This window comes from uncultured Ellagibacter sp. (assembly GCF_934643285.1).
Taxonomy (GTDB): domain Bacteria; phylum Actinomycetota; class Coriobacteriia; order Coriobacteriales; family Eggerthellaceae; genus Ellagibacter.
In genome coordinates this window covers 1-57,671 of sequence record NZ_CAKUBT010000003.1, presented here as the reverse complement: position 1 = coordinate 57,671, position 57,671 = coordinate 1, and the positions used below count along the sequence as shown (strand labels likewise).

The following is a 57,671-nucleotide window of genomic DNA, read 5'->3' as shown; positions in this document are numbered from 1 at the left end:
AGTAGTCGTCGCCTATCGCCGAGACAATCGGCACGTCAAACCTCTCGGCAACGTAGAGGGCAATCTCCAGGATAAAGTAGTCGTTCGAGAACGCCAAGAAAACGCAGTCGGGCTTGAAGTCATCAAGCCAAGCATCAAGGTCCTCCGTATGCCAGTACCTCTCGCGCCAGACGCACTTCCTCATCAAGTGCGTGATGTGACTACTGCGGCTGCCGAAGGCATAGAGCTTGCTAAACATGGAGCTACCTAGCTCCAAGTCGTCGTCCAGCCATTCGTCCGGCAGCTCGTCATACTCATATCTCTTGCCAACCTTAATGCATCTGTCAAATCTGCGCTTCACGAGGCGCTGGTCGGTAATCTGATACAGGGAGCCACAATGTCCCTTGACAGGGGTTCGCGTGTTGGAGAACACCTGCGCCAGGCGCTCCTTATTCCAGCCATGAAAGTACGATTCGAAAGCTCGGGAGGTGGATTTCTTATTGTAGGGAACAGTGCCGACTATGAGCACTTTAGGAAACTCGTTAACCATACTCAGGATTTTTCCCTCGCAACTTTACTGTAGATAGTGCGTCTCAAAGAGGTCGGCACGATGGACAACACGAATCGCACGGCGCTCATGAGAACGAAGCCCCATATACCAATATAACCCGTCGATCTCATATAATTAAGCAGCTTCATCTGAGAGACACCATAGGCGATGCCGCCGCGCCGGCCGTACATCCCCTCGTCGGAACGCATATATAGAATTGGCTGCGCCACGTTAGCCACCCTGCAACCGTCAGCAATCATTCTGACCCAAAGATAATAATCTTCCAAGCGATACAGGTCTTGATAGCCACCCGCCTTCAGAACGGCGGCTTTCTCGAACATCACGCAAGGATGATTGAAAGGGTTGCGTCTCTTCGAGAACTCGACGATTTCCTCTTGGGTCGCAGGAACTTTACGCATTGATACAACATTGCTCGTGTCACCCGCGAACTCAAGCACATAGCCGCTAATAAGCTGAAGTTTATGAGCAACAACCGCATCCAGCTGAAGCTCACATCTGTTCAGAAAGGCAATATCGTCGCTGTCCATCCTCGCAACATACTTGTTACGGCAAGCATCAAGACCAGCGCTTAACGCTCTGCCCAAGCCGACATTCTTCGGTAATCGAACAACATCGAACAGGCCTTCTGCGTCCGTATTCACGAAATCGGACAAAACGGTGTCCAGGTCATCGCCAAGAGGCCCGTCGCAGACCACGACAAACTGGTCCGGACGAACTGTCTGATTTAACATGCTCGAGACAGCACACCGAAGATTATCCGCGCTTTCCCCCGAATAAACCGACATGAGCACGCTGTATGGGGGAAGGCCATTTCCGTTCATCGCGCTCCCTCGCCAGTTGAAACAACGCCGAGCGTTTTCAGGATAATCTTCAAATCCATAGCAATTGATCGGTGCTCGATGTACTCCAGGTCGAGCACCACTTTCTCCTTCGGAAGCAAGTCATAACCACCCGCCACCTGGGCCAGACCGGAAAGGCCCGGGGTCACCATGGTGCGATAATGCCAGCCGTGGATACGCTTCTCGAACTCGACGCAAAACGCCGGGCGCTCCGGACGGGGACCGATTAAGCTCATATCGCCTTTAACAACGTTCCAGAACTGAGGAATCTCATCCATGCGAGTCTTGCGCATAACTTTGCCGAAGGGCGTAACGCGCGGATCGTCGCCCTGAGCCCATCGTGCACCCCGCGCCTCCGCGTCGATGTACATGGAGCGAAACTTGTACACGTTGAAGATACGCCCGCCCTTACCTACTCGCCTCTGAGCAAAGATAACAGGGCCCGGAGACTCGGACTTGATCTTCAGGGCGATGACGCCCATAGGAATAGCGAGAATAACCAGCGCGCAGCTGCATGAAACCACATCGAAAGCGCGCTTCACGAAACGATAAGCTAAGTTGCTACCCACAACTGGCATCTCGAGCTCAATCACGTCGTCGCCCGGGAGGAGCTTCGCCAGCACATCCGCAGGGATGCCGTTCTCGGTTAACTTGGGTTCATATTTCCCAACTGCGTCGATATCCGCCGCTTCACGGCGCTCGACGGAGGTGTAGGCAGAAGGCTCCTCAACGCCGCCATTAGCTGCAGACATAGTCAATGGCGTCATGACATCTTCTACGGACACTACGCGCACACCACCCTGAAAGCGGGCTTTGCGAGATGCATTTCCGGGATGCGTGAGGAAATATGGTCCCTCACCATACCCACAGCCGCAGCTGTGATATCGAAGGATCTCTTGGTATCGCGGAACGCTATGCCCATAGCGTTCCGCGATACCAAATGTCCCTCTCCCTCCATACCAACTCGCGTGCCTTCAAGCCTGTCTACCTCTTGAAAAATCTCGCCATCTCCATCCACATGTGCTCGACGAGCAAAATTCCACTCGTCATTTTCTCGATTCGTCTGCGCACAAAAGCCTCGACCCGAATCGAGTCGCTTTTGCCCTACCTCTTAAATTTATTACAGTATACCTATCATACCGCCGAATAGAATGCATTTTGAGAAAAATGTCGGGGTTCGAGAATAAAATAACAGTAAGTCCTCAAACGAAACAATCCATTGCGAAATTTTGTTAAGAATAGGCAATTCCCATTGAAGACGATGCTCAGGGGGGATATTATCACGTCGAGGATAAGACAAGCGGTCGTCAAGTCACCACAAAACAGGGCCCCAAAACCCTGTCGGCCCGACGGAGGCGCGCGTCCCCGTCCCCCATGTGCTATGATGAGACCCGTCATTCGCATTGACGCATTCGCTCAAGTGAAAGAGGAAACGATGAAAAAGAAGCTTACTGCCATGATTTGCGCGCTCGCCCTCGCCATGGCGATGCCGACTCTGGCATGGGCATCGAACAGCCCGCAGAAGGTAACGTCCAACACCTGCACCGCATCCCAGGGCGCGACCCTCACGGTCAGCGGCAAGACCGACGACTCCACGAGCAAGCTCGTCGTCGAGGCAACCTCCGACCAGGCTTCCAACGTGTCGCTCAGCGCCACCCAGAAGATCGTCGGCACCTTCAAAGTTTACGACGTGCCCGAGGGCAGCACCTACGGCCCCTACACCCTCACCTTCAACGTGGGAACTGAGTACAACGGCGCCACCGCCACCGTGTTCATCGAGCACCAGGGCCGCGACGCGAACCTCGGCACCGAGACGAAGACGGCGACCGTCTCCAACGGCAATGTGACCATCTCCACCGATGGCCTATCGCTCGTGACCATCGCAGTTGACTCCTCCACCGTCACCGGCGCCACCACCGACGCAAGCGCCACCTCCCCGCAGACCGGCGTTGACATGACCGGCATCGCCGTCGCCACCGCCGCGTGCGCCATCGCCGCCGTGGGCGTGGGCGTGGCCCTTCGCAAGAAGCTCGCTGAATAGCGCCACCGGTACATGCGGCAGATCGTCATCGAGAGCCGCGCCGCACGCATGTTGAAAAAGGAGAGGGCGCAGCTGCCCTCTCCTTTGTTGTGAGAAGAATAGAGGAGAACCGCTTCAATGACCCTGCTTGAGCTGCTCGAGCTCCTTCGAAAGAAATGGTACCTGGTGCTCGTGTTCCCCCTCGTGTTCGCGGGCGCGACCGCGGCGTACTGCTGGGGATTCATGACCAACAACTACACCGCCAACGTGTCGCTCTACGTGCTGACGCAAACGACGAACGCGACCGATGGATCCGGCCGCGTGACCAGCTCCGACACCTCGGCTTCCCAGCAGCTCGCGAACGACCTGGCGAAAATCGCTAAAACGTCGACCGTGATGAGCTCCACCGCGAGCGCCCTCGGCATGAGCGACCTCGAGGGCTTCGATGTGGGGGTAACCTCCGACACCACGAGCCGCGTCATCACGCTCACCGTCACGGGCAAAAGCCCCGAAGGTGCCGCGAGCGTAGCTAACGAACTCGCCGACCGCACTTCGAAGGCCGCCATCGACGCGATGAAGCTCGACGCCGTGAACATCATCGACCGGGCGAGCGTGCCAGACAAGCCCTCCGGCCCCAACCGAGTCATGTACACCGCAGTTGCCCTGCTCGCAGGGCTGTTCGTCGCCATCGCGATTATCGTCTTGCAGGACATGCTGGACACCACCGTGAAATCGGGCGACGACGCCGAAGAGCTGCTCGGGATTCCCGTACTCGGTCGCATGCCCAAGCCGAAGAAGGCGAGGTAACATGGCCAAGAAGAACCGCAAGCGCCCCAGCCAGTTCCAAAATCCCCTCCTGAGCAACGCATCGAAGACGCTGTTCGCCAACATCCGCTTCGTCTCCATCGACGAGAAGGTGAAGACGATTGTGGTCACGTCGACGGGCATGGACGAGGGCAAAACCCAGGTCAGCACCAACCTTGCCTGCGCCATCGCCAGCTCCGGCAAGAAGGTGCTCATCGTCGACACCGACATGCGCCGCCGCTGCATCGCGGGGCTTCTGGGCATCCACACGGAATGCGGCCTGTATTCCGTACTCGTCGGGCAGGCGCCGCTTAAAAGCGCCATCTACCCGACCGACCGCCCCAACCTGTATTTCATGGACACCGAGCCGAACATTCCCTCCCCTCCCGACGTCCTTTCGACCAAGCGCTTCTCGGCCCTCGTTGACACGCTGCGCGAGATGTTCGACTACGTGATATTCGATTCGCCTCCCATCGGACTTTTCGTGGACGCGGCCATCATATCGAACCTGGTCGACGGCACGCTGTACGTCATCCGCGAGCGCGCGGCGAAGCGTGACGACGTCGTCGCCGGCGTGCAGCAGCTCAAGGCCGCCAACGCGCGCATCTTGGGCTCGGTCATCACGTTCTCGCGCGAAGAAGCGAACAACGATTACTACTACGCCTACTACAACTCCGACGGGAAGCGCGTCTCCCGCAAGGACCGCGAAAAGCAGCTGATGGACAATCCCAACGCGCGCGACCTCGCTGCCGACGACATCGGCCAGTGGGCGCGCAAGGCTGGCATCGACCCCAAGCAGGCGGAACGCAGGGAAGCTGGCTCGCGACCGCGGCGCCAAGGTGCAAATGCGGGCATGGGCGCGAGCGCGGGTGTGAACCCGAACGCTAATGCGGGTGCTGGCATGCCCCCGACCGCAAACCAGCAAAGGGCCGCTCAGGCGAACGGCGACGAGCAATTCCCGCGCGGCGCCTTCAAGCCGGCGGTACCACGCCGTGCCGACGGCCGCGCACCGCGCCACAAGAACACGAGAATCTAACGTAGCGCCCATGACGGGAGGCCCACGGTGGGGCTTCCCGTCATGCTTTCCAGCTGCCTGCGACAAAGAGGCGCTCGGCCAGCGGAAAGGACAGGTCGCACGAGCGGTTTGTGAAGGCGGCGACGCGTGCAAACCGCGCGAGCGGCGCTGCCGACAATCCACACGAGCAGGGCCGCCGGCAGCTCGCTGACCAGCACATTCTAAGGAACCCATGGCAAACGACAATCCGAAACCGACCGAAGAGGATATCGCCCCCAAGCACGCGAAGGCGCCGAGCGCGCAAGCTTCCAGCTCGGGAGACGGCCCCCGCAAGAAGCGCCCGCAGATCGCGGCGCTCGTCGTGCTGCTCATCATCCTGGTGTGCGCGGCAGTTGCCGGCGGCGCGTACCTCGTGTGGCAGAACGCTCAGATCGCGAAATCGGCCGAGGAGGCTGCCACGACCCCCGAGCCGGAAGCCCCCACCACTTCGCAAGACACCGCGGACCCGCGGGTGGAAAACCCCATCGATTTCGCATCGCTTCGCCTGGAGAACCCCGACATCTACGCCTGGATCTACATTCCCGGCACCGATGTGAACTACCCGGTGGTGCAGCACCCGACCGATGACACGTTCTACCTGAAACACAACAAGGACGGCGAATGGTCCGAGGAGGGCGCCATTTACACGCAGCTGGCAAACAGGACCGACTTCTCCGACCCCGTCACGGTGATCTACGGGCACAACCTGGTGCAGGGAACCATGTTCTCCACGCTGCACCGCTTCGAGAACAAGGACTTCTTCGACTCCCACGAGGACATGTACGTCTACACCGACGGGCACATCCTCACCTACCGCGTGATTGCCGCCTACCAGTACGACAACCGTCACATCCTGAACTCGTTCAACTTCTCCGACCCGACCATCGTCCAGCAGTACTTCGACTCGGTACTCAGCCCCGACTCGCTCGTCGAGAACGTGCGCGAGGGAACGACCCTCACTTCAAGCGATAAAATCGTGCAGCTGAGCACCTGCACCGGCGATTCCAACCACATCGTGAGAAGATACCTCGTGACGGGAGTTCTCGTCAGCGATCAACCGACTTACTAGCACGAAAGACGAAGCACTTTGGAAGTGAGCGAAACGAAAGACAACGCACTGGATGAGGCGGGAAGCGGCACTGCCCCGACGCCCGAGGCTCCCGAGGAGGCCCCGACGCCCAAGGCGACCGAGGCGCCCCAGACGATGGAGGAAGAGGTCCTCATCAGGAAGAAGAAGCGCCACCATTCGCGCCGCAAGAAGATCCTGAAGCGCGTTGCCATCGTCGTGGGGATTCTCGTGGCGATCGCGGTCGCCGTCGCCGTCGCCGCCTTCGCCTTCATGAAGTCGGGCGAGAGCGCCGTGAAGCAAGCCAACACTGCCGACGACATCCAGGCGGATGACAGCGCCGTGACTTACGACGAGGGCCGCACCGTCGAGTACAACGGGAAAACGTACGCACTGAACGAGAACATGGTTTCCATCGCCGTCATAGGCTACGACCGTCAGACCGAGGAGGTCGTGCCGGGCAAGAGCGTCGGGCAGGCGGACGCCGTCATGGTGCTCGCCGTGAACCTCGACACCGGCGAGACGACGGGAATCGGCATCCCGCGCGACTCGATGGTCGAGGTGGGCGAGTTCATGGGAGACACCTTCACCGGCATGTCGACCATGCAGCTGTGCCTGGCCTACGCGTACGGCGACGGCGGCGAGCTGAGCAGCCAATACACTGCCTCCGCGGTTTCGCGTGTGCTGTACAACATGCCCGTGAACTACTACTTCGCACTCGATATGGACGGCGTCGGCGCACTCGCGGATGCCATCGGGGGCGTGTCGTTGACCCCGACGCAGTCGATTCCCAACACCAACATCGTCGAGGGCGAGCCGACCGTTTTGTTCGGGAGCAACGCGCTCAAGTACGTGCAGTGGCGCGACACGTCGGTGCTGACGTCGTCGCTTGACCGCCAGGCGCGCCAGTCACAGTTCGTCGAGACGTTTTGCAAGCAGGCGCTCTCGAGTGCCCAGGGCAACGTCGGGACGCTGGTCAACTTGTACACGACGGCTTCGAACTATGCCGTGACGAACCTGGGGCTCAACGAGTTCAGCTACCTGGCAAGCTCCGTCTTAGCGACGGGGATCATGTCGGTCGACATGACCACTCTTCAGGGCACTATGCAACAGGGGGACAAGTTCGCTGAGTTCTACCTGGACAAGACAAACGTGTACGAAACGGTTCTCAACGTGTACTACCACGAGGTGGGAAGCGAGGAATAGGGCCGCCGTGTTCGGCAAGAGAATGGGCACAGGCGCGTGCGGTAAGCGGACGTGCGGCCGCGAGGCAGCGTGGCGAAAGGAGAGAGCGTGTTCGACATCCATTGCCATATCCTGAACGGGGTCGACGACGGCTCGCGCACGCCGGCGGAGTCCCACCAGATGCTCCTTGCCGCGCGGGACGCCGGCATCGACCACATCGTGTGCACGCCGCATTGCAAGCACTCCGACTTCGACGCAGAACTCATCGAGAAGCGCTATCGGGCCTTCAAGGCGCATGCGGAGAAGAACGGCGTGCGCCTGAGCTTGGGATACGAGGTGCACTGGAAGAAGCTCGCCGACATGGGGCTCGACGCGGCGCCGAGCCTTTGCATCGAGGGCACCAACCTGCTTTTGCTCGAGTTCTCAAGCAGCCATCTGCCGGCGAACTGGCAGCGCGCGATCTACACCATCCAGGGCAAGGGCGTCGACATCGTGATCGCCCACCCTGAGCGCTACAAACCCGTGCAGGAGGATCTCGACGTCGCGCGCGAGATGAGGGAAATGGGCTGCCGGCTTCAACTTTCCGCGAACTTCGTGGAAGGGAGCATCTTCAACCCGCGCCGACGCACTGCAACGGCCCTGCTCAAGAACGGGCTGGTCGACTACCTCGCAAGCGATGCCCACCGGGTGGAGCACTACGCCACCTACCTCAAAGCGCTCAAGGAAGCCCAGAAATACTAGGGATTACCTTCTGCCCGATCTTTGATTGGGCCCGGCAGGGACAGGTGAATCAGCGTTTGCCGTTGACTAGAACGGGTTAGCTTTAGACTTGCTCTTTCCTTTCATGGTCCCACCTGGCCTTTCGCGGTTATCACCATTATCGCTTTTAACGTCAGAGTATCGAGAATCGTTAAATCGCCTATCGCGCCTGCCCGCGAAAAGATAGCGCCCCAAAGGCCGACACAGCGCGCACGCCGTTGTGGCGATGACGAACATTCAAAAAGGCCAGACTCAAATCAACTTTCACTCCAACAGCTAACGCTCTCCCGACAGCCACCGTTAGCGCAAAGGTCCGAAGCGACTTTCATGTCTGACGGACGGGAATGACCGTTGCGCCGCGAACGTTCCTGATTGTCAAACGCTCCATGACCGAATCGCATCGCACCATGCGTTCACATTGAGTGAAAATGCAACATGTGCCATAATCGCTAAATGAATAATTGAGGGAGGCAGACATGGAAGTGCGCAGGGATAGATACCTAAACAACCTGATAGACAGAATGCACAACGGGATGATCAAGGTAATAACGGGCGTCAGACGGTGCGGCAAAACATATCTGCTGTTCGAACTCTTCGGCAACCACCTCAGGGACGAGCTAGGGGTTGACGACGATCATATCGTGGAGGTCGCATTGGACGAGGAAGCGAACAAGGGCCTGCGCGACCCAGGTGCGCTTGACAGCTACTTGAAGTCCAGGATAGCGAATAAGACGTCGCAATACTACGTCATGCTCGACGAGGTGCAATACGCGATCTCCGACGAGGAGCTGCGCGGGCACGAACCTCCTCGCCTCTATGGTGTGCTCAACGGCCTGCTGCGCATGCGAAATGTCGACGTCTACGTGACGGGCAGCAACTCCAAACTGCTGTCCTCCGACGTCATGACGCAGTTTCGCGGACGAGGAGACGAGGTCCGAGTGCGACCACTGTCCTTCTCCGAATTCATGCAAGGCTTTGAGGGAGACAAATACCAGGGTTGGGCCGAGTATGTCGTCTTCGGAGGCATGCCCCTGCTTCTTGGCATGCGCACGGACGAGCAAAAGTCCCGCTACCTAGAGCGCCTGTTCTCCGAGACATACCTGAAAGATGTGGTGGCCAGGAACAAGGTGGCAAAGACCCAAGAGCTCGAAGACCTCGTGGACGTGCTGGCATCCTCCATCGGCTCGCTCACCAACCCACCCAAAATCGAGGCGACCTTCAAAAGCGTTCTGAGCTCGAAGATCACCGCGAACACCATTTCCACTTACATCAGCTACCTCGAGGAGTCTTTCCTCATTGAAGAGGCCCGCCGGTACGACGTCAAGGGACGCAAGTACATCGGGAGCCCTAAGAAATACTACTTCGAGGACATCGGCCTGCGCAACGCGAGACTAGGCTTCAGGCAGGTCGAGGAGACCCACATCATGGAGAACATTGTGTACAACGAGTTGCGCGCGAGGGGCTTTTCCGTCGATGTCGGTTCCGTCGTGAAGGCCAAGCGCGTCGACGGCAAGGTAGTGCGCAAGCAACTCGAGGTGGATTTCGTCGCGAATCTGGGTTCCCGGCGCTATTACATACAGTCGGCGCTTCACTTGCCGGATGAGGAGAAGACACGCCAGGAAAAGGCCCCGCTTCGCGAAGTGCCTGACAGTTTCAGCAAGATCGTGCTCGTGCGCGATGTGGTGAAGCCGACTTACGACAACGAGGGGATTCTGACTATGTCCGTGTTCGATTTTCTGCTCGATGAGGAAAGCCTGCCAAAATAGCTTCTTGGACGCACTTTGAACGCTCTCCAAGAGTCTGGGAACGGCGTTGGGAATGTGAGACTCCAGCAATCGAACGTGCCGCCGCCATGGCGGGGACTGCATTCCCGCTCTAGGGCAAGCCTGCTGAGCGAATGCAGTGGTCAGCAGCCCGAAAAAGTACAGCCTTCGAGGCAAATCTTGGCACGAAAACCGAGGTATCCCACGGGGGAAGGCGCGGGCCGCGGGGCGCCCTCGAATTGGGCGATACGCTGACCTGGGGATTCTTCCCGCGACCGAAAAGCAACCCGCGATGACGCGCCGAAATGAAGCCCCCGCCGTGGGATACCTCGGTTTTCGTGCCGAAATCTTCCCGAATCGCTGCGCTAATTGTGCTCGGAAGGGTCGCGCCGCCGAGCCCCTTTCCTTCCCCGCCGCCACACGACTCGCGAAGCCGATGGTTAGGCGGACAAGACTCCCTCTCAAAGAAGTGCCTCCTGAAAGTGATTGGGAGAGGCCAAGCGCCAAGAATGCGGTTCGCGCTAGGACAACCTGACCGTATTGCGAAATAGCCTGTACGAAAGAAGGGACAGCCGCTTCCTAAAGAAGGGCCTATGATGCATCACGCCAGTCTTTTAGGGACCGTCAAGGAGCAGGAAGGATTGCCATGTTCACAATCGAGGGAACGCACGGCACGGCAGCATGCTATGCCACGAGCATAGAGGAGGAATGCGTCGAGCAGATCCGCACCATGCTCGGCATGCCGTTTGCGGAAGGCGCAAACACCGCCATCATGCCCGACGCGCATTTCGGGATAGGCTGCACCATCGGGACCACGATGAGGGTCGCGGACGCGGTGGTGCCCAACCTCGTGGGCGTGGACATCGGCTGCGGCATGCTCACGGCTGACCTGGGCCACAAGCCCATTGACCTGCCTGCCTTCGACGAGGCGTGCCACGAGATTCCCTCGGGCGCCCGCGTCTGGGACGGGTGTAAGGAGCAATTCGACTTGGAGGAGCTGCGCTGCTACCGCGAGCTCAGGGACGTCAAGCGCCTCAAGCGCTCGCTGGGCACCCTCGGCAGCGGCAACCACTTCATCGAAATCGACGTCGCCTCCGACGGCATGCAGCGCCTGGTCATCCACTCAGGCTCGCGCAACCTGGGGCTGCAGGTGGCGAACTACTACCAAGGCCTCGCCGTCGATTTGCACAGCGGCAAGGAGGGCTTCTTCGAGCGCAAGCGGGAGCTCATCGACGCGTACAAGTCGGCCAGGCGCCGCGATGAGATCCAGGCGGCGCTCAAGGAGCTCGCAGCGCAATACAAGGATGCCGACCCCGACGCGCCCGCCGACCTGTGTTGGCTCTACGGCAGCTACATGGACGACTACCTGCACGATGTCGACGTCTGCCAGCGCTTCGCCGCCCGCAACCGCGAGCGCATGATGGTGGAGATTCTCGCGCGCACAGGCCTTGACGCCTCGTCGGAGTTTCATACCGTCCACAACTACATCGACGTGGATGAGATGATTCTTCGCAAGGGCGCCATCGCCGCGCACGCGGGAGAGACCGTGCTCATCCCGCTGAACATGCGCGACGGCTCCATCATCGCGAAGGGGCGCGGCAACGAGGCGTGGAACAACTCAGCGCCCCACGGCGCGGGCCGCATCATGTCGCGACGCGAGGCGAGGGAAACGCTCGACCTGCGCGAATACCGGGCCACCATGGAGGGCATCTACTCGACCTCGGTGAACGAGCGCACCATCGACGAGGCCCCGGATGCCTACAAGCCCATCGAGGACATCATCGGCCCCATCGCCGACGCGGTCGATATCATCGACGTCATGAGGCCGATCTACAACTTCAAGGCGTCGTAAGGGAAGGCGACGGGGGCTGCTTTTCCGCCCGACGCAAAACCGACGCAACCGACGAAAAACCGACGCAAAGCCGACGTAAAATTTTTCGTCGGCTTTGCGTCTTCCTTGTCGGCCGAGGGAACCGCCCCCGGTTCCTATAGGCTGGTTTAGGCTCAGCCGAAATCCATTAGGCCCCAAAGCTCCCCATAGAAAACCGCAAATGAGGGGCACCGCAAAGCATCTACACTCTGACGTAGCGAGTCCCACGACCAGCGCCCTGGACCACGACGAGGTTCTTCTTTTCGAGCTGCTTAAGTACCCTTAAAGTCTTGTCCCTTCCGAAACCGCACGCGTCTGTGATTTGGCTTCTCGAGAGAAGATGGCCCGGCAAAAGCAGGGACATAATCCCCTTTTCGTCGGCATCAAGCAGTGGTTCCGCATCCGTGACGGGAAGAATCACAGTTATTGAGCCCCCTGTAATCTCGAAACGCGGTCTTGCCCCCGTTCTAACGCAGCTTTCCTTGATGCGCCGAATTCCTGTGCCGAACTGCTCGATAATGCCAAGACGAAAGAAAACACTGGCCAGAACGGGATTGCGGAGGATGGATAGATTCCCCGAGAGGTAGTCCTCGGTTGTCACCCCTCGAGGGAGCCCGCCTGGGGAGGCTATTTCCACGCGATTATCGAACATGGAAATACGGATGTGCGCAGAGACATCCCTTTTCTTGGGAAGCCCCGGCATGCTCTGGCTCATCCTAAGCTCCTTCCTTCGTTTGATGATTGAAGGATACCTTTCATGATGGGTTTATTTAGGCCATCATCCGCGCGATCACGCGATTGCGAGAACTACACCGTTATCCTTGCCATGTCGCGGAATCGAGAGCTTTAACCCACCTGGTGTTAATGGGGGCGTCTCGCAAAAATGCCCGCATAACTGAGTAAAGGGACTCAAGTCTAAGCTCGTCGAAGAACATGCCACCGCGACAGTTGAGCGCCGCTCGACATGGTTGCCGCCAAGCTCGTTCCCTCAGGCGAGCCTTTTGAACGAGTGTAGTGACAGACGGAGGCAAAAAAGTTCAGCCTGCGGGGCAAATCTTGGCACGAAAACCGAGGTGTCCCACTAGGAAGGAGAGGGCCACGGCGTGCCCTCAAATTGAGAGACACGCTGACCTGTGGTTTCTTCCTGCAGCCGAAAATTAACCCGCGAGGGAACGCAGAAACGGGGCCTTCGTCGTGGGATACCTCGGTTTTTGTGCCGGAATCTTCCCGAATCGCTGTACTAGTTGAGCTTGAGAACGCCTCTGGCGCGACGCTCCTCAAGCAAGCGGTTGGCAGCTTGCAGTATTGCGGCATTGCGACCCGCCCAGACCCCGGGGAACATCGAATAACGCCAAATCTTCCATGCCGACACCTGGCAGAAACAAATCTTCCCCCGAGAATTCCTAACTTCGATTTCACTCTCACGCCTGCCCGCCTTCGTTTACGCCCTCGCGCGTCCGCACGCCCTCGCGCGCCCGAAAGACCCCCGCCAGCGCGCCCATCTTCGCGATTGGCGATATACTGGAACCCTACGCAACCATTAAGCCCACCAGGCTGCAAAGGAGCCATCTCATGAACGATTTCGGATCCATCCGCGACGCCGTTTCCCGCGTCGCGCCACGCTATGCCATCGCGAAGGTCGCGGTATTCTCGCTTTACGCCTCCGACCAGGCACGCACGGGCGGGGACGCCTGCCTTCTGCTCGACGTCGGGTGCACCTTCTCGCGCGCCGACGCCGCACAGTTCCGCCGCTTCATCGCCGAGGACCTCGGCTGCACAGTCGACGTGGTCTTCCGCTCGGCACTCACCGCCAAAGACTTCGCCCGTGCGGAAACCGAGGCCCGCGTGGTGTACGAGAACCCCGACGTGGTAATCGCCTCCACGCCCGACACGCGAGTCCAAGCTACTCCTCCGGCCGCGCCCAAGCCGCCCGTCCGCTAGCGCCCATTTGCGCGGCGTTTCCGCAGTTTTCGCAGAAGAAGGCTGCACGGCATGCGCTTTCGCTATCATGGAACCCTACCCACACGAGTATCGCTGCGCGCGAGCGCACGACATCGATATGAAGGAGCTTTTGCATGTGCGGAATCTGCGGATTCACCCAAGCGACCAGCGCTGACGCCCCCGCGCTCAAGGCCATGTGCGACATCATGGCGCATCGCGGGCCCGACGGCGAGGGCCAGTATCTCGACGCGGAAAGCGGAATCGCGCTCGGGCACCGCCGCCTCTCGCTCATCGACCTGGCGAACGGCAACCAGCCCATGGTTCGCGCGACAGGCGAACACGACTCGGCCATCACTTCCCCCGCCCTCATGCCCGACGGCACACCGTGCGGCACGCCCGAATCAATGCTCGCGAAGGGCGATTTCGCCATCGTGTTCAACGGCGAAATCTACAACTACCAGGACCTTCGCGCCGAACTCGAGACGCAGGGCTGGCAGTTCAAGACGAAATCCGACACGGAAGTGCTGCTCACGGGCTATCTCGCATGGGGAGAAGGCGTGCTCGACCGCCTGCGCGGCATGTTCGCATTCGCCATCTGGAACCGCGCGACACGCGAGCTTTTCTGTGCGCGCGATTTCTTCGGCATCAAACCGTTTTACTACACGCAGCAGAACGGCCAGTTCATCTTCGCGTCCGAGATCAAATGCATTCTGGAGCACCCCGCCTATACCCGCGAGCTCAATCGCGAGGCACTCGAGCAGTACCTGTGTTTCCAGTTCAGCGCGCTGCCGGAGACCTTCTTCAAGGGCATCTTCAAGCTCGCGCCCGCGCATTGCATGACCGTGCACGCCGACGGCTCCATCACCGAGCGCCGCTACTGGCGCCCCGAGTACCACTTCGATGAGAACCGCAACCGCGAGGACACCGCGCGCGCAATTGACGAGGTCATGCGCGACAGCGTGCGCTACCACAACGTGGCCGACGTCGAGGTCGGAAGCTTCCTGTCGTCGGGTATCGACTCCAGCTACATGGCGGCGTGCCTAGCCAAGGAGAACCCCGACATCAAGACGTTCACCGTGGGCTTCGAGTGCTACAAGCAGGCGGCGGCGAACAATGCCGAAGGTGCCGGCGGCAAGACCATGCGCGACGAGATTTCTTGGGCGCGCGAGCTGGCGGACGACCTGCATATTGCCAACACCGACAAGTACATCGGCGAGGAGGAATACTGGGCGAGCCTTCCGCGCGTGCAGTGGCACATGGACGAGCCCTCCGCCGACCCTTCCGCCGTGGCGCTGTACTTCGTCGACCAGATTGCCGCCACCCAGGTGAAGGCCGTGCTTTCCGGAGAAGGTGCCGACGAGTTCTTCGGAGGCTATCGAATCTACCAGACGCCGTTCTCCAACGCGAAGGTAAGCTGGGCGCCGAAGGGCCTGCTCAAGGGCGCATCCCATGCGATGCGCGCGCTTCATCTGCGCGGCGCGAACTATCTTGAGCGCGCAAGCGAGACGCCTGAGGACTGGTACTACACCAACGCGAACGGCGTCGCCTTCACGCCCGACGAGCGCGCGCGCCTGCTCAAGGGCGGCTGCAGCGCCCCCACCCCGCAATCGCTCACGGCGCCCGTGTACGCCGAGGCGGCGGGTCTCGACGACACGACGCGCATGCAGTACGTCGACCTGTACTTCTGGCTGGTGGGCGACATCCTGCTCAAGACCGACAAGATGTCGATGGCGCATTCGCTCGAATCGCGCGTGCCCTTCCTCGACCGCCGCGTGTTCGACCTGTCCGCGACCATCCCCACCGCGCTTAAAGCCAACGAGCAGCAGACGAAGCTCACGCTGCGCGACGCCGCGGAATTCGCCATCCCGAAGGACTGGGCGCAAAAGGAGAAGCTCGGCTTCCCCGTGCCGGTCGTGAACTGGCTGCGCGAGGATCGCTACTACACCATGGTGAAGGAGTGGTTCACGGGCGACATCGCGCGCGAGTTCTTCAACACCGATGAGCTGGTGCGCCTGCTCGACGAGCACAAGGAGGGCGCCGATCGCTCGCGCAAGATCTGGATCGTGTACATGTTCCTCATGTGGTACAAGATCTACTTCGTCGATCGCACCGTGCCGGAAAAGCCCGAAGCGCACTAACGGATTCGTTGCTAACTGCGAGAACAGCAGTGCCCCTTGCTCGACCGATCGATGCAAGGGGCACTATTTGTTAGCAAGCTTATTGTTGCCCCGAATGAGTTCGGGCGATTGGCTGGGGAGCAGCGGAAACGCTTTGCACGACAGTCAAAGCCGAGGATGCTCAGCTTACACGAGCTTCGATGCGTCGACGGCGGCGAGATGGCCGGTCGCGCGGTGCTCGAAGAACACGAGGCGCCCGTCTCGGCTTCGGTACAGCTCGCGGAACAGCGAGAGGTCGAGCTTGGCCTCGACAGATGCGGCTGGTTTGGAGCTGTTTGCGGGGGCGGCGGGTTCGGGATTGCTTGCAGAAGCAACCTGCGCGGGACTCCCGCTAGCTGCAGCAGCTTTAACACCATCGCACGACGCCGGCTCGGGATCGAAATCGGCCCCTTCATCAACGATTACGCCGACTCCGCTGCAGCGGCCGCGCGTCGAGAAATCCTCATCGCCCGTATAGGCAACAGGCTCATTCTCAGGTTCCGAAACAGGCGCTTCCTCGAACAGATCCGCACTCCAGCGCGAAGCCTTGAGATCGTCAGTTTCCCCAAAACCAGGAAACCCATCGCCGAACGTGAAGTACTCGCGCTTGCTGTGAAAAGGTGTTTTGCGCTCCACCATGATCAGACGTGGTCCCTTACGCCGTCGTAGCTCACGTTCCAGAAAACGAGGCCGGCTGCAGGTGCGTTCTCCCCAGCAGCGCATCGGTCGCACGCCTGAAGCACGTCGGCGACCCATTCGGGCTTCCGCTGGCCGCAGCCGACCATGGCAAGCGTGCCCACGATGGTGCGCACCATAGAATGGAGGAACGCGTTGCCCTTCACCGTGACGACGACGGCCCGCTCCCCCATCACCTCTTCGCGAGCGAACGAGATTTCATGCACATTGCGACACGTCGGCTTCCCCACGGCGCTTGCCGCCATGCAGAAACTCTTGAAATCGTGCTCGCCGATAAGCGCGCGGGACGCCTCGCGCATCGCCTCGACATCAAGCGGCTTCGGGATATGCCACGAGAAATCGCGCAGGAAAATGGGCGGCGCGGGCTCGGTGCAGATGAAGTAGCGGTACTCGCGCTCCGTCGCGTCGAAGCGGGCGGAGAAGCCGGGTTCGCGCTCGTCGACCGAGCGCACGACGATGGCCTCGTGCGTGAGCGCGTTCATCGACCGGGCGAGACTTTCAAGCGTACGATCACGCAATTCATCAGGCGAAATGTCGAAGCTCACGACTTGAGCGCGCGCATGGACGCCCGCATCAGTGCGGCCGGCACACGTGGTTTCCACCTCGCGGCGAAACAGCAGTTCAAGCGCATGTTCTATCTCGCCCTGCACCGTAAGTTGGCCGGGCTGGCGGGCGAAGCCGCTGAAAGGCTTGCCGTTGTAGGCGACGGCAAGCGAAAGCGTCATATTGTTTTTGACATTATCCATAACGAGCATGATACCTTATTTGCGAGCGAACACGGCAAGCAATAAGGCTGTGAACCTCATATCGAGCTGCAGCGAACTGCAAAGAGCCCAGGGCGAGATTCGGCGGCCTGCGGCGAGCCAGGGGAACGCGAAGCACCGACCTGCGAAGAAACAAGGGAGGCTACCTGAGGCAAGTCACGGGCGACCTGCAACGCAGCGACCCGCAATGAACTATCGAGGAGAAGAAAACGCTGGCCCGAGGAATCCCCCCAGGCCAGCGATAAGCAGTTCCCTAAGCGATCAGCGCACCACGTCCGAACAAATCCTGCAGCTCGCTTCGCATGACCGGCGAACCCGAATCGACCGTGACCGGCAGCTCCGCGCGGAAGCGGCGTCCGTCGGACTGCGTGACGAGAAGCACGACCCCATCGCGGCCCGGATACGACTGCAAGATGCGGTTCAGTCGCAGCAGTTTCTGCTGGTCAAACTCACACGACGGCACGTTGAGCTGCAGATGCGAGGGGCGAGCATCCGCTTCGTTCAACTCGATTTCCTCAATCTCGAACGCCATGATCTGGTTGCCGCGGTCACTGTGCTCGAACTTGCCCTTGATCTTCACGATGGCATCCTCGTGGATGGCCTCCGCATTCTCGTCGTACTTGAAGCAGATGCACTCCATATGGCCCGTCGTGTCCTCGATCGTGAACGTGGCCATCTTCGTGCCGCGCTTGGTGAGCTTGGTCACCACGTTGGACACCATGCCGACGAACGTCGCCGACTTGATTTCCTTCGTGCGCTCGGCCAAATCACCCAGCTGGAACTTCGTCATACGGGAAATCGCGCTCTCGTACGGTGCGAGCGGGTGCTCGGACACGTAGATCTTCATGATTTCCTTCTCGTAGGCAAGCTTGGTGCGCTTGTCCCACTCGATGCCGTCGGGCGCGGGCACGTCTTCCTGAAAACCGGAGTCCTCATCGGCGGCGAACAGGTCGAACATGCTCACCTGGCCGGCGTCGCGATCCTTCTGGCGCTTCGAGGCGTTCTCGAGCAGCGGCGTGTCCTCCAAGAAGTACATGAGTTGCTTGCGCGTGTACCCCGTCGAATCGAAGGCGCCGCCCTTGATGAGCGCTTCGAGCGTCTTTCGGTTGAAGCATTTCGCGTCGACGCGGTTCACGAAGTCGTGCAGGCTGGTGAACGGGCCGTTCTCCTCGCGCTCGGCGATGATGGCGTCGGCCACGTTGCGCCCAACACCGCGCACGCCGACAAGCCCGAAGCGGATGCCGTCCTTGACCGGGGTGAACTCGGCGTTCGACGAGTTGATGTCCGGCGGCAGCACGGGCGTGCCGTTGTGGTTGCAGCTCGCGATGTAGCGGATGAGGCGGTCGGTGTTGCCCATGTAGCTCGACAGCACTGCGGCCATGTACTCGTTGGGGTAATGCGCCTTCAGGTACGCCGTGCGCATGACCAGAATGGAGTACGCAGCCGAGTGCGATTTGTTGAACGCGTACTTAGCGAACTTCTCCGCGTCGTCCCAAATCTTCTTCGCGATATCGAGCGAGTAGCCGTTCTCAACCGCACCATTGTTCCAGTCTTCCTGGAGCAGGCGCATGATGTCGATTTTCTTCTTGCCCATTGCCTTGCGCAGCTTGTCTGCCTTGCCGGCGGAAAAGCCGCTCATCACCATGGACACCTGCATGATCTGTTCCTGGTAGACCATGGTGCCGTAGGTTTCCTCGAGCACGGGGCGCAGGCGATCGTCGTAATAATGGACGGGCGTTTTGCCGCTCGCCACCTTCACGTAGTCGTCGACCATGCCAGACTCGAGCGGGCCCGGACGGTTGAGGGCGATCGATGCGACAATGTCGGAGAAGCGGCGCGGTGGAAGCCGCGCGAACAGGCTCACGTACAGCGAACCCTCCACCTGGAACAGGCCGTCCATATTGCCCGAGCGCATGAGGGCGAACGCGCCCTCGTCGTCGGTGGGAATCTCCTCGGGCACCATCTTGATGCCGGTGGTCTGCTCGACGTTGCGGCATGCGCGCGAGAGCACGCCCAAGGTGCGCAGGCCAAGAAAGTCCATCTTGAGCAAGCCCAGGTCAGGGGTATAGTGGCCGTCGTATTGCGTGATGATGCCGCCGCCTTTGGTGTCGCGCTTCATGGGCACGTGGTCGGCCATGGGGTCGCGGCAGATGATGGTCGCGCAGGCGTGCACGCCCTCGCCGCGCACGTGGCCTTCGATCGACTTCGCGGCATCGACGACCTGCCGCACGTCCTCTTCGCCGTCGTAGGCCTTCTTCAGGTCGGGGTTCGTCTCGAGCGCCTTGTCGATGGTGATGCCGAGCTCGTCGCCAATCATCTTACAGATGCGGTCGCCCACGCTGTAGGGGTAGTCGAGCACGCGCGCGGCATCGCGCACGGCGTTCTTCGCCTGCAGCTTGCCGAACGTGATAACGCCCGACACATGGTCCTCGCCGTAGACTTCTTTAATATGCTCGATGACTTCCTGGCGACGCTCATCCTCGAAGTCAACGTCGATATCGGGCATCTCCACGCGCTCGGGCGACAGGAAGCGTTCGAACAGAAGCCCGTTGGGAAGCGGGTCGAGGTCGGTAATGCCCATGGCGTAAGTGCAGATGGCGCCTGCGGCCGAGCCACGACCTGGGCCAACGCCGATTCCCTGGCTACGGGCCCAGGCGATGTATTCCTGCACGATGAGGAAGTACGCCGGGAAGCCTTGCTGCAAGATGATGCCAGCCTCGTATTCATAGCGATCCCATGCCTCTTTGGGCACCGGGTCGCCGTAGCGCTTCTTCAAGCCCCACTCGCACTGCTTGCGGAACCAGCTTTCCTCGGTTTCGCCCTCTGGCAAGGGGAAACGCGGCAGAATGGAGTCGCGCTCGAGCACAACGTCGATCTTATCGGCCACCTCGACCGTGTTGTCGCACGCCTCGGGGAACTCGGAGAGCGCCTCGCGCATCTCCTCTTCCGTCTTCATGTAGAACTCGTCGTTCTCGAAGCGCATACGGTTCGCGTCGTTCACCGCCGAACCCGTGCCGATGCACAGCATGATGTCCTGCGCCTTGGCGTCTTCCTTCTTCAGGTAGTGGAAGTCGTTCGTGGCGATAGTCTTTAGGCCCGCAAGCTGGGCGACCTTGGTGAGCTGGCGGTTGAGCTCGGTCTGCGTCATGCCGGCGTCGGTGCGCAGGCCCTGGTTTTGCAGCTCGATGTAGAAGTCGCCCTCGTCGAAGCAGCTCGCGAAACGGCGCGCCCACTCGACCGCGTCGTCGAACTGGCGGTTGTCCAGAAGCTTCGGGATGATGCCCGCGATGCACGCGGACGAGCCGATGATGCCGTGGCCGTACTTTTGCAGCATGGAGAACGTCGTGCGCGGCTTGTAGTAGAAGTTGTCAACGTGCGATTCGCTGACCAGGTGCAACAGGTTGTGATAGCCCTCGTTGGTCTTCGCAAGGAGCAGCAGGTGGTACAGCTTCGGCTTTACGTCCTTGCGCAGCTCCTCATCGGTGGTGAAGTAGACCTCGCAGCCGTAGATGGGCTTGACCTTCTTGCCCGTTTCCTTCTCAACCGCCGTGCACGCGTCGCACAGCTCCGGCACGCCCGACATGACACCGTGGTCGGTGATAGCCACGGCCGGCATGTCGAGATCGGCGGCGCGACGGACCATGTCCTTCACATGGGTCAAGCCGTCGAGCAGGGAATATTCGGTGTGATTGTGCAAATGTACGAACGCCATGGATGTGCCTCGAATCGCTTACGTGGTATGCGCGCGGAGTGTGTTTGCAAGTGTGGGTGCGCAGCCGTTTTTTCGCGTTCAATCATAGCAGCAAGTGGCAAGTTTTGCATGGCTAACACAGCGAACAAATGATGGATTTTCGAGGGAAGGCGCACGGGAGCCTGGCACCGCTGAGGCGATGATCTTCTGGCAGAGACCCAACGAACCGCGCGCAAGTAGCCGCAAGCAGCTTCAAGCGGCTCGCAGAGAGTCCGCATGAAGTTCACAACCGCGCGCAAGGAGTCACAGAGCCGCTTGAGAGGGTAAGACCTGCGCTATTCCGCTGCCAGCATGCGGCAGGCCCATTGGGCGGCGACCATGCTGCCCTTTGCGAGCACGCTCTCGTCGATGGTGAAATGGCAGCTGTGCTGCGGATGCAAAGCCCCCACCTCGGGGTTTCGCGTGCCGACGAAGCAGAACACGCCGGGCACGATGTTCAGGTACTCGCTGAAGTCCTCGCCAGAAAGCGTGCCGCGATAATCCGACACCGCGGACTCCCCCAACATATCGACGACCGCACGCCGCGCAACCTCCGCGCATACGGGGTCGTTCGAAAGGCCCGCGTTGCCCTCCTCGAACGTGAACTTCACCTTGGCCCCGAAAGCGTGCCCGATCTTGCTTACGATGCGCTCAAGACGATCGGGGACCTCGCGGCGCAGCTTTGCGGTCCAGGTGCGCACCGTTCCCGAAAGATAGGCGTGACCAGCCATGATGTTGCGCGCCTCACCACCGTGGAACTCGCCTACGGTGACCACGACCGGATCGAACGGCGACACATCGCGGCTGACGAGCACCTGCAGCCCGTTCACCATCTCCGCCCCCACGACGACGGCGTCGACACCCTTGTGCGGCATGGAACCGTGCGCGGAGACACCCTCGATGTCGATGTGGAACCAGTCGGTGTTGGCCATGCGCTGCCCCGGCGCGCACGACACCGTGCCCGCGTCGACCTCGCTCCAGATGTGTGCGCCGTAGATGGCGTCGACACCGTCGAGCGCGCCGGCGTCGATCATGGAGAGCGCGCCTATCGAGATTTCCTCAGCAGGCTGGAACAAGATACGAACCTCGCCTTTGAGCTGCGATTTCGTCTCGAGAAGAATGCGGATCGCACCGAGCATCATGGCCATGTGCGCATCGTGGCCGCACGCATGCATGACGCCCTCGTTCTTGGAAGCGAACGGCACGCCCGTGTCCTCGGTCACAGGAAGCGCATCGATGTCGGCGCGCAGGGCCACGCGGCGCGCAGGGACGCCGGCAGCATCGTAGGCCCCGGGGGCCTCCCCGCGAATCGTCGCAATGATACCGTTGTTATCGAGGCGGCGATATTCCACCCCCAGATGATCGAGCTCGCCGCAGAGCATCTCCTGCGTATGCGATTCCTGCCCCGAAACCTCAGGATGCTGATGAAAAAGCCGGCGCCACTCGATGATGGCGCCCTCGGCGGACGCGGCAACATCGCGAACGAGCGCGGCGGTGCGAATTCCTGCAGGTTCGGATTGGGCGAAGGCAAGCGCTTCGGCATCGGCGCAAGGATGCATGGGAATTCCTCCGTAAAGATAAGGTTAAATCGACCATGATAGTATTGGAAGAACGTGCGAAAGACCGGCGCAAAGTGGCAAATTCGCGCGAAACCAGAATTAAAGCGGACAAACGGTGAGAAAACGAGCTGTCAGGACGCAGAAGAACCAGAGACGCCCTTCTATCGGGTGTGCTCCTCAAGCCTTCCCTTCCCGATTTAGTTATCTCCGCGGCTCTCCGTGCGTTTGCCCATGAGTAGGTTCAACAACGAACCCGCAACGACGAAGGCGACGCCTGCCCAAAAAAGCCCAGGCAGCGCGAGCCCCAAGATGATCGAGCTTGCCACCACCGAGAGAAAGGGCGCCGCGTACGATGCTAGCGCCATGCGCGACACGTTGCCGAACAGCAGTCCGTGGTTCCAGCACGCGTACCCTGCGGCGATCGAGCCCATCGCGGCAAGAAGCGCCAGGATCGACCCGATAGACGGCATGCTTTGGGGAACAGGCGCGCCCGAGGTGGCGAACATCACCCAGAACACCGCCGCGACGCCGATCATGAAATAGGGCGTGGCATCCTTGCCGTTCGTGATGCGCGGCGTGACGACGGAATAGGACGCCCAGGCAAGTGCCGCCGCGAGCGTCAGGGCGAACGGAAGCGGATTCGAGGAGATATCCGCCGCAACGACGCCCGCGTCAAGGCCGGCATCTCCCCCGATAGCGAGCATTACGCCCACCGTCGCAACCGCAGCACCCGGCAGAGCACGGGCGAATCCGCGCGCGCCGCGCATCGCCGTGGAGTTCAAAAGAACGGTAAGTGAGGGCCAAAGATAGTTCACCATGCTGAGCTCGACTGTTTGCGTGGACGAGGCGGCAAGGCCGATCGAAGCGCTGATGGCAGCCTCATAGAACACGAAAAGTCCGCCGCTGACCAGGAAATACTTCAAAGGGTAAGCACTCGGTCTCGACGGGCGCAAGACGATGAACAGCGAGATGGCGCCAAGCGTGTAAATGAGCGCACCGCCGAGCAAGACGCCGAAACCTTGCGAGGTCAGGCGCACAAACCCGAACATCATGCTCCAGAACACGAGCGCGAGAAAACCCACCATCGTGGCACGATCGCTTTTGCCCATACGCCTCACGCGGCCGCTTCCCTTCCCCATCGAATCACCAAACCGCCCTATAGTACAGGAGCGCAGGCGCAATGGGGCGCGGCAATCGCCAAAGGAGGGAAATAGCGATGGGAAAGCGCCCTACTAGCGCTCGGTTTTCACGACAAACCCGAAGTAGACGGTATGCCCCACCCACACGGCGGTTACGATTGCACGACCAACGGGAACGTTGCTCATCATGGCAAAACTCACAGCCAAAAGCGCGGTGACGGGCACGAGGATGGTGAGCTTCGCCCGCAGCGTCATGGAGCGCTTGGTCATATAACCCTCAAACACCATCTTGTAGACCTTCGTGCCTTGAAACCAGCGATTCAAACGATCGGAGCTGCGTGCGAAACAGAAGGCGGCCACCAGGATGAACGGCGTTGTAGGAAGAATCGGCAGCACTACGCCGACCATTCCCAGCGCTAAGAAGAGAAAGCCGCCTGCCGCCCAAAGTCCATATCGAAGGCGAGAACCACCTCGTTTTACCTGCTCAATTGGGATGCTCTTCTCAATTTGGGCAGTCTGCTCGTTCACGCGTCGTACCTGCTTACCGTTCAATATGACTGACAAATCACAAGAAGTTTACCATGGCTTCTTTCTTGAATCAACCAGAGGTAACTTTTAGGCTCCTGTTGCCTCTCTACGAGAGGAGAAGCCGCTCGCTTGCGGCGGCGATGGCTAAGGCCAGCGAGCGCTCATCGTCGCCGCGCGCGGCAGCGAGCAGCGACATCGTGCGCCCGAGGCGCGGGGCGACCTCTTGGGGAATCGCCATAGGGGTTGGCTTGCTCGGGAAGTCAGTCTCAATGAGCAGGCGCCCTTTAGGAATAGCGCGCGCATAGGCGCGGCCGCGTTTCGTTTTGAGCATGCGCTCGTTCACGGAGAAGAGGCATCCCGACTCGATTGCGCGGGTCAGCTCCTCTTGCGAGCCCGAGAACCAGTGGAAAATGCAGGTACAGGCATCGAGGCATCCCGTACGATCGAGCACATCGAGCGTGCACATCGCCGCCCCCGAGGAGTGGATCGACATGATGCGCCGCGGGAATTCCGCTGACGGGCGAGGGGCGAGCTGGCCTGCGGCCTTCCCTTCCCCAAGCGGGCGCGCCGAGGCAACGCAGACGCGCTCGAACGCCTCGATTTGCACATCGCGCGTATCGACACGGCGCGGCTGAAAGTCGAGCCCCACTTCCGAGATCAGAGGCGCGGCGGGAGCCAGGCGCTCGAACAGCGCGACTTCCCCTTCCCCGCAGGTGCCATCGGCGACCCACCACGGATGAAGCCCCAAGCCAACCCGCACGCGCGGGGCGAAGCGGGCAAGCTCCGCGCGGACGCGCTCGAAATCCCGCGGATCGCAGGTTCCCGATAGCGCACCGCCGCATGCGGCATACGCTGCGGCAATTTCCACCGCATTGCCCGCAAAGTCCAGGTGGCAGTGCGTGTCGATGAACGGGGTCCTCTCCATCACAGCAATCGCCCGCCGTTTTCCAAGCCCATAAGCGAGCAGATCACATAGCCCGCAATCATCTGCCCCATGATGGGCGGCATCCATGAGGTGGTGCCAAGCGGAAGCTTCCGGCGACGCTCACCTGGCACTTGCTCGGGCTCGGGCAGGCGCGGGGTGCCCAAAAGCTCGCGCGCCGAAGGCTCGTCGGAATACAGGATGGTCCAGCGCTTGATGCCGAGCTTGCGTGCCTCTTTGCGCAAGATGCGGCAAAGTCCGCAATCGTGCGTGTCGTAGATGTTCGCAAACGAAAGGCGCTCGGGGAAGAGGCGATCTGCTGCGCCCGCTGAGCACACGAGAGGAAGGCCTCGATCCTCGCACAGCTTCGCGAGGGCGATTTTCGCCGAGACCGTGTCGATTGCGTCGATCACGAAGTCGACATCACCGTACGCGTCAAGGAAGGCAGGCAGGTTCTCGGTCAGGACGAACTCGTCGACCGTTTCCACCTGAGCTTCGGGGTTGATCGCGCGCACCATCTCGCGCGCGACGTCCGTCTTGCGTCGACCGATGGTGCTCTCCCAAGCAACCGCCTGACGGTTCACGTTCGAGGGCTGCACAACGTCGCAATCGACCAGCACAAACGATCCGATACCGCCGCGCGCGAGGGGCTCAAGGCAGTTCGAGCCGACACCGCCCAAACCGAAGAGGAGCACTTTCTTGCCAGCAAGAAGCTCGACGCCGTCCTGGCCGAACACGATGGAGAGCCTTCCCCATCGATCCTCGAGAGGGGATGTTCGCGCAACGAGCGGGCGCCCATCAGGTGTGGGGGTTGTGTTCGGTTCGGCGTTTTCAGCCATGAGTGCGTTCCTTCCGGTGGACTTTGGCGAATTAGGGGGGCGGGGGCGTGGCTTGCCCTCGAAATCGCACCATGGATAGGTGCTCGCGACGTCTTGTGGAGCAGTAGGGCAAGTTTGTGGTCAACTGAGCGAGTTGTGCGCGCCCGCTTGCTTCTTTCAAATGGTCGAGAGTCGAGAGTTGTCGCAGTTACACCCCAGATTTGTGTAATGTGGGGTGTAACTACAGAGTGAATGTCACTTTAGCGAGCCTACAGCAGCGCACAACTCTTTCTTTTGACCACGAAGGAGACGTCTTGCTACTCGACGACCTTCGCTTCGTATCCCGCATCGACGATAGCGTCGACAAGCACCTGGTCGGCCACGTCGGCAGAGAGCTTCGCCGTCGCACTGTTGGAGTCAAGGTCGACCACGGCCTCTTCCACACCCTCGACGCCCTCAAGCGCCTTCTTCACGTGGGCGACGCAATGCTGGCACATCATTCCTTCGACGGACAGCTTCTTTTCCATGGTGATCTCCTTCGGTTTCACGGTTTGTACTTCTTCACTATGACCAGCGGAAACAGGCGAACTATCGCTGTCTTCCGCAGAGGGCCCGTCCATCGTGGGCACACCCGCCTCTCTTGCGAGTGTAGCCTCGGGCGCGGCATCGGGTGCAGCCTCGGGTTCCAGCGCCGATGCTGCCCCGCCGAACACCACAGGCTTCCATCCGCGCAGGCGAAGCGCGTTCGACACCACGCATACCGAGCTGCACGACATTGCCGCCGCGGCGATCATGGGGTTTAACGTTACGCCCGCGAACGAGAGCGCGCCCGCCGCCACGGGGATGCAAATCACATTGTAAATGAGCGCCCAGAACAGGTTCTGCTTGATATTGCGCATGGTCGCGCGCGAAAGCGAGATCGCCGCAGGCACATCTGCCAGGTCGCTTTTCATGAGCACGATGTCGGCGCTATCGATAGCGATATCGGTGCCCGCGCCGATCGCGATGCCGACATCGGCGCGCGCGAGGGCGGGGGCATCGTTCACACCGTCGCCCACCATGGCAACCGCCCCCTGTTTCTGCAGGTCGCGTATAACTTCTTCCTTGCCCTGAGGCAGCACGCCAGCGATGACGTCGTCGGCACCGACACGCTTCTGGATAGCATGCGCCGTGCGCTCGTTGTCACCGGTAAGCATGACGGTGCGGATGCCCATGCGGCAAAGCTCGGCGAGCGCCGCAGCGCTTCGGGGCTTGGGCTCGTCGGCCAGCGCGATAAGGCCTGCGAGCGCACCGTCGACTGCAAAGAAAAGCACCGTCTTGCCCTCATCGGCAAGACGCTGCGCCTCTCCTTCCGCCTCTGCAATGTCGATACAACCCTCCCCCATGAGCCGCGCGTTGCCGGCGAGGCATGCACGCCCCGCAACCTGGCCGCGAAGTCCGCCGCCAGGGACTTGCTCGAAGGCCTCGACCTCCTCGGCTGTGACGCCGCGCGCCTCAGCGTATGCCACGATAGCCTGGGCCAACGGGTGCTCCGAGCGCTTCTCGAGGGAGTACGCAAGGGAAAGGAAAGTGGCTGCCGCATCATTGCAATTCAGCTCGTCGATGGCTCCGGCTGCGCCCACAAAGCGAGTTCCGCACGAGCCGAACAGTCCAGTGGACTGTTCGTGCGAGCCAGGACTGCTGAGCGACTGAGCGCCGCCGGAGCCATCTGCCATGCTCGGGGCTCCACCGACACGACCTGCGGCGTCATAGGCAAGCGCCGAGGCTCCTTCAGCCACCAGCACCTCGCACACCTCGGGCGCGCCCTTCGTGATGGTCCCCGTCTTGTCGAGCACGACCGTCTTCACATCGTGCGCGGTCTGCAGCGCCTCGGCCGACTTCACGAGAATGCCGCTCGCAGCACCGCGGCCCGTCCCCACCATGATGGCGGTCGGGGTGGCAAGGCCCAAGGCGCACGGGCACGAGATGACGAGCACGCTGATCGCGTGGGAAAGCGCGGTCGCCACGCCCGCACCGACGAACATCCAGATGACGAAGGTGAGAAGCGCGATCGCGATGACCACGGGCACGAACACTCCCGAGATTTTGTCGGCGAGCTTTTCGATAGGGGCCTTAGAGCTTGTTGCCTCATCGACCATGCGCACGATCCCTGCGAGCACGGTGTCGGCGCCCACGCGCTCGGCGCGCATGGCAAACCATCCCGTGCGGTTCACCGTCGCACCCGTAACCGCAGCTCCCACGCCCTTTTCCACCGGCACGCTCTCGCCCGTGATGACGGACCCATCGACCGTGCCCGCGCCTTCGATCACCGCTCCGTCGACAGGCACGCTCGCGCCGGCGCGAACGATGAGGATATCCCCCGGGCGCACCTGCTCGGCGGGAACCTCTTCCTCGACGCCATCGGCGTTGCGGCGAATCGCCGTTTTCGGAGAGAGATCCATAAGCTGCGCGATCGCGTCGGTGGTCTTCCCCTTCGCGCGCGCCTCGAAGTACTTGCCCAGCGTGATCAGCGTGAGGATCATCGCCGCCGACTCGAAGTACAAATCCATCGCCGCCATGTGCGCGAAATCGATGTCGCCGTGGCCCATCCCCCAACCGATGCGGTAAATCGCGACGATGCCGTAGACCGTCGACGCCGTCGAGCCGAGCGCGATGAGCGAGTCCATATTCGGCGAGCCGTGGAAGAGCGTCTTGAAGCCCACGCGGAAGAACTTGAAGTTCACGAAGATCACGGGCAGCAAGAGCAGGAACTGGGTAAACGCGAACGTGAGCATATTCTCATGGCTCAGGAAGAACTCGGGCAGGGGCCATCCGAACATGTGCCCCATGGACAAATAAAACAAGGGGATGGTGAACACGAACGACACGATGAGCCGCATGCGCACATGCGCCGCCTCCTTTGCGGCGGCGTTTTCCCTCGCGGCGGACGGGGAGGCAGGACTGCTCGGGGCACCTGCGGCTGCGGCGGCCTCGGTTCGGGGCACGGCTCCGTAGCCCGCCTTCTCGACCGCCGCGCTGATCGCGGCGAGCGTGACAGGATTGCCGTCGTATTCCACCTCCATCGAGTTCTTCAGCAGGTTCACCACAGCGTGCTCAACGCCAGCGACGCCCGAGGTCGTCTTCTCGACGCGGGCGGAGCAGGCGGCACACGTCATGCCCGAAACGTCGAAGGTTTGCTTTTGCGTCATCTTCTACCTCGCAAACTTCTTGATGAGCTGCATCGCCTCGTCGATGATGGCGGTGTTGCCCGCCTTGATTTGCTCGACGACGCAGGTCTCCAGGTGGTTTTGCAGAAGGATGGCGGAAATGGAATGCACGGCGGACTCCGCGGCGGCGAGCTGCGTTAGGACGTCCCCGCAGTAGCGGTTGTCGTCAATCATGGCTTTCACGCCGTTGAGCTGGCCGATTGCCCGGTTGAGGCGCTTCTGCAGGTCACGCTGGAACTCCTCGGAGCGCGGCGTTGCCTTATGGTGGCAGCAGCAGTTTTGCGCACGCGCGCCCTTGCTTTCGCAGGAGGCGGGCTCGGCGGCCGAAACCTTATTCGCATCGTCTCCTGAGTGCTTGCCGTTTGCCTTGGCCATCGCAACCTCGCTTTCCTTTCACATACCCCCAGGAGGTATCTTTCGATCGGCATTATATACCCTGTGGGGGTATATGCAAGGGAAAAACGCACAAAGTGGCAAATCAGGCAAGGAACCAGGCGAGAACCGCGCAACGACGAGTCGCACCAAACTACCGGACGACGAGGTCAGCTCGCCAGCACTTCCGCAAGGCAGCCCGTGCCAGATTCGGCGAAGCGCCCGGGAAGCGCTATCGCAACCACGTCAGACTCACCTCGCGCTGACATCAGTACATGCCGAAAGCATTCCAGAGCATGACGTTCATAATCACCATGAGCACAAGCGTCGCGAACATGAAGTACAGCGAGATGCGATACACCGACACGGTTTCGGCGCCCGCGCCCGCCGCCGCAACAGCCCCGCGCGAGCCCACGGCAGAGAATTGCGTCGTCCAGTCTTTTGTGAGGCGCTTTTCGCTCTTAACCTGCAGAAGCGCAAGGAACACAATCGCGCCTGCCAGTGCGAAGAACAACCCGAAATCGCACACGTAGCGCATGAGGATGCCCGCGCCCTGCAAATCGAAGATGCACAGCGCGAAGGCCACGCACACCAGCGCCACGAACAACGGCAAAAGTCGCTGCTCCTTAAGCTGTGCGCGCACACGCCCAATGACGATGCCCAGAACAGCCAGCGCCATCGGATACAGGAAGAAGTAGCCGCCGAACATGGGCTCGTAGATGGTGATGCCCTGGTACGCAGGGTCGAGGTAGGCCTGCCGCAGGAACGGGAACTGGCTACCGAACACGGGCGGCTGGAAGAGGTATGCGTAGAGCCCGAACGGAATGCGGTCGAGATGGAACCCTCGGTGGGTCATGTCGTTCGTGGTGAGGTTGTAGTTCGCGCCGAAGTCGAACGGCGAGCCGAATCGCGCGGCGTTGTAAGCCAGCACCGCAACGGCGACCAGCACAAACGGCACCATCGCCACCTTGAAGGCGCCCATGACGTCCCGCCTGGCCCCGCGATCGCCCTTCGAGTCGCGCAAAAACGGCCAGAAAAGGACGAGCCCGAACACTGCGGAAAGCACCATCTGCGGGCGGGAGGCCATGGTGAGCGCGATAAGCAGCGCACCGAGCACGATCTTCCCCCGCTCGATATAGCCGCGCGAGGTGCCCGAAACCCACAGCCCCAGGCCCCACGAAACGAGCGCAAGCGACATCGCCTCGGGCATGAAGTACATCGACGGCGTGCGCGCGAGGATAATGCCGCCGCCCGCGACGAACAGCATCACGTCGAGCACCACGAGCACCCCGATTGACGTGCGCGGGAACCAGCGGCGGCACACCGCCGAAAGCAGGTACATAAGCCCTGCCGCGTAGACGCAATCGCAGATGGCAATGCCAAGCCACGTCGGAAAGCCCGTGTGCGTCACGAGCAGCCAAGGCACGTAGAACACAAGGCACGGCAGGATGCCGAAGTAAACGTAATACTTCCCGTGGAAGTACGCATGGTCCCAAAGATAGGGCACGCCCTGCGCCGCACGCGCCTGCGTATCGTAGGGGTTCGCCATCGCCTGCAGCGCATCGGAAGGCACGTCGTTCAGGTACAGATGCCCTTGCGTGAGCGCGACGGCGAGCTTTTGGTACTGGAACTGATTCTCGTAGGACGGCGTTTGCGTCAAGGACACATAGTGCGAGTTTGACAGCACGAGCGCAAGCACGACCACGCACTGCACGGCGACGAGTGCGACGAGAAGAATGCGGTGGCTTGCTAGGCGCGAGTCGCGAACGCGGCTGTAGAGGCCCGACGCGGGGCGCAGAGCGAAGAGAACGAGCAGGATGGCCAGCACCGAGCCCGCGCGCAGCGGGTCGAAGTCGAACGGAACCTTCTGATTGAGCGAGATGCCCGACACCTGAACTGCACCGATGTCCGCGAGGTTCGTCATGTTCACCTTGATGGAATGGCACTTGCCGGCGGGGTCGAGCGAGATGTAGGTAGTCGCGGGGTCGGCGGGGTCGACCGACACAGCCGGGTTCGCGTAGTAGTTCGCGTTGCCCTCGTCGGCGAGCGAGATGACGACTTGAATCTTGCTGTCGGTCGCCTTCGCGGCGCCTGCGGCATCGGAGAGCACCGGCGTGAAGTGGATGGAGCGCACCGTGGAGTTGAGCCCCGTGATCTCAAACGAGTTCGACGAGGAATCGAGCGTGATCGTGCCCACTTGCGAGGGCTGAGCCCCGTTGACGAGGTAGCTCCCCGCGTCGGGATAGGTCATCGAGTAGAAGAACTGGAAGTTGTAGCCGAACACCTCGAGCGCGATCGCCAGCAGCACGCAGACGAGAACGCCTACGACGTTGTGCGCCTTGCTGTGCGCACGGGCGAACACCGGCTGGGGCTCAGGGGTTTGCAGGGGCGGCTGCGGGGACGCGGGCCGCGACGAGCGCGAAGACGCGCCCTTCTGCATGGGGGCAGCCGCTCGACCTGCCGCTTTGCGGCCGCCGGCAACGCGCGCCTGCGATACCGTCCGACCTGCGCCGCGCGGAGCGTGCTTTCCCGAGCCGCCGGAAGACGGCGAGCCACCCTTGCCTGCAGGACCTGCGGCCCGCGAACCAGCCGCGTGCGAACCCGCGACCCGCGATCCCGCATTGCCCGCGGCAGCGGAGCGCGAGCGCGCACCCGCAGACGACGCGCGCTTTTGTCCACCCGCACCACCCCGAGCGTGACTCGCCTTCCGATATTTTTGATTTTCTCGCGCGAACTGCTCGAACTCAGGCGTGGAATGGCCCGGCTCGAACGGATCGTATCCCTGATCGTTGTTAGCCATGCCCCAAGTATAAGCGCGATGCCGCGCAGTGCGCTCACTTCCACCGCGCCCCCACATCAAGCTTGATTCTCCTGATGCCATGCGCTCATTTTCGAAGTGACGGCAAAGGCGCACCTGCCGCACCATGATGCATCTGTCGCACCTTTGAGGGAAAGATCGGCGGCACGTGGTTCGGCGACTTGCTTTCGCGTGCCTTTGAGCTGGGATTACAGAAAAGGGCGCGCAAGCCCCGACACGCCGGCCGCAAAAGCTAGACGCGGAATCTCTCCGGCATGGTGAACCACACCACCCGCCCGATCACGCGCAGGAGGGGGCGCTCTCCGCTTCGAGTGAACTCGATCGGCTCGTATCCGGGAAGGTATGAATCGGGCATGAGCGCGATGCGGTCATCGGTAACGCTTGCGCGCTTCACCGCGAAGTCGCCGTTTTCCGTCCCGAACACGTACACGTGCCCATCGACCACCTCGGACTCGGGCACAACGAGCGCCAGACAGCCGTTCGGTAGCACGCGGTTCATCGACTCGCCGGATATCCGCAGGTAGAACGCGTTCGGATAGCGCTCATGCAGCGAATGCGGCACGGCGACGTACTCCTCGATGGGGAACGCATCGCGCGGAGCGCCCGCCGCCACACGCCCGAGCAATGGCGCTTGTTCAGGTTGCGAATCATTCGAGCGGCGAAGAGACCGGCGAGCAAAACCGTTCTTCTCGCTGTTGATATCCTCAAGGGTGAGATCGGGAAACTCATCAAGCAGGATAAAGAGATTGCTGCGACGCGGTTGCGAGCTGCCCGTCTCCCACGACGAAACCGTGGTCTGGGAAACTTGGAGGCGCTTCGCAAACTCGGTTTGGGTCAACCCCGCGTCAACGCGCACCGCCCTGATGTTGTTGCCGATCGCATTGTCCTTCGTATCGCTCACGCGCACCTCCCATTGCCGCAACAATGCTACCAAACTTGCATATTCCCTCGATTGACGAGACTTTCTTACCCGTTAAACTTAATAGCGCCGAATTCACGGGAAGGGAGGCGGCGTGAAAAACTGGCTCACACGCGCACGCGAGGCATCAGGGCTAACGGCACAGCAATGTGCGGACGCTATCGATTTGCCGATATCGGAATATGCCCAAGTGGAGCGCCATCCTGGCACGCTCACGCTAAACGAGATCGCAGCCCTTGCCCGTGCGATGGGCCCTGCAGGCGAAACCCTCATCGAAGGCGCGTTCGACTCCCTTCGCGCATGATGACAAGCCGGCAACTTGTAGCCGCCAAACAAGCCCTCGAAGCGCTCCGAAGCCATGGCGTTCCGCTCGTAGGCGCCAACCTATCGCATGCCCTGGCACGACCCATCACTTGAAGGCACCTGACTATCTCGCCAGCTAGCGCGCATACCTCGAAGCCAAGCCCCAAGCCCGCGCCCACCGACAAGCGGGGCGCCCCGCAACCGAGCCGCCCCGCAACCGAGCCGCCCAATCGGCGCACGCGCCGAAACAATGCCGTAACCTTTTCTTAACGCCTACGTTCACTTGGCCTTATAGTCCCGAAACAATCGGACGATACGATGAGGTTCATAACAATCCATCGACGAGGCGCAGCCGCTTCGTCACGTTCGCGGAAGGAGGCCGGTTTGGCGACCAAGCAAGAACAAGAGCTCGACGAGCAGACGCCCTACACCGACCTCGTGGAGCACACCCCCAAGATCAACCAACAGCTCGCGCGCTACGGCGTGAAGTTCGGCATCTACAAGGACGGCACCTTCAACGAGAGGCTCTTCCCCTTCGACGCCATCCCCCGCGTAATCGAGGCGAGCACCTGGAAGTCGCTCGAGGCGGGCCTCATCCAGCGCGTCCGGACCCTCAATCTGTACCTGGCGGACGTGTACGGGAATCGCCAGATCATCGCCGACGGCGTCGTCCCCGAGGATTTCGCCTTCGCGAGCTCGGGATATCTCCCCCAATGCGAGGGAATCACCCCGCCCGGCGGCATCTACAGCCACATCTCCGGCATCGATCTGGTCGAAGGGCAGGACGGCACGTGGTATGTGCTCGAGGACAACCTGCGCATCCCCTCGGGCGCGAGCTACCCCCTGATCGCCCGCGGCCTCTGCCGACGCTGCGACGCGGGAACCTTCCGCACGACGCCGATCGTGGACAACCGCGACTACGGCACGCGGCTCAAGGCGGTGATGGACAACGTGAACACGGGCGGAGCGAACGTCATCTTGACGCCCGGTGCTACAATGCCGCCTATTTCGAGCACGCATACCTTTCGGAGAAGGCGGACGCGATCCTCGCAGAGCCCAAAGAGCTCTTTGTGGAAAACGAGACGCTCTTCTACCGCGACGCTGGGCGCAACCTGCGCGTCGGCGCCCTCTACCGCCGCCTTTCCGACGAGTATCTCGATCCGCTGTGCTTCTGCGCGGACAGCCTCATCGGCGTTCCGAACCTCATGAGCGCCTACCGCGCGGGCAACGTCGCGATCATCAACGCGCCCGGCAACGGCGCGGCGGACGACAAGGGCATCTACTACTTCGTCCCCAAGATGGTGAAATACTATCTCGGCGAGGAGCCCATCTTGAAGAACGCCCCCACCTACCTGCCGTTTTACCCCGACGACATGGCGTATGTGCAAGAACATGCCGACACGCTCGTCATCAAGGACGTCGCGGAGGCGGGCGGTTACGGCGTGGTGTTCGGCAGCGAGCTTGAGCCCGAGAAGCTCAACGACTTGAAGGCGCTCATCCGCCGCGAGCCGCGCCGCTTCATCGCGCAGGAGGTCATCGACTTCAAGTGCCTGCCTACCTATATCGGCGGCAAGCTCGTGCCGCGCAAGGCGGACCTGCGCGCTTTCGTGCTGTCGGGAGCCGAGACAACCGTTTGGCCGAGCGGCCTCACGCGCTACTCGCGCGTCGAAGGGTCGGCCGTCGTCAATTCCAGCCAAGGAGGAGGATTCAAGGACACATGGGTACTCTCTCGCTAGAAAAAATAGACCATCTGCTTTGGCTCGGTCGCTACGTCGAGCGCAGCTACACCACCTTGCGGTTCATCACGGTGACCTACGACAAAGCAATCGACTCGACGGACGGCAACTGGAAAGGCCAGCTCGAGGAGCTTGGCTTCGCCTCCGAGACCGAAAACGTCCTCGAATTCTTCCGCGACTGCCTGTTCAACGAGGCCAACCTCTGCTCGCTCGCGCATTCCATGGGCGCCGCCTACGACAACGCCGTCATGCTGCGCGACGTGCTGGGAACCGAGTCGCTTTCCTACGTGCAGATGGCGACCGACGCGATCAAGGCGGCGGAATCATCTGAGTCGCCCCTGCTCGACCTTCAGCTGGTACAGGACAACATCATGGCCTTCAAAGGCTGCATCGACGACTACGTTGCCGACGACGCCTCGCGCAACATCATCAAATGCGGCATGTCGGTCGAGCGCATCGACCTGTATGCCCGCCTGTCCTACCGGCTCGACTGCCTGAAGCAGGAAACGCACCGCCTCGCAAGCCGCATCGACCGCACGGGCGCGCCCTACGACAAGCAGGCCTTCAAGGACCTGATCGACATCGTGTTCGCGCCGAGCTTCCCGGAAAGCGCCACTTACGAGACCCTCGGCAAGCTGCTCAGCGTCGTCGCGCGCATATTCCCGTAAGACGAGGGCCAGCCATGCGAATCCTCACCTACTCTTTCGAGACCGTGCTGCATATGGACAGCGCAGTGAGCGAGCACGACTTCGTGCTGCGATGCCAGCCAATGAGCACGTTTGCGCAGACCGTTCTCGATGCGCAAACGGTCATCACGCCGCAAACAGCGCTCTCCCAGCAAATCGACGGCTTCGGGAACCTTCTGCAGATTGGGCGTATCGAGTCGCCCCACGACGTGTTCTCGTTCGTATCGACCGGCATGGTCGTGGTCGACGCTGCCGACGAGCATCCTGAGCTCGCCCATCCCATCCACAAGCGACCCTCCGCGATGACACAACCGACCGCCGAGATGATCGCCTTCGCACGCGACGTGCTGCGCGTGATTCCGAACGCGCGGCCCCAGGCGAAGGCTCAGGCGCTTTCCCATGCGCTTCACGAGAAGATGAGCTACACCCCTGGGACAACCGACGTCGAGACCGCTGCCGCCGATGCGTTTTCCCAGATGAGCGGCGTATGTCAAGATTACACCCACATCCTTATCGCCCTTCTGCGCGCCGAGGGGATCCCTGCGCGCTACGTGAACGGGCTTATGGTGGGCGAAGGCGCCACGCATGCATGGGTGGAATTCCACGACGACGTGCGCTGGCACGGCATCGACCCCACCAACGACCGCGCGATCGACGACACCTACATCGCGATCTCCCACGGACGTGACTTCACCGACTGTCCCATCGAATCGGGCGTGTTCCGCGGAGGCGCGCGCCAGGAACAGCTGGTCAGCGTGATCGTCGGCAGCGAGCAATAGCGCTCAAGGAGCATTTCATGATTGAAACCGTATTTTCGGCCGAGCTGCCCGTAAGCGAGCACCTGACCATACAGAAGAACCGCATCGTCGGGCTGGGGCACGACAAAAAAGGTTCGGGGCGCCGCCTCGCAATCATCACCGGCGTGCACGGCGACGAGCTCGAAGGGCAGTACGTCGCCTTCGAGCTTGCCAGACGACTGAAGGCAAGCCCCGAGCTGCTCTCCGGGACGATTGACATCTACCCTGCCGTGAACCCGCTCGGCATCAATTCGATTGAACGCAGCGTTCCGATGTTCGACGTCGATTTGAACAGGACGTTTCCCGGGGATGAGCACGGCGAGCTCACCGAAACGCTCGCCGCCGCCGTGATCGACAACATCTCGGGGGCCGACGTCGCCGTCGACATCCACGCCTCGAACATCTTTCTGCGCGAGATGCCGCAAATCCGCATCAACGAGATATCGGCCGACACGCTTCTGCCTATCGCGCCCCTGCTCAACGTCGATTACGTATGGGTGCACGCATCCTCGACCGTGCTCGAATCGACGCTCGCCTACACCCTCAACGAGCGGGGAACGAGAACGCTCGTCGTGGAAACGGGCGTGGGAATGCGCATCACGCGCGACTACGGGGAGCGCCTCGTCGACGGCATTTTGCGCCTCGCCGCGTCGCTCGGTATGTGGGCGGGTCGCTTTCGCGCCTACCGCGCGCCGATTGTGAGCCGCGACGGCGCCGTAAGCTACCTCAACGCCGAGGCGGGCGGAATCTTTCTTCCCGAGGCCGAACATGGGACACCCGTCATAGCGGGCCAGAGGATCGGCATCATCGCCGACACGCTGACAGGAGAAGTCACCCAAACAATCACAGCGCCCACATCAGGGCTTTTGTTCACCCTGCGCGAGTATCCGGTAGTTTACCCCGGCTCGCTCGTCGCACGCATCCTGGAGGACGAGCAATGAGGTCGAAGGTCATCTTTTCTCTTTCCACGCCCTATCGGGAATCGATGAAGATCCGCGCGGCGGAATTCGGCGACGCGGACGCGCAACCTTGCTGCGCTATCGTCGGCTCCATGCGCGGCAACGAGGTGCAGCAAACCTTCATTGCGGCGAACCTCGTCGGGCGCCTTCGCGAACTTGAGCGGGAGGGCCTGCTCAACAGCGAGAAGCGCATCCTCGTGATTCCTGCGGCCAACGCGTTTTCCATGAACATCCACAAGCGCTTCTGGCCGGTCGACAACACCGACGTGAACCGCATGTTTCCTGGCTACGACAAGGGCGAGACCACGCAGCGCATCGCGGCGGGCATCTTCGAGGCGGTTTCCAGCTACGACTACGGCATCCAACTCGCGAGCTTCTACCTGCGCGGCGCGTTTCTCCCCCACGTGCGCGTGACCGACGAGGGCGACCTGTCGCGCGAATCGCTCGAGATGGCCGCGTTGTTCGGCATGCCTTGCACGCTTCTGCACAAGCCGTCGACGTTTGACACCACCACACTCAACTACAACTGGCAAGTGTGGAACACGCATGCGTTTTCCCTGTTCACAAAAACGACGGGGTCGATTGATGAAGCTTCGGCGCGCCAGGCGGAAGACGGCATCGTGCGATTTTTGGCGCACGTCGGCGCCGTGCGGGAAGAGGCGCTTTCCACCTGCGCGAAAACCGAGACAGGAGAGCCGGCACGCATCGAGGAGAGCTCGCTTTCCAACGTGCGCAGCGAGCGGGCGGGCGGGCTGTTCGTCCCGCTCGTCGGTCCCGGGGACTGCGTCGTACGAGGTCAGTCGCTCGCCGAAGTGCGCGACACGTTCGACGGGAGCGTGCGCGACACGCTGCGCTCGCCGATCGACGGGCGCGTGTTTTTCAGCCGCACGGCGCCGCTGGTGAACCAGTACTCGATCGCGTTCAAGATCGCGCCGCAATAGCGCATCGGGCAGAGCGGAGGTGTGCGGTGCCGAGGCGCTCGGCGAAGCAGCCTGATGCGTCGCACTTGGCAAGCGTGGGCGCGACGCGAGCGGCAGCGGGAGCACATCCTGCAGAAAGCGGCTCATCCCGCACAGCACGCCGCATTCCTATCGATTGCTTTCTAGAAAACGCCGCCCCAGACGAGGACGGCAGCGACAGCCACCACCCATAGCACGGCCACGACGATGCGGACCGGGCGCGGGGTGCGAAGGCTCGCCGCAGGAAGGAGCAGCATCGCAATCGCGCCGCCGATGGCACCACCCAAATGGCCGCTGATCGAGATGTTCGGCACGAGCAGCGTGTAGATGACGTTCACCGCGATGATCGAGAGCATGCTCTTCGAGAAGTCGCGAAAGACCGCGCGGTTGCCGCGAACGAGGACGCACAGAAGCGCCACGGCTACGAACAGGCCGAACACACTCGTCGACGCACCTGCGGAAACGGACAGCCCGCCGCCTTGCGCCATGTCGACCGCATAGGAGACGACGTTGCCCGTGATGCCCGCGACGAAGTAGAGCAAAAGGAAGTTTCCGCGCCCGAGCACGCGTTCCAAAAGCTCGCCCACGCTGTAGAGCGCGACCATGTTGAACAGAAGGTGCATGAGGTCCATGTGCAAAAACATGGGCGCAACGAAGCGGTACAGGTCGGCAGGGCCTTGCACCATCGGCGCGTACATGGCTCCCATCTGGACCAACGTGAGGATCGAGACGTTCTGGCCCGTGCCCGAGATGAGCATCTCCGCCACGAAGCACACCACGTTCACCGCGATCAGCGCAAGGGTTACCACGCGCCCCGAGTTGCGCTCGAAAAACGAAGGTTCCTCATCGCGCATCATCTCGCGGAGCTGCTCGTCGGTGATGGGTGCAGGCCGCGTGCCCGAAGAGGATGCCGGCGCCTGCTGCGCGTCAGGTGAGGTGATCGGGTCGTCGGTCATTGCCGCTCCTTGCCATGGAATCGTTGCGTGTCACGAACGTATGCTATCAGAAACCCGGCGGTCTCCCAAAAGGTACACACCCACGACGACCATGGCAGCGAACGCGATCATCGCGAGCAGAATCACATACGTGATGAGATAGGTTCCGAACGCTTCTGCCAAAAAGCCCGGCAGGAACGTGAAGATGAATCCGCCGAGCGCATAGCAGAGCTGGAAGTTCTTGATCGTCTTGGCCTCGCGCCCCTTCGGCGCAAGCTCGATCGACCAGACGGATATGCCCACCGTGCCGAGGGAGAGCCCAAGGCCGTAGAGGAACACGCCAACGCCCGCAAGCCCCACGTTCCCCATATCCGACAAACAGAGCAGCAGCGTGCCGCCGATGAACAGGGCGAAGAAGAAGATCGAGCCGCGCTTCGTCCCGACGCGGTCGAACACGACCCCGCTTGCGAGCTTGGCGACCGTAAGGCAGCCGCCGCACAGCGCCACGAGCGCCGCCGCACCCTCGGCGGAAAAGCCCTCCGAAGTGAACAGCACGGCCAGATAGCTCGTGCCGCCGACGGAGATGCAGCCGACGAACGTCATCGCGACCAGCACAAGCGGCGCGAGCTTCGCGGGGACGTTGCGGTTGCGACGAGCGGCGCGGGCGCGGCCGGGCTTGCCCGCCTTCTTCCCCTCGGGCGCTTCGTAAGGCTCAAGCCCCAGGTCGCGCGGATAGTTGCGCAGAAGCAGGAAGACGAACACCCCGAGGACAAGCGCGAGGGCCGACTCGAAGAGGAACGCCGCGGAAAGCGAGTACGTGCCGATGAGCGCAACCGCCACGTTCGGCAAGATGACAGCAGCCACCCCCGACCCGACCGCCGCGATGCCCGCCACCGTGGCGACGTTCGAGCGGAACCAGCGGTTGATCAGCATCGTCGAGGCGATCATGCCGCCCAAGCCGTACCCGAGCCCCGTGAACACCGAGCCCGCGCACAGCCCGATGAAGCTTTCCGTGTTCTGCGAATAGAGAAAGAAGCCCGCGCAGACGCACAGCGATGCGAGAAACGCGCCGATGCGGCAGTTGAGCAGGTCATAATAGCGCCCGACCACGAGCATGCCAATCAGCGACATGAACGTACGTACCGAGATGATGATCGAGCCGCCGGTGTTGCCAACGCCAGGCAGATCGACCAGATAAGGCTGGAACACGGAAAACGAGGTGGAGGGCAGGCCGACGTTCGTGAACAGAATGAGGAAGCAGCACGCCGCGATCACCTTCTCGTAGTGTCGCTTGATCGCACCCGTCGACATATCCTTGCGGCCTCCTCTCCTGAAAAAGGCGCCGCGCGGGCGCCTTCGTCGTCGAATCCTGACCATCATGCTAGCACCTTGCACAGCACACGGGCGCGTTTCGCCCAAGAAGCCCACGAACTGGGCAAATTTCCCCTTCTATTGCGTCGGAGAGTCCGACTTCTCGGCGACACCCGAGCAGCTGCGCGCGTACTTGAGATAGCCGACCACGCTGTAGTGATCCGCCTCGTCGTCTGCCGGGTATCCCGAGCCACCGACAACGCCGAGGTAGCCGCCCTCGACCTTGCTCCCCTTCTCGTCCACCACCACGGCGTGCCAGTGGCCGTATTCGTGCTTCGGTTTGCGCAGTTGGCAGGCGAGCGTCAGCTTAGGCTCGCCCTCTTTACGAAAGAACGCGCCGCCGCTGCGGACCTTCTCGAGGAGAGTACCGTCGAGCCAGAAGCAGATGAACGGCGCTTCGAACGCGTCCGTGAGCGAATCGGCCTCGTAGTTGTAGACGTAGCAGAACAGTGCGCGGTCGCGCGAGCAGGCGAGCAGGTCCACTTCGCTTTGCTTGAGCTTGAACTCCACCGTCGCGATCGCGCCGGGGCGGTCGGCAGCCTCGCTCACGTTCGTCACCGCCGTTTTCACCTGGAAAAAGAACGTCTCGGGAGCCGTGCCGGGATGCTCGAGCTGCTGCTTGAGGTTGAGCGACACCACATCGATCCCCATGTCGGCGGGCGGGCGCAGCGCGTCGAGGCCGTTGCGGTACAGCGAGCTCATCAGCTGGTACTCGCCGGTATAGCCGTTGTAGAGCAGGTCGAAGAAGTCCTGTGCCACGTGTCTCTCCTCTGGTTTCGTTTTCCCTTTGGCCTCGGGCGGGGCTTGGGGTTGGGGCTTGGAGCTTTGGACGTCGCGCCAAGGCTTGTGCTTGTGGTTGTGCTTGGGGGCCAAGGCTTAGGCTTGGGGCTTGTGGCTTTGCCCTAGGCCTTGGGTCAATTGCCCTATTCTAGCGCGAACGTACCGCGCCGTCTTCCACGGAATGAGCTCAGGCAGCCAAAAGCAGGAGGCGTGTCACAAAAGCCACCCCAACCTGCCAGAAATCGGGTGGTTTTCATCACCGAAAGGCGCTCGCAAGGCGTTATCCGTCCCTGCGGCAAGCGAGTGCAGGCGGCGCAGAAGCATACTGCCAGGTCAGCGAGACATGCCTCTCGATGGACCTCCCCTTCCCCCAAGCCCCGCCTTCCCGATATGATGAAAACTACCCGATTTCTGGCAGGACCCCCCTTTGAAAATGCGCGGCCCAGCTTCGACCTTACGCAACATTTACCTGGCGGCCTCTTCCCATATTCCGTTTGTGGTATATCATCGACTAATTCGAAGGCGAGCTCGGCCTTGAGGACCAAAGCCCGTACTGGAAGATGACCGCCGACTTCGGCAGAAGAAGCCTGCGAATGTACATCGACTGGGCCGAGCACTGAGCCGCCGAACTGAGGAGCGCGAAATGAGAATCCTGGCAATCAACGGCAGCCCCAAAGGCGAGCGAAGCAATACCTGGCGTCTGACCAGCGCTTTCCTCCAAGGGATCACTGCCCAAGAAGAAGGTGCCCACGGGAAGGCGCCCGCAATCGAGACCCTGAGCGTCGGCGCACTCGACATCAGGCCCTGCCGGGGATGCTTCTTTTGCTGGAGCAAGACGCCGGGAAAATGCTGCATCCACGACGACATGCAGGGGGTCATCGAGAAGATTTTGTTGGCCGACGTCGTTATCTGGAGCTTCCCGCTGTACTACTTCGGGCTGCCCGGCCCGCTGAAGAACCTGATTGATCGGCAGCTTCCCATGTCGCTCCCCTTCATGAGTGCGGAGGCGGAAAACGGCGGGCACCCGTCGCGCTATGACATGAGCGGCAAGCGCACGGTCGTAATCTCGACCTGCGGTTTCTACACTGCGAAGGGAAACTACGGCGGCGTAACCGACCTGTTCGACCGGCTTTGCGGGAAAGACGGCTACACCGCGCTCTTCTGCGGGCAGGGCGAGCTTTTCCGCGTGAAGGAACTGGCGGAACGCACCGACGAGTACCTTTTTTGGGTCAGGAAAGCTGGGGAAGAGTTCACGCGCGACGGAATCCGAGAGGAGACCCGCAGCAAGCTTGACCAGAACCTGTTCCCGCGCGATATCTTCGAGGCGATGGCGGACGCGAGCTGGGGAGTCGGCAAGTCGGGCGAGAAGGAAAATCCCAGCCTGGTGTTCACGCGCCAGATGGCAGCCCTCTATCGCAGGCAGGCGTGGCCGGGGCGCGACGTCGTGCTCGACATGAACTACACCGACATCGGCAAGACCTACCGCATCGTGCTGGGCGAGCGCGGAAGCCATGTGGAGGAGAAACCTGCCGAGGGCTTCGCCGCGGATTGCACCACGCAGATCAACACCCCCTTGAGCGTTTGGCGCTCGATCGCCAGCGGCGAGATTGCCGGCGACGAGGCGCTCATGAGGCATTTGTACTCGGTCGAGGGCGACTTCGACCTGATGATGCACTGGGATGAGTATTTCGGGGCCGCGAACGCGGCGGGCGGCGCGGGCAACATGGCCGCGGGCGCGGGCGCGGCGGGAGCGGGCACGTGCGGCAAGAACGAGCCCGGGCCGAAAACCAACATGATGCTGCTCCTCATCCCCTGGATCGTCTTTTGGGTCGCAGCCTCCATCGACAGCTTCTGGGGCAGCCTTGTCAGCATGGCGGTATGCGTGCTGCTGCCCGTATTGATGCATCGAACGAAGGTCACCCTCTACGACCAGATCTCGGGCTTGGGGGTTGGCGCGTGCTCCATCGCGCTTTTGGCAGGAGCCCCTCCCATCCTGGTGATTCCCGCATCGTATCTTCTGTTCGGGCTAACCTGGACGCTCTCCTGCTTCACGAAGGTGCCGCTGACCGCGCATTACTCCAAGAACAGCTACAACGGCGATGCGGCGCTGCGCAACCCGATCTTCATGAGGACGAACCGCATCCTGACCGCAGCGTGGGGAATCCTCTACCTGGTCACGCCTATCTGGACGTACTTCATCATGCAAACGGACGCGGCCAGCCTCGTCGGCGCGATCAACTCGGTCCTTCCCGCGCTGATGGGCGTCTTCACCGCATGGTTCCAAAAATGGTACCCCCGCCACATTGCCCGCGGATAGCGCAATATCGGGAAAACACGCTAGAATGCTATCCCATGAGGAAATGCAACCAACAGAGCGAATCAACGGGAAGCGACGAAGCCTGCGCAACATCGCTTCGGCGTGACGAGCGCGGGCTCGCCCTCGTCGGCGACGGGATGGAGCTTCGCGGCGACTTCTCGCAGCTGCTCCCCCGCATCCGGAAAGACCGCCTTGCAGGCGAGCTCCTCGTCCGCGCGGCAAAGGTCCGCGGCTGCGCCGAGCCGTGGGCGATCGACGCCACGGCGGGGCTTGGCGAGGACTCGTTTCTCCTGGCCGCAGCTGGGTTTCGCGTGAGCATGTACGAATCGGACCCCACCATCGCGGCACTCGTGCGCGACGCGCTCGCCCGTGCGCAAGCCGACCCTAAGCTCGCCGACATCGCGCGCCGCATGGAGCTCTTCGAGGAAGACAGCATCGAGGCCATGACCCATCTTGGGGACACACCCGACGTGATCTATCTGGACCCCATGTTCCCCGAGCGTCGCAAGAGCGCTGCCGTGAAGAAGAAGTTCCAGCTCATCCACCACCTCGAAGCTCCCTGCCAAAACGAAGGGGCGCTCCTTGCCGCAGCCATTTCCGCCGGCCCGCGCAAAGTGGTCGTGAAGCGCCCTGCGAAGGGCCCGCATCTCGCGGGCGTGAAGCCGAGCCATTCGCTCGCCGGCAAAGCGGTGCGCTACGACGTCATCACCCCCGCGAGCATAAAGGTACCGCTCGCTTAACTACACACCGCTTCTCCCTTGCGCAACCTCCCGCAGCGCGGTAGAAAGAAAATTCGGCGACTGCGCGCGGGCGTGAAAACGCGGATGCGCGAGCGCGTCACTATCAAGCGATTGAGATATCTGGGGGATTTCGAATGTCGTCGCAAAACACTGTGGAGAAGAAGGCGAACCGCAACAGCATCGACATGCTGCATGGGCCGCTTGTGGGCAAGCTCTTCCTCTTCGCCATTCCGCTGGCTTTCTCGAGCATCTTCCAGCAGCTGTTCAACTCAACCGACGCCATCGTCGCCGGACGCCTCCTCGGCTCCACCGAGCTCGCCGCAATCGGCGGCGTATCGCCCTTGGTCGCGCTGTTCATCAGCTTTTTCGTAGGAGTCTCGATCGGCACGAACGCAACGATCGCCATACGCATCGGACAAGGCGACCGCTCGAAGATCCGCGCCGCCGTGCACACCACCGCGGTGATCGCGATTGTCTCCGCCGTGTTGGTAACCGTGATCGGCATCGCCATCGCAGGCTTCCTCGTCGACAGCGTGGGGATCCCCGACGAAGCGCGCGCCGAATCGGTTAGCTACCTGCGAATTTATTTCGCCGGCGTCGCCTTTTTCCTCGTGTTCAATTTCGGCTCGGCAATCCTGCGTGCAAAGGGCGACACGCGGCGTCCGCTCTATGCGCTCGCCATCTCCGCAGTGGTGAACGCCGTGCTCGATATATTCGCCGTGTCAGTCCTTCACCTGGGCGCTGCGGGAATCGCCGCCGCCACCGTTGCCGCCTACGCACTTGCAGCGGCGATCGTGATCGTGATGCTCATGCACGAAGAGGAAGACTTCCGCCTGAACGTGCGGGAGCTTCGCGTCGACCAGCGGGCCCTGCACCAGATTCTCTACATCGGCGTGCCCTCGGGTTTGCAGGGCGTCGTGTTCGCGGTATCGAACATCATCATTCAGGCGTCAATCAACAGCTTCGGCACCGATGCGATCGCAGGATCGACCGCTGCGCTCAACTTCGAGTACTACACCTACTTCATCATCAACGCGTTTTCCCAGGCCGCCATCACCTTCATCGGGCAGAATTTCGCGGCGGGGAACCTCTCGCGCTGCGACAAGGTCATCGCCTGGTCGATGGGCCTCTCCCTCGGGCTTTCTTTCGCCGTGTCGGTTGTGCTCGTCGGCCTAGGCAACACCGGCTTGAGCATCTTCACTACCGAGGCAGGCGCCCTCGCGTTCGCTACCACGAGGCTCTGGCACGTCGAACTGCTCGAATGCCTTCCCAGCACTTACGAGATAACGGCAGGCGCACTGCGCGGCATGGGCTGGTCCATCCTCCCGACAGTCGTCGTCATCATCGGCTCGTGCGTGCTGCGCGTCATCTACGTGTTCACGCTGTTCCCGCTGCTCGGCAGCTTCGAGGCGCTGCTGAACATCTACCCCGTGACCTGGATCGTCACCGGCACCACGATGATCGCGCTCTACCTTTTCGCAAGGAAGCGGACCTACGCGAAGGAGCGAGCGAAGATCGCCGCGCGCAAGCAGAAGCAGGCAGCGCGTTCCAAGGCCGCCGCGTAACAGGAGCAAAAGCACCGCATAATGAAAAAGCGGTTGCGCCCGAAGGGGGGACGCAACCGCTCGAACCTAGCGCCAGTGCACGCGAGCGCGATATCGCTTCAGCGCAGGACCCCTTACTATGTAGGGAGCTACTATTTTAGACCCGAAGATGGGACATGCCGGGGTGCAGACAAGCCCAAGGCGGGCATGTACCTACGCGAACATCATGAAAAGCTTCGCCAGAACGAAACCGATGACTCCGCATGCGGGGAACGTGATGATCCAAGCGAGCAGCATGTTCTTCGCGATACTCCAGTTCACGCGCTTGATCGATTTCGAAGCGCCCACGCCCATGATGGCGGACGTGTTGCAGTGGCTCGTGGAGACGGGCATGCCCGTCAGGCTCGCGAACAGAAGCGTGAACGTGGTCGAGAAATTCGCGGCGACACCCTGGTACTTCTCGAGCTTCACCATATCCATACCGACGGATTTGATGATGCGCTTGCCGCCGACAACGGTGCCGAGCGAGATGGCCGCCGAGCACACGATCATGATCCACATCGGGAAGCCACTCGAATCGGGCGTCGAGCTGCCGAAGGACAAGGCCACGCCGAGCATGGCGATGGACATGAACTTCTGGCCGTCTTGCGCGCCGTGGAGAAACGACAGCGCGATGGCGCACAGATCTTGAATGATGACGAACAGGCGGTTCGCATAGATGCGGTTCACGCTGCGGAAGAGCGCTTCGATGACCTTGGTGAACAACCAGCCCAAAATAAAGCCTGCAACCAGGGAAAACACCATACCGTAGATGACTTTCGCCCACTCGGCGGGAACCACGCCCGCCCAACCGTTGAGCGCGATGGCGCCGCCGGTGATGCCGGCGATGAGCGAGTGCGACTTCGAGCACGGGATGCCGAAAATCCAACAGATGACGCCCCATGCGATTGCGCCTATCATAGCTGCGACCAGGGCTAAAAGCGCGGCGTTCGTGTCTCCTGAGAAGTCGACCATCCCAAACATCGTCTTCGCTACGGCGGTGGAGATAAACGTCATGCCGACCAGGCCGACGAAGTTGAACACAGCCGCGAGGGCAATCGCGGTATTCGGCTTGAGACAGCGCGTAGAGACGACCGTCGCGATGGCGTTCGGCGCATCGGTGGCGCCGGAGACGGCGGTCACGCCGATGACGAGGATCAAAATCACGAACAGGATGGGCTGAGCCATCGCTTGGGTAAGAAAATCTACAAACGTTAGCGCCACGTGCAACCCCGTCTATGTTGTTGAACGCCCTTTTGGGAGTTCGTCTTGATTCCGTGCGTGTCAATCACGAGGCATGCCGCCTCATGCAGACCGCATTTTACACAGCCTTAATAATGTAGAGCATGCCTGGGGACGCAAGGTCGCAATATCGGCAACGTGCATAAAACTTGCCGACGACGGAGACTCGCAGGCAAGCCCTTGACACCGAAAACCACGGGGAGCGGGAGCGTTCTTGTGCGCGGTCGAGGGTCTTCCCCTTCGAAAAACGAGCAAATAGGCCCCGTTTCTGTGCAGCAACTGCACAGCAAAAGAAAATGGCGGGTGCGGTACGTGGGTTGGGGGCATCGTAGCGCAGAGCCGCCTTAGGGTGTTCATCGTCGCGCGGTGTTGCGCTTCGCCGTAATTGCACGGCGCTGCGCCTTTTCGGGGCTGCATGATCTTGCGTTTTGCCGCTAGCACGAGGCTTCACGCAGACGCTTTCCGCGCGGCCTCCCGTGTCGACACCCCAAAGATACTCGATGCATGTTTCCCGCGCGTTTCGTCTAAGTTAAGGTTGGGAAGGGGCGCGTCTTTTCTTCGCATGACCCGTTTTCGCGACACGGGACATGCGGGCGCCAGTCTCAAATCGCCCTATCACCTCCCTTTTCCAAAAACTTCCCAGAAGAGGTTGAAGCCTGTCGCCTTCGCGCATACAATACGGGCAAGATGAATTCTGTTTCAGGGCGGGGTGAGATTCCCCACTGGCGGTAACCAGAAGGCGAGCACGCCAAGCTGGAAGTCCGCGACCCGAGCAGATGAGGCGCCCACCGCGCTTCGTCCGCTTGGCTGATCCGGTGAGAATCCGGGACCAACGGTTACAGTCCGGATGGAAGAGGCAGAGAATCGCAGCGCGCCGCGGCAATTGTCGGGCGTGTCGTTGATGCGTATTCGCGGGCCCGTATGCAAAGGAATTCATACGGGCCCGCTTTTTTGTGCAGGGTGAGAAGCGGACCCGCAGAAACCCACCTTGCGAGAAGGAGGCTGTCATGTCAGCCACACAAGCAACCAAGCAGGTCGAACTTAAGAACACGAACCGCTGGAGCACGCGCCAGCTCGTCACCATGGCGCTCATGTGCGCCATCGCCGCGCTGTTCTCCTTCATCCAGATTCCCCTTCTACCGGCCGCGCCCTTCCTCACCTACGACCCCTCGCTTATGCCCGCGATGGTCTGCGGCTTCGCCTTCGGCCCGGGCGCAGGCTTTGTCGTCGGCGCGATCGCGGCGGTGATTCACGGCCTTATCCTGGGCGAATGGGTCGGCTCGCTCATGAACATCTGCGCGACGCTGTTCTTCGTCGTCCCCGCGGCGCTCATCTACAAGAAGATGCACACCCTGAAAGGCGCCGCTCTCGGCCTTATCGTGGGCATTGTGTGCGCGACCGTCGGCGCCATCATCACGAACCTCACGATCGGCGTGGCGTTCTGGTATGGCAGCGTTGACGTCATCATGCCGCTTTTGCTTCCCGCCGTCGTGCCCTTCAACCTCATCAAAACCGTGCTGAACTCGCTTCTGACGCTCATCGTGTACAAGGCGATCTCGAACCTCATCACCCCGAAGAAAAACCAGGTGAAAGGCCGCTAAACCATGACTGGGAAGCCTCTACCCGAAGACCCCGCCGGAAATTCCGCCCCCGTGTCCGCCGAGGCGCCCATCATCTGCGTGCGCGACGTCTCGTTCACCTACGACGGCGAGGCGTTCGCGCTCTCGGGCGCAAGCGCGCAGATCGAGCGCGGCGAGTTCGTATGTATCCTCGGCGGCAACGGATCGGGGAAATCGACGCTCGCGAAGCATTTGAACGCGCTGCTCGTTCCCGATAAGGGGCGGGTGGAGGTTTGCGGCATGGACACCTCCGAGCGCCAGCACACCTACGCGATTCGCCAGAGCGCCGGCATGGTATTTCAGAACCCGGATGACCAGCTGGTCGCCTCCCTTGTGGAAGACGACGTAGCCTTCGGGCCCGAAAACCTCGGCGTTCCCACCGCTGAGCTGCGGCAGCGCGTAACGCAACGCCTTGAAGACGTCGGCCTTTCGGGGTTTGAGAAGCACGAGACGCACGCGCTTTCCGGCGGGCAGAAGCAGCGCGTCGCCATCGCAGGCGCCCTTGCGATGAACCCGGAGATCCTCATCTTGGACGAGGCCTCTGCGATGCTCGACCCCCGCGGACGCAAAGGGCTTATGCGCGTCGTGCGCTCGCTCAACGACCAGGGCATGACCGTCGTCATGATCACGCATTTCATGGAGGAGGCCGCCCTCGCCGACCGCGTCATCGTTCTCGATGAGGGGAAGGTGGCGCGCGTGGGCACACCGCAGGAAGTGCTCGTCGACGTCGATGCACTTTCCGCCCTCAACCTGGAGGTTCCCTTCGCAGCCGAGCTTTCCCAGGCACTGCGTCGAGCTGGCGCCCCCGTGACCGCCGCCGTAACCGAAGAGGAACTTGCGAAAAGCGTGTTTTCCCTGTTCGGGTCACACGTAGCGAAAGCTTGCGGCGACGAGGGCGAGGACGCCGAGCGCCGAAGTGCGCACGATGAGGTGGCATCCCAGGGCTCGCCCGCGGAAGCGGCGGCCGTGCGCGAGGATTCGACCAGCTGCACGAAAACTTCCGCACCTTCCACCGCGCCCGCGGGCGGCGATGCGCTTATCCAGCTTGAGGGCGTATCGTTCACCTACGACACCGCCGAGGCGCGCCGTCAGCGCAAAGCCGGCAAAAAACCAGCCCCTAAGCAGGCAAAATGGGGCAATTCCCCCGAAGCGCTCTGGGCACTCGACAACGTAACCCTCGAAGTGCGCAAAGGCGAGTTCTTAGGCATCGCCGGCCATACCGGCTCGGGCAAGTCGACCCTCATCCAGCACATGAACGGCATCTTGCACCCCACAAACGGCCGCGTCGTCGCCTTCGGGCGCGATGTCGCGGAGAAGGGCGCCGCCAACGACGTGCGCGGGCACGTCGGCGTGGTGTTCCAGTACCCCGAGAACCAGCTCTTCGCGGCAACCGTGGCGGAAGATGTCGCCTTCGGGCCGCGCAACCTGGGCCTTTCGGAAGAGGAGGTCTCTGCGCGGATCGAGCGCTCCCTGCGCACCGTAGGGCTTGACCCTGAGGAGATCGACGCACGCAGCCCCTTCGAGCTCTCGGGCGGCCAGCAGCGCCGTGTGGCGTTTGCGGGCGTGCTCGCCATGGAGCCTGAGGTGCTCGTGCTCGACGAGCCCGCCGCAGGGCTCGACCCCAAGGCGCGAAAATCGTTTCTCGACATGGTGTCTCACCTGCACGAAGAGGGACTCACCGTGGTTATGGTGTCCCACAATATGGACGACCTCGCGAATCTCTGCGACCGCGTTGCGGTCATGAGCGAAGGAAAGCTCCTCATGGAGGGAACGCCTGCCGAGGTATTCTCTCGCGCCGATGAGCTGACTGCCGTTGGGCTTGCGACCACCTCGCCCGAGCATTTCGCGAACCTTCTGCGCGAAGGCGGGCTTGCCGTTGCGCACGAGGAGCTTGCCACCGAAGACTCAATCGTCTCCTATCTGCGAGGTCTCTTATGATGCGCGGATTTTCTTTCGGAAGCTATGTACCTGGCACAAGCCCCGTTCACAAGCTCGACGCGCGCGCGAAGCTTTTGCTCGGGTGCGCGTTCATCGTGATCACTCTAAACGCGAGGTCCTTTCTTGCGCTTATTCCCGTGGCGCTGTTTGTGGTGGGAGCCTACGCCCTCGCCCGCATTCCCGCAAGGAAGGCTTTGCGCTCGCTCGCGCCGCTCATGTTCATCGTCGTGATTGCATCGATCATGAACCTGTTCGTCGTGCAGGGAGGGCCTGTCTATTTCGAATGGGCGTTCATCCGCATAAGCGAACAGGGTGTGCTCACCTGCTTGCTCATCGCCTGCCGGCTCCTGCTCATGATGGCGGGAATGAGCCTCGTCACGCTGACCACGATGACGCTCGACTTGACGGAGGCCCTCGAGCGGCTGCTCTCCCCCTTCGCGCGCTTCGGCGTGCCAGCACACGAGATCGGCATGATCATGGGCATCGCCCTGCGCTTCATGCCGCAGTTCGCAACCGAGTTTTCGAGCATTCGCGAAGCACAGCTTGCTCGCGGCGCGGGGCTCAAGACCAGCCCCGTACGTGGCGTGCAGATGCTCTCGTCTCTCATGACTCCCTTGTTCACCAGCGTCTTTCGCCATGCCGAGACGCTTTCGGCGGCCATGGACGCGCGTTGCTACCACGGCAAGGAGGGGCGCACGAGGCTCCATCCGCTAAGCTTCGCCCCTCGCGACGGCGTTGCCTGCGCGCTCGTCGCCGTCCTCCTAGCTTGCGTGATCGCGGTGAACATCCTGCTGTAAGGCTGTCGGGGCGGATTCGTATCCCCCCTGCAAATTATTTCGTACCCTACCGTTTTGGAAAGGAATCCCCATGACCGGAAACGAGAAGATTCTGCAGTACTTAAGCGCCGTGCCCGCGTGGTATCTCGCCACGAGCGTAAACGATCAGCCGCACGTGCGCCCCTTCAGTTTCGCCGCCGAGCAGGACGGCAAGATCTGGTTTTGCACCGCGACGACCAAGGATGTGTGGGACGAACTCGTCGCGAACCCGAAGTTCGAGGCAACGGCATGGTGGCCGGGACACGGCTGGCTTATCCTCCGCGGACGCGCGGGACTCGACGACAAGGTCAACGACGACATCCGCTACGCCGGCTTCGCGCATTTGAGCGGGCTTGGCGAGACCTACGACGGGCCGAACGACCCCACGCTCACGTTCTTCAGCGTGGAGGAACCGCAGGCTTGGATTTGCAACCATGAGGAATGGGTTCCCGTAGAGCTCTAGATGAATTACCGCCGCGCTGCCCTGGGCCGACGGCCGTTTTGTGGCACAATAGCGAAACGACATTCAACGAAGGAGAGCGGCTCATGGCAAACGGCACCGACGCAGGCACGCGACCTGCGAATTTCCGCAAAGTTGGCATCGTGGGATGCGGGTTCGTGGGATCCGCATCTGCGTTTGCGCTGATGCAAAGCGGGTTGTTCTCTGAGATGGTGCTGATCGATGTCGATCGCAACCGCGCCGAGGGCGAGGCGCTCGACATCGCGCACGGCATGCCGCTCGCATCACCGTCGAACATCTACGCGGGCGATTACGCCGACATCGCCGACGCCGGCGTCGTGATCATCACGGCGGGCGCGAACCAAAAGCCCGGCGAGACGCGCCTTGATCTGGTCAGCAAGAACGTGAGCATCTTCAAGTCTATCGTGCCGCAAATCACGCAAAGCGGCTTTTCCGGCATCCTGCTCGTCGTGTCGAACCCGGTCGATATCCTCACCTATGTCGCGCTCAAGCTCTCGGGGCTGCCCGCGAACCGCGTTATCGGGTCGGGCACGGTGCTCGACACCGCGCGCTTCAAGTACGTGCTCGGCGAACATCTCGGCGTCGACCCGCGCAACGTCCACGCGCGCATCGTTGGCGAGCACGGGGATTCCGAAATCGCCATCTGGAGTCTAGCTAACGTCTCGGGCATCCCGATCGACGTGTTCAGCCGCCTGCGCGGACGCGAGCACAGCGCCGAGACCATGGCGAAAATCGAGGCCGACGTGAAGAACTCGGCGTACGAGATCATCGAGAAGAAGCATGCCACCTATTACGGCATCGCCATGTCCGTGAAGCGCATCTGCGAGGCGATCGTGCGCGACGAGAAGCCTATTCTTCCCGTATCAAACCTGATGGAAGGCGAGTACGGCATCTCCGACATCGCGCTTTCGATGCCCTGCGTGGTTGGCGCCGCCGGCATCGAGTACAAGGTTCCCGCACCCTTCTCCGAAGACGAGCAAGCGCGCCTGCGCGAGTCCGCCGACATGCTCAAAGGCGTCATCGAGCAGCTCGACCTGTAAACTGGCCCGCAAAACGAACGCGGCCGCACCTTCTCTTTTGAAGATGCGGCCGCGTTTTTGGTGACAGTCGCCTCGGTTACGGGCACGCTATCAGGTTATTCGCTCTTCGCAGGCTCATCGAAGGCGCCGGTGCAGTGCGGGCAGCGCGTCGCGCCCTCCTTGACCTCTTCTAAGCAGAAGGGGCACACGGGTGGCTTCTTTTCCTCTTCCTTTTCCTTGCCCGTGAGCTTATCGGCAGCCTCCTGCGCCTTGTTGACAGCCTTCACCAGCAAAAACACGATGAACGCCACAATGAGGAAGTTGATGACCGCCGAGATGAAGGCGCCGAAGTCGATTTCGGTGCCCGGCACCACCAGCCCCGAGATCTCGCCCGGAGTGCCGCCTGCGATAAACGAGATGAACGGATTGATGATGTTGGTGGTGAGCGCCGTCACGATGGCTGTGAACGCGCCGCCAATGATGACGGCGACGGCCAGATCCATCACGTTGCCGCGGTTGATGAAGTCTTTGAATTCCCCTAGGAACTTCTTCATGTCCTCCCCAATCGATTGAAAAGAAAGCGTGCGAACTTACAGCGAGATACTATAGCAAAAATCGCTGCCCGCCCTACCCCAAGTACAGAAGGCAGCCCCCACGCCGGACGCTTCCCTGTCACTAATTATTTGCAGTTCCCGAGCTCTTCGTTGCATTCCGCGAGCGTCACCACGAAGCGATCGACGTCTTCCGGCGTTGTCGCGCCCGAAAAGCTCACGCGCAGCGTCGTGTTGCCCTGCGAAAGCGGGATGCCCGCAGCCTGGAGCGATAGCGGATGCTTCTTGCGCCAGGTACCGGCCGCCACATGCTCGTGGTTCGATTCGCACGCCGACGCGCGCGACACGTAAACGCCGCGATCGCTGAGGTACGCGACCGACTTCGCGTTGCGCAGCCCCGGTACGCTCACGCTCACGATGAAGGGAGACGCGTCCTCGGGCGAGTTTATGATGGCGCTGGGGACAAGGCGCGCGAGCTCGGCGCGGATCTGCGCGTTCAGCGCGCGCACATGCGCGAGGGTTTCCCCATGCTCGGCCTGCGCCAGCTCGACAGCGCGCGCGAAACCCGCAGCAAGGAACACCGGCTCGGTGCCCGAGCGAAGCCCGCGCTCCTGCCCACCGCCGAATGCGTTCGTGTGCATCTTCACGCCGTCGCGCACGTACAGCGCGCCGATACCGCGCGGCCCGCCGATCTTGTGCGAGGCGACGGATGCCAGCTCGGCGTGCCACTCGCGCGGTTTCGGGGAAAGCTTGCCGAACGCTTGGGTGGCATCGACGTGATAGAGCGCGTCGGGCGCAAGCTCATCGCGAATACGGCCAATCTCCGCCGAGGGGAAGAGGTAGCCCACTTCGTTCTGCACGTTCATGATAGTGATGAGCGACGTGGGGCTTTCCATGAGCGCATCGCGCAGTTGCACCAGGTCAAGCATGCCATCAACCGCATCGATATAGGTGACCGGCCAATCCATTTCACGGCGCATACCGCGCACACTTCGCGTGACCGACGCGTGCTCGAGCGTCGAGGTGATGATCTTGGCAGGGTTGTCGCGTCGCGCCGAGCACACGCCTCGGACGGCGAGGTTGTTCGATTCGGTAGCCCCCGAAGTAAAGTACACCTCGCCAGGCTCGACCCCGAGCGCACAGGCGACAGTGGCACGGCTCTCCTCGAGGACTTCCTTCGCGCGCATTCCCACGGCATGGACCGACGAGGGGTTGCCCCACGCGTCGCACATCACCTCGTTCATGCGCTCGATGACCTCGGGGAGCGTCGGCGTGGTCGCCGCGTTGTCGAGGTAGCTTTCAGTTGTATGGCTCATAGCGGTTTCATTCACCTTTTTGTTCTTGTCTTGGTATCTCTCCCGTGCGATACGCCTTGAGCAGCCGCTCAAGATCTGCGATTTCGCGCTTCATCTGCTGCCCCTCGTCGGTGTCCCCCATGAGCGTGCGCTTCTTCACCTGCTCCACCATATGCCGGGACGAGTGGATGTCGATTTCCTTCTCTATCGCGGCCTGAGCCGATTCCAAAGGCTCGTGGGCCGCCAGGATGAACCCGTAGGAGTTCGAGATGAGCGTATAGCCGGCAATTCCCGTGGTCGGCTGATATGCCTTCGAGAAACCGCCATCGATCATGATGACCTTGCCGCCGCATTTCACGGGATCTTCGCCATCTTTCACCTTCACGGGAACATGCCCGCAGATGATATGGGACGTTTCCGGGTCGAGCCCGAAATCGCGGAAGATGTTCGCGACCACGGCCTCGTCGTCGATCAGGGTGTAGAAGGGGTTCTTCACTTCCTTGCGCGCAGCCTTGTCGGCGATGAGGTAGAGCTCGAAGGTGGCCATCTTGCTCTTCGCGAACAGCGGGCTGCCCTGCCCGAGCCACAGATACCACAGCATGTCGCGCCCGCGACGGCGTTCTTCCTCGTCACGGCTAAAAAACGCAGCGCGCACGTGGCGCTCCATCACGTCGTAGAGCGCGCGGCCCTTGTACGTTTTGCCGTAGACGTCGACTTCCTTGAGAGAGCCGTCGGCGTTGAGCGGCACGCAGGCGTGGAAGAGCAGGTTGCCGTTGTGCACCTTGTAGAGGCTTCCCGCTTCCAGGAAGAACTGCATGTGGCGGCGGAGCTTCTCGCATCCGGTAAACGCGGCGACGAGGCGCTCCATCACGTCCTGTTCAGCAGGCGTAAGGGCGTAGGGGTTCTCCGGGTCGATGGTCGGGAACACTTTGTCGGTGAGCTCGTACTCGGTGCCGTCGAGCATCACCGTGCCGCGAGCGTAGTCGATCTTGTCCAAAAGCTTGCGGTCATCGAGGCCGAAAGCCGGGTTCTCATCGATGAGCTGGCCTTCCACCTTGAATTGGATAATCGCCATCGCCTTTTGGATCTTCACGTTCATCTCGAGCTCGGAGGGGGGAAGGTCGGGGTTGCCCTTGAGCGCGAACCCGACGCACGGGTCGTCGGCGTAGGCGTCGAGCGCGAAGGAGGCAAGCGGCAAGATGTTGATGCCATAGGCGTCTTCCAAGATGGAGAGGTTGCCGTAGCGCGCGCAGTTGCGCACCACGTGCGCGATGCAGCCGCGCTGGCCGAGCGAGGCGCCCATCCACACGATGTCGTGGTTGCCCCACTGGATGTCCACGGAATGGTACGCCATGAGCGTGTCCATGATGGTGTGCGGCGCGGGACCGCGGTCGTAGATGTCGCCGACGATGTGCAACTGGTCGACTGCAAGGCGCTGGATCATGGTCGAGAGCGCCTCGATGAGCGCGATGCCGCGGCCCGTGCGCACCGCCGCATCGATGATGGCGCTGTAGTAGGCTTCCTTGTCGACGCCGTGGCGATCTTCGGTCAAAAGCTCCTCGACGATGTAGGCGAACTCGCTTGGCACGGCGCGGCGGATTTTGGAGTGCGTGTACTTGCGCGCGGCACGCTTGCAGACCGCAACGAGGCGCGGGACCGTGACGGCATACCATGCGTACTCGTCTTCCACCTGCGATAATACAAGCTTCGCCTTTTCGCGCGGATAATAGATGAGCGTGGCGAGCGCGCGCTTCTCGGCGTCGGAGAGCTTGTCGCCGAACACGTCGTCAACCTTCAGGCGGATCGAGCCGGAACCGTTGCGCAGGATATGCGAGAAGGCTTCGAACTCGCCATGGATGTCGGAAGCGAAGAATTCCGTCGATTTGGGGAGATTCAAGATCGCCGACAAGTTGATGACCTCGGCAGATGCCTCGGCGATGGTGGGAAACGATCGGGAAAGCAATTCGAGATAGCGCTTTTCGCCGACTTCCATGGGCTCCTCCTATCTTTTAGTTGTTGCATTTGGGAGCCGAATATCGAATGCTTTCAGATGCAATGCAGACTCTG

At 61.4% G+C, this 57,671-nt stretch carries 46 protein-coding genes, 1 pseudogene and 1 riboswitch (1 of these 48 running past the window's edge); of the genes and pseudogenes, 24 read left to right on the top strand and 23 right to left on the bottom strand.

Annotated elements, in window-relative coordinates; all coding sequences use genetic code 11:
• The 3 genes in view from Q0I65_RS02990 to Q0I65_RS02980 are tightly spaced (at most 2 nt apart) and all read right to left on the bottom strand, a layout consistent with a single transcriptional unit that may run on beyond the window.
• On the bottom strand, positions 1 to 529 hold the 5' portion of the coding sequence (locus tag Q0I65_RS02990) for a hypothetical protein (RefSeq protein ID WP_296059659.1). It extends 788 nt beyond the left edge of the window; the window shows 529 of its 1,317 coding nt (coding positions 1-529); it begins with the start codon at positions 527 to 529; its stop codon lies off the left edge, out of view.
• 2 nt (positions 530 to 531) lie between these two features.
• Positions 532 to 1,371 (bottom strand): glycosyltransferase, encoded by an 840-nt coding sequence (locus Q0I65_RS02985; protein WP_296059658.1) that lies wholly within the window; start codon positions 1,369 to 1,371, stop codon positions 532 to 534.
• On the bottom strand, positions 1,368 to 2,174 hold the full coding sequence (locus Q0I65_RS02980; protein WP_296059657.1) for a sugar transferase: 807 nt from the start codon (positions 2,172 to 2,174) through the stop codon (positions 1,368 to 1,370). The genes Q0I65_RS02985 and Q0I65_RS02980 overlap by 4 nt, the downstream gene beginning before the upstream one ends.
• 650 nt (positions 2,175 to 2,824) lie before the next feature.
• On the opposite strand from Q0I65_RS02980, the gene Q0I65_RS02975 reads away from it, so the two are divergent.
• The 8 genes from Q0I65_RS02975 (at position 2,825) to Q0I65_RS02940 (ending at position 11,892) form a co-directional block, all read left to right on the top strand.
• Entirely contained in the window at positions 2,825 to 3,430 is a 606-nt protein-coding gene (locus Q0I65_RS02975; RefSeq protein ID WP_296059656.1) for a hypothetical protein, read from the top strand.
• Positions 3,431 to 3,547: 117 nt separating this feature from the next.
• Complete coding sequence (locus Q0I65_RS02970) at positions 3,548 to 4,216, top strand: Wzz/FepE/Etk N-terminal domain-containing protein (RefSeq protein ID WP_296059655.1); 669 nt, start codon at positions 3,548 to 3,550, stop codon at positions 4,214 to 4,216.
• Between the two features lies 1 nt (position 4,217).
• Positions 4,218 to 5,249, top strand: coding sequence for a CpsD/CapB family tyrosine-protein kinase (locus Q0I65_RS02965; RefSeq protein ID WP_296059654.1), 1,032 nt, complete (start codon positions 4,218 to 4,220; stop codon positions 5,247 to 5,249).
• A 211-nt stretch (positions 5,250 to 5,460) separates the two neighbouring features.
• Positions 5,461 to 6,336 (top strand): sortase, encoded by an 876-nt coding sequence (locus Q0I65_RS02960; RefSeq protein ID WP_296059653.1) that lies wholly within the window; start codon positions 5,461 to 5,463, stop codon positions 6,334 to 6,336.
• 24 nt (positions 6,337 to 6,360) lie between these two features.
• Positions 6,361 to 7,539, top strand: coding sequence for an LCP family protein (locus Q0I65_RS02955; RefSeq protein ID WP_296059652.1), 1,179 nt, complete (start codon positions 6,361 to 6,363; stop codon positions 7,537 to 7,539).
• Positions 7,540 to 7,626: 87 nt separating this feature from the next.
• Positions 7,627 to 8,259 carry a CpsB/CapC family capsule biosynthesis tyrosine phosphatase gene (locus tag Q0I65_RS02950; protein WP_296059651.1) on the top strand — a complete coding sequence of 211 codons (633 nt, stop codon included), beginning with the start codon at positions 7,627 to 7,629 and terminating at the stop codon, positions 8,257 to 8,259.
• Between the two features lie 551 nt (positions 8,260 to 8,810).
• Positions 8,811 to 10,043, top strand: a complete 1,233-nt coding sequence (locus Q0I65_RS02945; RefSeq protein WP_296059650.1) for an ATP-binding protein — start codon at positions 8,811 to 8,813, stop codon at positions 10,041 to 10,043.
• A gap of 643 nt (positions 10,044 to 10,686) precedes the next feature.
• Positions 10,687 to 11,892: an RtcB family protein gene (locus Q0I65_RS02940; RefSeq protein ID WP_296059649.1), complete on the top strand. Its 1,206-nt coding sequence runs from the start codon at positions 10,687 to 10,689 to the stop codon at positions 11,890 to 11,892.
• A gap of 220 nt (positions 11,893 to 12,112) precedes the next feature.
• On the opposite strand, the gene Q0I65_RS02935 is transcribed toward Q0I65_RS02940, so the two are convergent.
• Complete coding sequence (locus Q0I65_RS02935; protein ID WP_296059647.1) at positions 12,113 to 12,625, bottom strand: ATP-binding protein; 513 nt, start codon at positions 12,623 to 12,625, stop codon at positions 12,113 to 12,115.
• A gap of 857 nt (positions 12,626 to 13,482) precedes the next feature.
• On the opposite strand from Q0I65_RS02935, the gene Q0I65_RS02930 reads away from it, so the two are divergent.
• Positions 13,483 to 13,851, top strand: a complete 369-nt coding sequence (locus Q0I65_RS02930; protein ID WP_296059643.1) for a hypothetical protein — start codon at positions 13,483 to 13,485, stop codon at positions 13,849 to 13,851.
• Positions 13,852 to 13,985: 134 nt separating this feature from the next.
• On the top strand, positions 13,986 to 15,989 hold the full coding sequence (gene asnB, locus Q0I65_RS02925; RefSeq protein ID WP_296059642.1) for an asparagine synthase (glutamine-hydrolyzing): 2,004 nt from the start codon (positions 13,986 to 13,988) through the stop codon (positions 15,987 to 15,989).
• A gap of 165 nt (positions 15,990 to 16,154) precedes the next feature.
• Here asnB and Q0I65_RS02920 read toward each other — a convergent pair whose 3' ends face one another.
• The 12 genes from Q0I65_RS02920 to Q0I65_RS02865 all read right to left on the bottom strand — a co-directional run bounded on the left by Q0I65_RS02920 (position 16,155) and on the right by Q0I65_RS02865 (position 33,460).
• Positions 16,155 to 16,646, bottom strand: a complete 492-nt coding sequence (locus tag Q0I65_RS02920) for a hypothetical protein (protein WP_296059640.1) — start codon at positions 16,644 to 16,646, stop codon at positions 16,155 to 16,157.
• Positions 16,647 to 16,648: 2 nt separating this feature from the next.
• Entirely contained in the window at positions 16,649 to 17,449 is an 801-nt protein-coding gene (gene truA / locus Q0I65_RS02915; RefSeq protein ID WP_296059638.1) for a tRNA pseudouridine(38-40) synthase TruA, read from the bottom strand.
• A 271-nt stretch (positions 17,450 to 17,720) separates the two neighbouring features.
• Positions 17,721 to 21,179, bottom strand: coding sequence for a DNA polymerase III subunit alpha (dnaE, locus tag Q0I65_RS02910; protein WP_296059636.1), 3,459 nt, complete (start codon positions 21,177 to 21,179; stop codon positions 17,721 to 17,723).
• Positions 21,180 to 21,493: 314 nt separating this feature from the next.
• The gene (locus tag Q0I65_RS02905; RefSeq protein ID WP_296059634.1) at positions 21,494 to 22,756 is read right to left on the bottom strand and encodes an amidohydrolase; all 1,263 of its coding nucleotides are present in this window, start codon (positions 22,754 to 22,756) and stop codon (positions 21,494 to 21,496) included.
• Positions 22,757 to 22,953: 197 nt separating this feature from the next.
• Positions 22,954 to 23,895, bottom strand: coding sequence for an aromatic amino acid DMT transporter YddG (gene yddG, locus Q0I65_RS02900; RefSeq protein WP_296059632.1), 942 nt, complete (start codon positions 23,893 to 23,895; stop codon positions 22,954 to 22,956).
• Positions 23,896 to 23,988: 93 nt separating this feature from the next.
• A complete protein-coding gene (locus Q0I65_RS02895) occupies positions 23,989 to 24,423 on the bottom strand; it encodes a YbaN family protein (protein WP_296059630.1) in 435 nt (144 codons plus the stop codon).
• Positions 24,424 to 24,529: 106 nt separating this feature from the next.
• A complete protein-coding gene (locus Q0I65_RS02890; protein ID WP_296059861.1) occupies positions 24,530 to 25,348 on the bottom strand; it encodes a TatD family hydrolase in 819 nt (272 codons plus the stop codon).
• Entirely contained in the window at positions 25,348 to 26,184 is an 837-nt protein-coding gene (locus Q0I65_RS02885; protein ID WP_296059629.1) for a tRNA threonylcarbamoyladenosine dehydratase, read from the bottom strand. Before Q0I65_RS02885 ends, Q0I65_RS02890 begins: the two co-directional genes overlap by 1 nt.
• 296 nt (positions 26,185 to 26,480) lie before the next feature.
• Positions 26,481 to 29,351 (bottom strand): HAD-IC family P-type ATPase, encoded by a 2,871-nt coding sequence (locus Q0I65_RS02880; RefSeq protein ID WP_296059628.1) that lies wholly within the window; start codon positions 29,349 to 29,351, stop codon positions 26,481 to 26,483.
• A 3-nt stretch (positions 29,352 to 29,354) separates the two neighbouring features.
• Entirely contained in the window at positions 29,355 to 29,744 is a 390-nt protein-coding gene (locus Q0I65_RS02875; protein WP_296059626.1) for a metal-sensing transcriptional repressor, read from the bottom strand.
• A 265-nt stretch (positions 29,745 to 30,009) separates the two neighbouring features.
• On the bottom strand, positions 30,010 to 32,541 hold the full coding sequence (locus Q0I65_RS02870) for a hypothetical protein (RefSeq protein WP_296059624.1): 2,532 nt from the start codon (positions 32,539 to 32,541) through the stop codon (positions 30,010 to 30,012).
• A 250-nt stretch (positions 32,542 to 32,791) separates the two neighbouring features.
• A complete protein-coding gene (locus Q0I65_RS02865) occupies positions 32,792 to 33,460 on the bottom strand; it encodes an XRE family transcriptional regulator (RefSeq protein WP_296059622.1) in 669 nt (222 codons plus the stop codon).
• Between the two features lie 112 nt (positions 33,461 to 33,572).
• Here Q0I65_RS02865 and Q0I65_RS02860 point away from each other — a divergent pair, with 112 nt between their 5' ends.
• The 6 genes and pseudogenes from Q0I65_RS02860 (at position 33,573) to Q0I65_RS02830 (ending at position 38,900) form a co-directional block, all read left to right on the top strand.
• Complete coding sequence (locus Q0I65_RS02860) at positions 33,573 to 33,782, top strand: helix-turn-helix transcriptional regulator (RefSeq protein ID WP_296059621.1); 210 nt, start codon at positions 33,573 to 33,575, stop codon at positions 33,780 to 33,782.
• A 317-nt stretch (positions 33,783 to 34,099) separates the two neighbouring features.
• A pseudogene (locus Q0I65_RS09650) lies at positions 34,100 to 35,517 on the top strand (circularly permuted type 2 ATP-grasp protein).
• Positions 35,499 to 36,185, top strand: coding sequence for an alpha-E domain-containing protein (locus tag Q0I65_RS02845; protein WP_296059619.1), 687 nt, complete (start codon positions 35,499 to 35,501; stop codon positions 36,183 to 36,185). Before Q0I65_RS09650 ends, Q0I65_RS02845 begins: the two are co-directional and overlap by 19 nt.
• Positions 36,186 to 36,199: 14 nt before the next feature.
• Positions 36,200 to 36,982, top strand: a complete 783-nt coding sequence (locus Q0I65_RS02840; protein WP_296059616.1) for a transglutaminase family protein — start codon at positions 36,200 to 36,202, stop codon at positions 36,980 to 36,982.
• Between the two features lie 17 nt (positions 36,983 to 36,999).
• Entirely contained in the window at positions 37,000 to 37,941 is a 942-nt protein-coding gene (locus Q0I65_RS02835; protein ID WP_296059614.1) for a M14 family metallopeptidase, read from the top strand.
• Entirely contained in the window at positions 37,938 to 38,900 is a 963-nt protein-coding gene (locus Q0I65_RS02830) for a M14 family metallopeptidase (RefSeq protein WP_296059608.1), read from the top strand. The genes Q0I65_RS02835 and Q0I65_RS02830 overlap by 4 nt, the downstream gene beginning before the upstream one ends.
• 161 nt (positions 38,901 to 39,061) lie before the next feature.
• On the opposite strand, the gene Q0I65_RS02825 is transcribed toward Q0I65_RS02830, so the two are convergent.
• The 3 genes from Q0I65_RS02825 to Q0I65_RS02815 form a co-directional block, all read right to left on the bottom strand.
• Positions 39,062 to 39,874, bottom strand: coding sequence for a rhomboid family intramembrane serine protease (locus tag Q0I65_RS02825; RefSeq protein WP_296059602.1), 813 nt, complete (start codon positions 39,872 to 39,874; stop codon positions 39,062 to 39,064).
• Between the two features lie 30 nt (positions 39,875 to 39,904).
• Positions 39,905 to 41,164, bottom strand: a complete 1,260-nt coding sequence (locus tag Q0I65_RS02820; protein WP_296059599.1) for an MFS transporter — start codon at positions 41,162 to 41,164, stop codon at positions 39,905 to 39,907.
• Between the two features lie 138 nt (positions 41,165 to 41,302).
• On the bottom strand, positions 41,303 to 41,983 hold the full coding sequence (locus Q0I65_RS02815; RefSeq protein WP_296059595.1) for a hypothetical protein: 681 nt from the start codon (positions 41,981 to 41,983) through the stop codon (positions 41,303 to 41,305).
• A gap of 664 nt (positions 41,984 to 42,647) precedes the next feature.
• Between Q0I65_RS02815 and Q0I65_RS02810 the strand changes: the two genes are divergently transcribed.
• From Q0I65_RS02810 to Q0I65_RS02800, 3 genes are all read left to right on the top strand, one after another.
• Positions 42,648 to 44,321, top strand: coding sequence for a flavodoxin family protein (locus tag Q0I65_RS02810; RefSeq protein WP_296059591.1), 1,674 nt, complete (start codon positions 42,648 to 42,650; stop codon positions 44,319 to 44,321).
• A gap of 35 nt (positions 44,322 to 44,356) precedes the next feature.
• Positions 44,357 to 45,061 carry a class I SAM-dependent methyltransferase gene (locus Q0I65_RS02805; protein WP_296059589.1) on the top strand — a complete coding sequence of 235 codons (705 nt, stop codon included), beginning with the start codon at positions 44,357 to 44,359 and terminating at the stop codon, positions 45,059 to 45,061.
• Between the two features lie 134 nt (positions 45,062 to 45,195).
• On the top strand, positions 45,196 to 46,626 hold the full coding sequence (locus Q0I65_RS02800; RefSeq protein ID WP_296059587.1) for an MATE family efflux transporter: 1,431 nt from the start codon (positions 45,196 to 45,198) through the stop codon (positions 46,624 to 46,626).
• A 192-nt stretch (positions 46,627 to 46,818) separates the two neighbouring features.
• Here Q0I65_RS02800 and Q0I65_RS02795 read toward each other — a convergent pair whose 3' ends face one another.
• Positions 46,819 to 47,832: an inorganic phosphate transporter gene (locus Q0I65_RS02795; protein ID WP_296059856.1), complete on the bottom strand. Its 1,014-nt coding sequence runs from the start codon at positions 47,830 to 47,832 to the stop codon at positions 46,819 to 46,821.
• Between the two features lie 745 nt (positions 47,833 to 48,577).
• A riboswitch (FMN riboswitch) is annotated at positions 48,578 to 48,749 on the top strand.
• Positions 48,750 to 48,893: 144 nt separating this feature from the next.
• On the opposite strand from Q0I65_RS02795, the gene Q0I65_RS02790 reads away from it, so the two are divergent.
• From Q0I65_RS02790 to Q0I65_RS02770, 5 genes are all read left to right on the top strand, one after another.
• Positions 48,894 to 49,487, top strand: coding sequence for an ECF transporter S component (locus Q0I65_RS02790; protein WP_296059585.1), 594 nt, complete (start codon positions 48,894 to 48,896; stop codon positions 49,485 to 49,487).
• Positions 49,488 to 49,490: 3 nt separating this feature from the next.
• Positions 49,491 to 51,443, top strand: a complete 1,953-nt coding sequence (locus Q0I65_RS02785; protein WP_296059582.1) for an energy-coupling factor transporter ATPase — start codon at positions 49,491 to 49,493, stop codon at positions 51,441 to 51,443.
• A complete protein-coding gene (locus tag Q0I65_RS02780; RefSeq protein WP_296059579.1) occupies positions 51,440 to 52,240 on the top strand; it encodes an energy-coupling factor transporter transmembrane component T in 801 nt (266 codons plus the stop codon). The genes Q0I65_RS02785 and Q0I65_RS02780 overlap by 4 nt, the downstream gene beginning before the upstream one ends.
• 70 nt (positions 52,241 to 52,310) lie before the next feature.
• On the top strand, positions 52,311 to 52,721 hold the full coding sequence (locus Q0I65_RS02775; RefSeq protein WP_296059576.1) for a pyridoxamine 5'-phosphate oxidase family protein: 411 nt from the start codon (positions 52,311 to 52,313) through the stop codon (positions 52,719 to 52,721).
• Positions 52,722 to 52,804: 83 nt separating this feature from the next.
• On the top strand, positions 52,805 to 53,779 hold the full coding sequence (locus Q0I65_RS02770; RefSeq protein WP_296059574.1) for an L-lactate dehydrogenase: 975 nt from the start codon (positions 52,805 to 52,807) through the stop codon (positions 53,777 to 53,779).
• A 95-nt stretch (positions 53,780 to 53,874) separates the two neighbouring features.
• On the opposite strand, the gene mscL is transcribed toward Q0I65_RS02770, so the two are convergent.
• The 3 genes from mscL to Q0I65_RS02755 all read right to left on the bottom strand — a co-directional run bounded on the left by mscL (position 53,875) and on the right by Q0I65_RS02755 (position 57,597).
• Positions 53,875 to 54,312 (bottom strand): large conductance mechanosensitive channel protein MscL, encoded by a 438-nt coding sequence (gene mscL / locus Q0I65_RS02765; protein ID WP_296059572.1) that lies wholly within the window; start codon positions 54,310 to 54,312, stop codon positions 53,875 to 53,877.
• A gap of 125 nt (positions 54,313 to 54,437) precedes the next feature.
• Entirely contained in the window at positions 54,438 to 55,625 is a 1,188-nt protein-coding gene (locus tag Q0I65_RS02760) for a cysteine desulfurase family protein (protein ID WP_296059570.1), read from the bottom strand.
• A gap of 7 nt (positions 55,626 to 55,632) precedes the next feature.
• Positions 55,633 to 57,597 (bottom strand): fructose-1,6-bisphosphatase, encoded by a 1,965-nt coding sequence (locus Q0I65_RS02755; RefSeq protein WP_296059568.1) that lies wholly within the window; start codon positions 57,595 to 57,597, stop codon positions 55,633 to 55,635.
• Positions 57,598 to 57,671: the final 74 nt, after the last annotated feature.

What these genes read in the sequence shown, in the direction of transcription:
- Q0I65_RS02985 (WP_296059658.1), bottom strand. Translation starts at nt 1,371, where the DNA reads ATGAACGGAAATGGCCTTCCCCCATACAGCGTGCTCATGTCGGTTTAT.
- Q0I65_RS02975 (WP_296059656.1), top strand. Translation starts at nt 2,825, where the DNA reads ATGAAAAAGAAGCTTACTGCCATGATTTGCGCGCTCGCCCTCGCCATG.
- Q0I65_RS02970 (WP_296059655.1), top strand. Translation starts at nt 3,548, where the DNA reads ATGACCCTGCTTGAGCTGCTCGAGCTCCTTCGAAAGAAATGGTACCTG.
- Q0I65_RS02965 (WP_296059654.1), top strand. Translation starts at nt 4,218, where the DNA reads ATGGCCAAGAAGAACCGCAAGCGCCCCAGCCAGTTCCAAAATCCCCTC.
- Q0I65_RS02960 (WP_296059653.1), top strand. Translation starts at nt 5,461, where the DNA reads ATGGCAAACGACAATCCGAAACCGACCGAAGAGGATATCGCCCCCAAG.
- Q0I65_RS02945 (WP_296059650.1), top strand. Translation starts at nt 8,811, where the DNA reads ATGATCAAGGTAATAACGGGCGTCAGACGGTGCGGCAAAACATATCTG.
- Q0I65_RS02940 (WP_296059649.1), top strand. Translation starts at nt 10,687, where the DNA reads ATGTTCACAATCGAGGGAACGCACGGCACGGCAGCATGCTATGCCACG.
- Q0I65_RS02935 (WP_296059647.1), bottom strand. Translation starts at nt 12,625, where the DNA reads ATGAGCCAGAGCATGCCGGGGCTTCCCAAGAAAAGGGATGTCTCTGCG.
- Q0I65_RS02930 (WP_296059643.1), top strand. Translation starts at nt 13,483, where the DNA reads ATGAACGATTTCGGATCCATCCGCGACGCCGTTTCCCGCGTCGCGCCA.
- asnB (WP_296059642.1), top strand. Translation starts at nt 13,986, where the DNA reads ATGTGCGGAATCTGCGGATTCACCCAAGCGACCAGCGCTGACGCCCCC.
- Q0I65_RS02920 (WP_296059640.1), bottom strand. Translation starts at nt 16,646, where the DNA reads ATGGTGGAGCGCAAAACACCTTTTCACAGCAAGCGCGAGTACTTCACG.
- truA (WP_296059638.1), bottom strand. Translation starts at nt 17,449, where the DNA reads ATGGATAATGTCAAAAACAATATGACGCTTTCGCTTGCCGTCGCCTAC.
- dnaE (WP_296059636.1), bottom strand. Translation starts at nt 21,179, where the DNA reads ATGGCGTTCGTACATTTGCACAATCACACCGAATATTCCCTGCTCGAC.
- Q0I65_RS02905 (WP_296059634.1), bottom strand. Translation starts at nt 22,756, where the DNA reads ATGCATCCTTGCGCCGATGCCGAAGCGCTTGCCTTCGCCCAATCCGAA.
- yddG (WP_296059632.1), bottom strand. Translation starts at nt 23,895, where the DNA reads ATGGGGAAGGGAAGCGGCCGCGTGAGGCGTATGGGCAAAAGCGATCGT.
- Q0I65_RS02890 (WP_296059861.1), bottom strand. Translation starts at nt 25,348, where the DNA reads ATGGAGAGGACCCCGTTCATCGACACGCACTGCCACCTGGACTTTGCG.
- Q0I65_RS02885 (WP_296059629.1), bottom strand. Translation starts at nt 26,184, where the DNA reads ATGGCTGAAAACGCCGAACCGAACACAACCCCCACACCTGATGGGCGC.
- Q0I65_RS02880 (WP_296059628.1), bottom strand. Translation starts at nt 29,351, where the DNA reads ATGACGCAAAAGCAAACCTTCGACGTTTCGGGCATGACGTGTGCCGCC.
- Q0I65_RS02875 (WP_296059626.1), bottom strand. Translation starts at nt 29,744, where the DNA reads ATGGCCAAGGCAAACGGCAAGCACTCAGGAGACGATGCGAATAAGGTT.
- Q0I65_RS02870 (WP_296059624.1), bottom strand. Translation starts at nt 32,541, where the DNA reads ATGGCTAACAACGATCAGGGATACGATCCGTTCGAGCCGGGCCATTCC.
- Q0I65_RS02845 (WP_296059619.1), top strand. Translation starts at nt 35,499, where the DNA reads ATGGGTACTCTCTCGCTAGAAAAAATAGACCATCTGCTTTGGCTCGGT.
- Q0I65_RS02840 (WP_296059616.1), top strand. Translation starts at nt 36,200, where the DNA reads ATGCGAATCCTCACCTACTCTTTCGAGACCGTGCTGCATATGGACAGC.
- Q0I65_RS02835 (WP_296059614.1), top strand. Translation starts at nt 37,000, where the DNA reads ATGATTGAAACCGTATTTTCGGCCGAGCTGCCCGTAAGCGAGCACCTG.
- Q0I65_RS02830 (WP_296059608.1), top strand. Translation starts at nt 37,938, where the DNA reads ATGAGGTCGAAGGTCATCTTTTCTCTTTCCACGCCCTATCGGGAATCG.
- Q0I65_RS02825 (WP_296059602.1), bottom strand. Translation starts at nt 39,874, where the DNA reads ATGACCGACGACCCGATCACCTCACCTGACGCGCAGCAGGCGCCGGCA.
- Q0I65_RS02820 (WP_296059599.1), bottom strand. Translation starts at nt 41,164, where the DNA reads ATGTCGACGGGTGCGATCAAGCGACACTACGAGAAGGTGATCGCGGCG.
- Q0I65_RS02810 (WP_296059591.1), top strand. Translation starts at nt 42,648, where the DNA reads ATGAGAATCCTGGCAATCAACGGCAGCCCCAAAGGCGAGCGAAGCAAT.
- Q0I65_RS02805 (WP_296059589.1), top strand. Translation starts at nt 44,357, where the DNA reads ATGAGGAAATGCAACCAACAGAGCGAATCAACGGGAAGCGACGAAGCC.
- Q0I65_RS02800 (WP_296059587.1), top strand. Translation starts at nt 45,196, where the DNA reads ATGTCGTCGCAAAACACTGTGGAGAAGAAGGCGAACCGCAACAGCATC.
- Q0I65_RS02795 (WP_296059856.1), bottom strand. Translation starts at nt 47,832, where the DNA reads ATGGCTCAGCCCATCCTGTTCGTGATTTTGATCCTCGTCATCGGCGTG.
- Q0I65_RS02790 (WP_296059585.1), top strand. Translation starts at nt 48,894, where the DNA reads ATGTCAGCCACACAAGCAACCAAGCAGGTCGAACTTAAGAACACGAAC.
- Q0I65_RS02785 (WP_296059582.1), top strand. Translation starts at nt 49,491, where the DNA reads ATGACTGGGAAGCCTCTACCCGAAGACCCCGCCGGAAATTCCGCCCCC.
- Q0I65_RS02780 (WP_296059579.1), top strand. Translation starts at nt 51,440, where the DNA reads ATGATGCGCGGATTTTCTTTCGGAAGCTATGTACCTGGCACAAGCCCC.
- Q0I65_RS02775 (WP_296059576.1), top strand. Translation starts at nt 52,311, where the DNA reads ATGACCGGAAACGAGAAGATTCTGCAGTACTTAAGCGCCGTGCCCGCG.
- Q0I65_RS02770 (WP_296059574.1), top strand. Translation starts at nt 52,805, where the DNA reads ATGGCAAACGGCACCGACGCAGGCACGCGACCTGCGAATTTCCGCAAA.
- mscL (WP_296059572.1), bottom strand. Translation starts at nt 54,312, where the DNA reads ATGAAGAAGTTCCTAGGGGAATTCAAAGACTTCATCAACCGCGGCAAC.
- Q0I65_RS02760 (WP_296059570.1), bottom strand. Translation starts at nt 55,625, where the DNA reads ATGAGCCATACAACTGAAAGCTACCTCGACAACGCGGCGACCACGCCG.
- Q0I65_RS02755 (WP_296059568.1), bottom strand. Translation starts at nt 57,597, where the DNA reads ATGGAAGTCGGCGAAAAGCGCTATCTCGAATTGCTTTCCCGATCGTTT.